Origin of the sequence: Streptomyces sp. JJ36, from assembly GCF_021696945.1 — a bacterium.
Classification (GTDB): domain Bacteria; phylum Actinomycetota; class Actinomycetes; order Streptomycetales; family Streptomycetaceae; genus Streptomyces.
This window is the reverse complement of the sequence record NZ_JACYHE010000039.1, coordinates 1-53928: the sequence shown is the minus strand read 5'-3', so window position 1 is coordinate 53928 and position 53928 is coordinate 1. Positions and strand designations below refer to the sequence as shown.

The following is a 53928-nucleotide window of genomic DNA, read 5'->3' as shown; positions in this document are numbered from 1 at the left end:
CCGCAGGACGACGATCCAGCTTCCGGGCACGGCGGTGGCCTCGGGGGCGAGGCGGCGCGGGGCGGCGCCGGGGGCCGGCCGCGGCAGTGCCCGCGAACCGGCCGTGGCCTGCGGCAGTCTGCGGCCTCGGCCCGGCGGCGGCGTGCCGGCAGCCCACCCGGTCCGGTCTGCCCCGGCCGCTCCGGTGCACCGCTCGCACCGGGCGCCGTGTTCCGGCGCGGGGCCCGGCGGGCGCGGCTCCCGCGGCACGGTCCCGTCCCGCCCGGGCCGCGCCCCTGGGGCCCGGCTGCACCGTGGCCCGGATCCGCCGGCCCGGCCTCCGGGGTGTCGTGTCAGCCGGTCCGCCCGCCCCGCTGCCCGGCCTCCTGTCCGGCCCGGTCCGGCACCCCCGCCGCGGCCGCCTCCCGGGCCGGGGCGCGCAGCACCCCGGCCCCCAGCACCAGCCCGGACGCCAGTGCGGTCACCACTGCGAACGACACCGGCAGCGAGGTGGCCTCGGCGATCCAGCCGACCGCCGCCGGCGCCGCCAGCCCGGAGGCGTACGCCAGCGTCGCCACCCCGGCGATCGCCTGCCCCGGGGCGGAGCCACCACCGCGTCCGGCGGCCGCGAAGCACAGCGGTACCACCACCGCGATGCCCACGCCGATCAGCGCGTACCCCGCCACCGCGGCGACCGGCACCCGGGCGGACACCACCAGGACGCCGCCCGCCGTCGCCAGCACCCCGCCGGCGCGTACCGTGCGTACCGCCCCGAACCGCCGCACCGCTGCGTCCCCGGCCAGCCGGGCGGCCGCCATGGTGCAGGCGAACGCCGTGTAGGCGGCCGCGGCGAGCCCCGGCTCGGCGCCGGTCACGTCGCGCAGATAGATGCCGGACCAGTCCATCGAGGCGCCTTCGGCGAAGACCGCGCAGAACCCGATCGCCCCGACCGCCAGCACCCCGCGGGAGGGCAGCGCGAACCGCGGCGGCTCCGCGGCGGTGACCTCCGCCCGGACGTCCAGCGTCCACCGGCAGGCCACGGCCGCCAGCAGACCCAGGAACGGCGCGGCCAGCGCGGCATGCGCCGGCGCGGGCAGACCGGCGTGCGCCGCCACCGCTCCTCCCGCGCCGCCGAGCAGGGCGCCCACGCTCCACATGCCGTGCAGCCCGGACATCACCGACCGGCCGTAGCGCTCCTCCACCTGCACCCCGTGTGCGTTCATCGCCACGTCCATCAGGCCCAGCCCGCAGCCCAGCACGAACAGCCCCGCGCACAGCGTGCCCAGCCCCGGCATCAGCGGCGGCAGCAGCAGCCCCGCGCAGCACAGCAGCGACAGCAGCCGCAGCGCGCGCCGCGGCCCGTGCCGGTGGGCGACCCGGGCGGCCAGCGGCATCGCCGCCGAGGCCCCCAGCGTCACGCACACCAGCGCCAGCCCCAGCGCCCCCGTGCTCAGCCCCAGATGCTCCCGGAGCCACGGGATACGGGTCGCGAAGGTGCCGCTCACCGCACCGTGTGCCGCGAAGACCACCGCCACCGCGACCCGGGCACGCCGCACGTCCGGCGGTACGGCACCGTCCCCGGGCGCGCCGACCCCGCGCCTCGCGCCGGGGGAGGCGCCCCCCGGCCCGCCGGCGCCCTCGCCGGTCCCCGTGTCCTCTCCGCCCGCCGGTGCGCCTCCGGCGCCCGGCTCCTGTGCTGCTCGCTCCTGTGTCACGCGCCCACGCTACGGGGCCGTCCCCGGCCCGGGGCGGGGATTCTCCGGTGGCGGGGCGCAGCGCCGGATGACCGCACCGTGCACGCACGCGTGCGCTGCGTTGTGACCCACCCCACACGTCTCCGGTCGCATGCCCGCCCGGCGGCCGTGGCAGACTGGTGGCGTACCAGTGACGTCAGCGCACTCCGGGGTCGGTGAAAGTCCGAACCGGCGGTGAAAGTCCGCGACCCGGCCGCAGCCAGCGACCGGTTGACCAGGTGAAATTCCTGGACCGACGGTGAAAGTCCGGATGGGAGGCAGTGCGCGGCGGCCGTGACCGGTACGCCGCCGACCGGCGGCGGCCCGCTCCGTCAGGAGCGGCCTCCCGCCTCCGTCCGGTGCCCCGGTCCCGTGCCGTGCAGAGTCCCGCGAGCCCCGGAGTCCGTGCCCGAAGAGGCAGGAGGACCCGGTGGCCACCGCAGAGGCATCACCCGCCGAGCTCGCCGCCATGCGCCGCGCCCTCACCCTGGCGGCCCGCGGGCTCGGCTCCGCCAGCCCCAACCCCGTGGTCGGCTGCGTCATCCTCGACCCCGCCGGGCGCACCGTGGGGGAAGGCTGGCACCAGCGCGCCGGCGGCCCGCACGCCGAGGTCCACGCGCTCGCCGAGGCCGGTGACGACGCGGCCGGCGGCACCGCCGTCGTCACCCTGGAGCCCTGCGACCACACCGGCCGGACCGGCCCGTGCAGCGCCGCACTGCGCGAGGCCGGCGTCGCCCGCGTGCTCTACGCGGTCCCCGACCCGACCACCGACGCGGGCGGCGGCGCCGCCACGCTCGCCGCGGCCGGCGTCGAGGTGCACGGCGGGCTGCTCGCCGGCGAGGCGGCCGAGGTCAACGCCGCCTGGCTGACCGCCGTACGGCTCGGCCGCCCCCATGTGACCTGGAAGTACGCCGCCACCCTGGACGGGCGCAGCGCCGCCGCGGACGGGACCAGCCGCTGGATCACCTCGCCGGAGTCCCGCGCCGACGTGCACCGGCTGCGCGCCGAGTCCGACGCCGTGGTGGTCGGCTCCGGCACCCTCCGCGCCGACGACCCGCACCTCGCCGTGCGCGGTGTCGAGGGCGTCGGGCAGCCGCTGCGCGTCGTCCTCGACACCGAGGCGACGATCGCCCCCACCGCCCGCGTGCTGGACGGCGCCGCTCCCACCCTCGTGGCCGTCGCCGAGGACGCCCGGACCGAGCAGCTCGCCGCCGCGCTCGGCAGCGCCGCCGGGCCCGCCGGGCGCACCGAGCTGGTACGGCTGCCCCGGTCCGGCACCGGCCTCTCGCTGCCCGCGCTGCTCGACGCCCTGCACGAACGCGAGGTGCGCGCCGTGCTGCTGGAGGGCGGGCCGACGCTGGCCGGCGCCTTCCTGGCGGCCGGCGCCGTGGACCGCGTCGTCGGCTATCTCGCCCCCGCGCTGCTCGGCGCCGGGCCCGCCGCGCTCGGCGACGCCGGGATCGGCACCCTCGCCGGGGCGGTGCGGCTGACCGTGACCGGGACCGCGCGGCTGGGCCCCGACCTGCGCATCACCGCCGTGCCCGCCGGCCCGGACGCCGGACCCGCGGCCGGCGCCGACCGGACCGCCGACCCCGCCCGGACCGGCACCGCGCCGGTCCGCACCGCCTGAGGAGACCCGAGATGTTCACCGGAATCGTCGAAGAGCTGGGCGAGGTGGTCGCCGTGGAGAACCTGGGCGACTCCTCCCGCTTCCGGCTCCGCGGCCCCGTCGTCACCGAGGACGCCCGGCACGGTGACTCGATCGCCGTCAACGGCGTGTGCCTCACCGTGGTGGACGCCGGGGACGGCGAGTTCACCGCCGACGTGATGGCCGAGACCCTCACGCGCTCCTCGCTGGGCGCCCTCGCCGCCGGGTCCCCGGTCAACCTGGAACGGCCGACGGTCCTCGGCGGCCGGCTCGGCGGCCACCTCGTGCAGGGGCACGTCGACGGCACCGGCGTGATCCGGGAGCGCACCCCCGGCGAGCACTGGGAGCTGGTCCGCGTCTCCCTGCCGCCGGAGCTCTCCCGCTATGTGGTGGAGAAGGGCTCGATCACCGTGGACGGGGTCTCCCTCACCGTGGTGGAGGCGGGCGAGGAGCACTTCACCGTCAGCCTCATCCCCACCACGCTCGACCTCACCACGCTCGGCCGCAAGCAGCCCGGCGACCCGGTGAACCTCGAGGTCGACGTGGTCGCCAAGTACGTCGAACGGCTGCTCGGACCCGGCCGGACCGTCCCCGGCGGCGACGGCGGGCCCGGCCGCGCGGAGGCCGCCCGGTGACCGGCCTGCACTGGCTGGAGACCGAGGCGTTCGCCGCCTTCGGCCAGCACGTCATCTGGTCCGACCTGCTGGGCAACACCATCGGCCTGGTCGCGCTCGCCCTCGGCTGGCGCCGCTCGGTGCTGACCTGGCCCGCCCAGTTGCTCGCCGGGCTGGTCCTGGTCGCCGCCTACCACTCCGCCGACCTGGCGGGCGGCGTCGGCAAGCAGCTCCTGATCATCGCCCTCGCCGTCTGGGGCTGGCGGCAGTGGGCCCGCGGCGAGCGGCGTGCGCAGGACGGCGCGGTGGCCGTCCGCTTCGCCACCCGGCGCGAGCGCGCACTGCTGGCCGCCGGCACCGCCACCGGCACCCTGGCCGTCGGCGGCCTCTTCACCCTCGTGCCCGACCTCTCCTGGAACCCCTGGCCGGACGCGTACATCTTCGTCGGCACCGTCGCCGCGATGGTCGCCCAGGCCCGCGGCCTGGTCGAGTTCTGGTTCGCCTGGCTGCTGGTGGACCTGGTCGGCGTGCCGCTCGCCTTCAGCAGCGGTCTCGCCTTCTCCGGCCTCGTCTACGTCCTCTATCTCGGTCTCGTCCTGTGGGGGATGCGCGACTGGTGGCTGCGCACCCGCACGCCCGCGGCTCGGCCCGTCCCGGAAGGAATCGCCGCATGACCACGATGCCCGTACTGCACACCTGGCCCCCGGAGGCGTTCGGCGACCCGGACGGCACCGGCCTCGCTCTCGACCCCGTGGAGCGGGCCGTCGCCGACATCGCGGCCGGCCGCCCGGTCGTCGTCGTGGACGACGAGGACCGGGAGAACGAGGGCGACCTCGTCGTCGCGGCCGAGACCCTCACCCCGGAGACCGTGGCCTTCATGATGAGCGAGTGCCGCGGCCTCATCTGCGCCCCCATGGAGGCGGACGCACTGGACCGGCTGGCCCTGCCGCAGATGGTGGAGCGGAACACCGAGTCGATGAGCACCGCCTTCACGGTGTCCGTCGACGCCGCTCCCGCGCACGGTGTCACCACCGGCATCTCCGCCGCCGACCGCGCCACCACCATCCGGCTGCTGGCCGACCCGTCCGCGACCGCGGGCGACTTCGTCCGCCCCGGGCACGTCTTCCCGCTGCGGGCCCGGCCCGGCGGCGTCCTGGAGCGGCCCGGACACACCGAGGCCGGCGTCGACCTGGCCCGGCTGGCCGGGCTCCGCCCCGCCGCCGCGATCGTCGAGATCGCCGGCGAGGACGGCGCGATGCTGCGCCTGCCGGAGCTGGTGCCCTTCGCCCGCAAGCACGGGCTGGCCGTCATCTCCATCGAGGACCTCGTCGCCTACCGCCGGGCCGCCGAGCCCACCGTGCGCCGGGAGGCGACCACCCGGCTGCCCACCCGCTACGGGGACTTCCGGGCGCACGGCTACCGCTCCACCGCGGACGGCGTCGAGCACATCGCCCTGGTGGCCGGGGACCTCGCCGACGGCGGTGGCGAGGACGTGCTGGTGCGGGTCCACTCCGAGTGCCTGACCGGCGACGTCTTCGGTTCGCAGCGCTGCGACTGCGGCCCCCAGCTCCAGGCCTCCCTGGACCGCGTGCAGGCCGAGGGCCGCGGCGTGGTGGTCTACCTGCGCGGGCACGAGGGCCGCGGTATCGGCCTGCTCTCCAAGCTGCGCGCGTACGAACTCCAGGAGCGCGGCCGCGACACCCTGGACGCCAACCTGGAGCTGGGACTGCCCGCCGACGCCCGCGACTACGGGGCCGCCGCGCAGATGCTCGCCGACCTCGGCGTACGCTCCGTGCGGCTGATGACGAACAACCCGGAGAAGAGCGCCGCCCTGATGCGGCACGGGCTGCGGGTCGCCGGGCGGGAGCCGATGGCCGTGCAGGCCGGCGAGCACAACCTGCGCTATCTGCGCACCAAGCGGGACCGGATGGGGCACGACCTGCCCTGGCTGGACGGCGAGCCCGTCTCCGCCTGCGGCAACCAGTGACCGCCCCCGGGCGGCACCGCGTACCCGGCGCACACCTCAACGAACACCTCAGCGAACACTTCTCGACGAAGGAGCGACTCAGACCGTGAGCGGCAAGGGCGCACCCGAACTGACCGTCCGGAACTGCGGCGACCTGCGGGTCGCCGTGGTCGCCGCGCAGTGGCACGAGCAGGTGATGGACGGGCTGGTCGACGGCTCCCTGCGGGCCCTGCGCGAGCTCGGCATCGACGAGCCGACCGTGCTCCGCGTCCCCGGCAGCTTCGAACTGCCCGTGGTGGCGAAGGTGGTCGCCGGGCGCGGTTACGACGCCGTGGTGGCACTCGGGGTGGTGGTGCGCGGCGGCACCCCGCACTTCGACTACGTCTGCCAGGGCGTCACGCAGGGCCTCGTCCAGGTCACCGTGGACACCGGTGTCCCCGTCGGCTTCGGCGTGCTCACCTGCGACGACGAGCAGCAGGCGCTGGACCGCGCCGGGCTGCAGGGCTCCCGGGAGGACAAGGGGCACGAGGCCGCGACCGCCGCGGTGGCCACCGCCGCCACCCTGCGCACCGTGGCCGAACCCTGGCGCTGACGCCCCCGCGTGAGCACGTAGGGTGGAGCCACCATGGCGAACAAGACATTCGAGGAGCTCTTCGCCGAGCTCCAGCAGAAGGCCGCCGCCGGCGACCCCCTCACCTCCCGCACCGCGGACCTGGTCGGGCAGGGCGTCCACGCGATCGGCAAGAAGGTCGTCGAGGAGGCGGCCGAGGTGTGGATGGCCGCCGAGCACGAGGGGACCGGCCGCACGGCCGAGGAGATCTCCCAGCTCCTCTACCATCTTCAGGTCATGATGATCGCCCGCGGCGTCTCCCTCGAGGACGTATACGCTCATCTCTGAGCGCCGCCGGCCGGGCCGCACCGGCCCGGTCTCCGGTCCGGCCCGCCCGCCGGCCCGGCCACCGCACCCATCCCGTCCGCACACCCCCAGCACCGAAGGAAGCCCGTCCATGCTGCGCATCGCCGTCCCCAACAAGGGTTCACTGTCCGAGCCTGCGTCGGCGATGCTCCATGAGGCGGGCTACCGGCAGCGCAAGGACCGCCGCGAGCTGGTGCTCGTGGACGCGGAGAACGAGGTCGAGTTCTTCTTCCTCCGCCCGCGTGACATCGCCGTCTACGTCGGCTCCGGCAAGCTGGACATCGGCATCACCGGGCGCGACCTGCTGCTGGACTCCGCCGCCGACGCCGAGGAGATCATGCAGCTCGGCTTCGCCGGCTCCACCTTCCGTTACGCCACGCTGCCCGGCACCGCCAAGGACGTCAGCGAGTTCGGCGGGATGACCGTGGCCACCTCCTTCGCCGGGCTGGTCCGGCAGCACCTCGCCGACCACGGCGTCGACGCGTCCGTCGTCCGTCTCGACGGCGCCGTGGAGACGGCGATCCAGCTCGGCGTGGCCGAAGTCATCGCCGACGTGGTGGAGACCGGCACCACCCTCCGCAACGCCGGCCTGGAGATCATCAGCGAGCCGATCCTGCACTCCGAGGCCGTGGTGATCGGCCGCGTCGGCGCCGAGGAGCTCCGGGAGGACGCCAAGGTGCAGCAGTTCCTGCGCCGCATGCAGGGCGTCCTGGTCGCCCGCCGCTACGTCATGATGGACTACGACATCCGCGCCGAACGGCTGGAGGAGGCCGTCGCCCTCACCCCGGGCCTGGAGTCGCCCACCGTCTCGCCGCTGCACGACCAGGGGTGGGTCGCCGTACGCTCCATGGTGCGCACCAAGGAGGCCCAGCGGATCATGGACGACCTCTACGAGCTCGGCGCCCGCGCCATCCTGACCACCGGCATCCACGCCTGCCGCCTCTGACCCCCGGGACCGCCGTGACCCAGCCGCCGCAGCTCCCCGTCACCTTCCGGCCCACCCGCACCCGCGTGGTGCTGCTCACCGTCGGGGCCTGCGCCTGCGCCGTGCTCACCGTGATCGCGGTCGTCCTGGAGACGCTGACCGTGGGGGAGCGGATCACCTTCGTGCTCACCGGGGCGCTCTTCCTCGGCGTCCTCATCCTGCTCAGCCGCCCCCGGGTCACGGCGGACCGGGACGGCGTCACGGTGGTCAACCTGACCACCAAGCGCCGTCTCGCCTGGGCAGAGGTGCTCCGGGTGAACCTCCGGCCCGGCGACCCCTGGGTCAGCCTGGATCTCGCCGACGGCACCAACCTGCCCGCCATGGGCATCCAGCCCGGCATCGCGCGGCGCCGGGCCCTCGCCGACGCCGGCGCCCTGCGCGCCCTCGCCGAGGAGCACGGCACGGGCGGCGCGAGCGGCTGAGCCGTCCGCCCCGGCGGAGCGGCCGGGCGCCGGCGCCCGCGCCCGCCACCCTCAGCCGAGGGGCGGCCCGGGCCGCGGGCCCTCCGGGCCCCGGCCGGAGAGCACCTCGCCGTAGGCCTGCATCAGGTCCGGCAGCCGCACGGTGGACAGGTCCTCCCGGGTGGGCGTCCCCGGATAGCCGGACAGCCGCAGATCGCGGTAGGCGCAGCTCTTCTCGTACAGCGTGCGCAGGAACCGGCCGTTGCCCAGTTCGTCGATCCAGCCCTGGTCGACGACATGGCCGCTGATGCTGCGCAGCTCGTCCAGCGCCTCCTCGTCCCAGGAGTCGCCGTTCTCCGCCGCCAGCACCTCGCCGATGGCGGTCAGCTCCAGCGGGCGGTAGCTGGGGAAGTCGACCCGGGTGGTGAACCGGGACCCGAGCCCCGGATTGGCCGCCAGCAGCCGGTCCATGCCCTCCGGGTAGCCCGCCAGGATCACCACCAGCCGGTCCCGGTTGTCCTCCGCCCGCTTCAGCAGCACCTGGAGCGCCTCGTCGCCGTAGGCGTCGCCCTTGCTGTAGCCGCTGTTGGAGAGGGCGTACGCCTCGTCCACGAAGAGCACCCCGCCCAGCGCCGAGTCGATCAGCTCGTTCGCCTTCACCGCCGTCTGCCCGAGGAACTCCCCGACCAGATCCGCGCGCTGCGCCTCCACCAGGTGGTCGCCGCCGAGGAGTCCCAGCGCGTAGAACGCCCGGCCGAGGATGCGGGCGACCGTGGTCTTCCCGGTGCCGGACGGCCCGGAGAAGACGAAGTGCCGCTTCGGCGGCTGCACCGGAAGTCCCTGGCGGGCCCGCAGCCGCGCCATCCGCAGCTGCGCCGAGAGCGCCCGCACCTGCCGCTTCACCGGCTCCAGCCCGACCATCCGCTCCAGCTCGTCCAGCGCCTGAGCCAGCAGCACCGGATCGGCGGGGCCCACCGGGAGCCGGTCGCCGTCCCCGGCCGCGCGCCGCTCCCGCACCGGACCGGCGTCGACCCGCGGCGGCTCCGCCGGGTCGCCGGTGTCCTCCAGCCGCAGGGCGTCGGCCTCCGGGTCCGCGTCCGGGTCGGCGTCCGGCATCTCCAGCACGCCGCCGCCCTCTCCGGGCGGCGCCTCCGGCCCCGTCGCGGGCCCCGTGACGGGGGCCTCCGGACCGCCGGTCCCGGTCAGGGTGACGGTGGCCGCCAGATCCGGGCTGTCGCCGGGCCCGTCCCCCTCCGCGATGGTCGTCAGCCGGGCCGCGGTGTCCATGAACGCCGGGTCGACCCGGTGCACCGCGCGGTAGAGCGGCAGCGCGGCAGCGCTGCGCCCGGTGCCCTCCCGCGCGCGGGCCAGCCAGTAGCGGAGCTCCTTGCGCTGCGGCTGCTCGCTGCGGCAGCGCATGAGCGCCGCCGCCAGCAGCGGCTCCGCCTGGGCGTACATCTCCAGCCGCACCCGGGCCATGCCGGCGAAGAGCCCGGCCTCGATGCCCAGCACGGGGTCGTCCACCAGCGGCTCGGTGTGCCGGACCAGCCGGTCCCAGTCCTTGGCCAGATAGGCGCGGCAGGCGTGCAGGAAGCGGGCCTGCGGGTCCGCCTCCACCGGCGGGCACTCCGCCAGGGCGCGGTCCAGCTCGGCCACGTGGCGGCCGTCCAGCCAGTGCGAGGCGTGCGCCAGCAGCAGGTCCCGCTCGGTCTCCAGCACGGGCTGCACCCACCAGCCCAGCCAGTACCACGAGTTCAGCGTGCGGCGGTGCCGGGCGCGCTGCTCCCCGAAGCGCCGCCGGTGGTGGTGCATCCGCAGCAGGGCGGTCGTGGTGTCGGCGCGCAGCGCGTGCAGGCCGAGCCAGGCGTCCGCCATGCCCGCGTCCATCCGCACCGCGGTGCGGAACTCCTCCTCCGCCTGCGCGTACGCCCCCACGGTGTACGCGTCCACCCCGCGCAGCCAGGCGAGGTCGGCCGGGGCGTGCGGACCGCGCGGGTCCTGCATGCCGAAATCCATCACGTCCCCCACGAAACGACCCCCGTCCCTGGACGGCCCGCCGCCCGGCGCCGCACGGGGCACCGGACGAACAGCCGCACTGCGGGCGGGAGTTGCCGCTGTCCCTGAGGAATTACCCGGCTTCCCGCGCCGATTCGCATCGTACCCGGGCAGACCGTGCGGCCGAAGAGCGCCGGGTTCACGGCAGCCGCGGGCGGGGACCACGGGCGCGGCACTGCGGAGAGTGACGGAGAGTGGCCATCCCTTGGCCAAGGGTCGCGCGCCCGACACAGGACGGAGCCCCCGGTCACGGGGGAACAACCGGGGGCTCCGCGTCTGCATGCGGCCTGTACAGACCGCGTATTGAGAACGTAATTCCTGGGCGCCCCCCGGGTCAAGCCCGTCCCGTCTCCCCGGCCTGCCGGTTTCCCGGAACGACGGTGGACATGTCACCCAGTGTGATGCTCCCCGGATGCCTCGCCTGCCCACCAGGTCCCCTCCGCACCTCGTAACCCGCGCCCCTCTCCCGTACCAGGAGATCCGCCCGGGGGCGGGTGGGATCCGCCGCGAAGTGCGCCTCCTCCGCGCGCGTCCACGCCCCCCAGAACTCCGCCAGCTCCGGCCCGTCCCGCCGCCGCCCGCGCGCCCAGGCGGCCTCCCGGGGCAGGTCCATCCAGAGCAGGCAGCACAGCAGCGGGCGCAGCTCCCGGCGGCCCGCGCCCACCCCCTCGGCCAGCACCACCGGCCGCGGTGCAATCTCACCCTCGCGAGTGAAGGCGCGCCGGTGCCAGTCGTACGCCTCGAAGTGCGCCCGTGCGCCCCGCGCCAGTGGCCCCGCGACCTGCGCGGCGAACCGTTCCGTCCAGCCGAAGAACGCGTCGTGGCTCGCCAGGTCGTCCAGATGCAGCACCGGCGCGCCCCCCAGCAGCCCGGAGAGCCGCCCGGCGAGCGTCGACTTCCCCGACCCCGCGTGCCCGTCCACGCCCACCAGGCGCACCGGTCCGCAGGACGGCGGCCGGGCGGCCAGCAGGCGTGCCAGGCCGGGCAGACCGTCGGCGGACGTCATGCCGCCAGCCTACGGGCCGCGGCCGCCCCGCGGCGCCCCGGCCGCCCGTCCCCCCGCCCGCCACTGGTCGGGCCAATGAATCTTCGGCGGAACGGCGCGCCGGACCGCCGGATCACTGGCCCGAAGGGCGGGGGACCGGCGATAGTTGTGACCGCTCTACCACCCGCCGCAGCACGGACGACTGGGGGACTCCGTCATGACCAGCAGATCCGCCAAGCGCCGGAGCGTGCTCGCCGCCGCTGCCGCCGTGGCCGCCGTCACCGCCGCACCCTCCGCGGTCGCGCACGCCGCCGGCCCCGCCGGCCGGCGCCGCCCGCACCGACCCGAGGACGGTGACCTCATCGACTTCCACGGCTGGAGCTCCTACCGCGACTGGCGGAACGGCGAGCACGCGGGCACCCGGGTGGCGTACGGACGGTGCCCGGGCCTGGCGTTCGCCGAGCCGGCCGGCACCACGGAGTACCACGACCCGCACACCGGCCGGACCGCCGAGTGGGAGTACGCCACCTGGACCTCCGCGCCCCACACCCCGGCGGTCCCGGCGGCCGAGCTGGTCGCTTCCTGGAACGCGGTCACCCCCGAGGGCACCTGGCTCCGCGTCGAGATGCGGGGCGAGTACTCCGACGGGTGCCGCACGCCCTGGTACACCCTGGGCGTCTGGACCGCGGGCGACGGCGAGGACGTCCCGCGCCGGACCTCCGTCCCCGGTCAGGGCGACGGCCGGAGCAGCATCTGGACCGACACCTTCGCCGTCGGCGACACCGGATCCGGCCTCCGGCTCGCCGCCTACCGGCTCCGCCTCACCCTCTGCCGCGCCCCCGGCTCCCGCTCCGTGCCGGTCGTCCGGCGGCTGGGCGCCATGCTCTCCGACCTGCCGGCGCGCTTCGAGGTCCCGGCCGCCGAGCCCGGGTGCGCCCGCGGGATCGAGCTCGACGTGCCGCGCTACTCGCAGAACGTCCACGAGGGCCGCTACCCCGAGTTCGACGGCGGGGGAGAGGCGTGGTGCAGCCCCACCTCCTCCCAGATGATCATCGAGTACTGGGGGCACCGGCCCACGCCCGAGGACCTCGCCTGGGTGAAGCCGGAGTACGACGATCCGCAGGTCTGCCACGCCGCCCGGATGACCTTCGACTACGCCTACGAGGGCTGTGGCAACTGGCCGTTCAACGCGGCCTACGCCGCCACCTACCACGGCCTGGAGTCCGTGGTCACCCGGTGCGCCTCGCTGGACGACGCCGAACGGCTGGTGGCCGCCGGCATCCCGCTGATCACCTCGCAGTCCTTCACCGAGGACGAGCTGGACGGAGCCGGCTACGGCACCGCCGGGCACCTGATGACCGTCATCGGCTTCACCGAGGACGGCGATGTCATCGCCAACGACCCCGCCTCGGAGGACAACGCCGCCGTCCGCCGCGTCTACCCGCGCCGCCAGTTCGAGAACATCTGGCTGCGCACCAGGCGGTACAACGCCGAAGGCGAGGTCCGCAGCGGCACCGGCGGCGTCTGCTACCTCTACTTCCCGGAGCACCCCTCCGGCGCCCAGCGCCGCGTGCTGCGGGAGCTCGGCATCCGCTGAGCCGCGTACGGCCCGCCCCGCCCGGAGGGGCGAGGCGGGCCGCGGCGTGCGGAGGGATCAGGAGGCCGTGCAGCCGCCGAGGACCGGCGCGGCGGAGTTGCCGTTCTTCATCACCGTGAAGCCGAAGCTGGTCGAGGCGCCCGCGGAGAGGTTGCCGTTGCCGTTCGGCCGCATGGTCATCACGTTGCCGCTGGAGTCCCAGGTGGGGCTGCCGTTCCAGGTGGCGGAGACCTTCTGCGGGGGTGTGACGGTCACGGTGACCGTCCAGCCGCTGATGGGGCGGCTGCCCGCGGTGACCGTCACCTGGCCGTTGAAGCGGTCGCTCCACTCCCGCGTCTTGGTGTAGGAGACGCTGCAGCCCGCGTCGCCGCCGCCGTCGTCCCCGCCGCCGGAGCCGCCGAGGGCGGAGAGGACGGAGTGGTAGGCGGGCTTCTTGGCGTAGTTCCCGTCGAACAGCAGGGGCGTGCCGCCGCTGCGCCAGGAGTACTTGTCGGTGACGCCCCACACCGTGATCCCGGTGCAGCGGGAGACGGCCAGGCAGGCGTCGACGACCCGGGCGTAGGAGGCCGCCTGGGAGGAGCCGGAGCCCTCGATGTCCAGCTCGGTGATCTGCACCTCGACGCCGAGGTCGGCGAAGCGCTGGAGGTTGGCCCGGTAGTCGGAGGGGACCGGCGACGCGCTGTTGAAGTGGGACTGGAAGCCGACGCAGTCGATCGGCACACCACGGGACTTGAGGTCCCGGACCAGGTTGTAGACCGCGTTGCTCTTCGCGTTCACGCCGTCGGTGTTGTAGTCGTTGTAGCAGAGCTTGGCGTTCGGGTCCGCGGCCCGTGCGGTGCGGAAGGCCTCCTCGATCCAGCCGTCGCCGAGCTTGTTCTGGAACACCGAGTTGCGCCGCGCGCCGCTGCCGCCGTCCTGGAAGGCCTCGTTGACCACGTCCCAGGAGTGGATCTCACCCTGGTAGTGCTGCATGACCCGGGTGATGTGGTTGTTCATCGCGGACCGCAGATCGTTGGCGCCGAGGCCGGAGACCCAGCCCGGGAGCTGCGAGTGCCACACCAGGGTGTGCCCGCGGACGTCCATGCCGCGGCTCTGGGCGTGCCCGACGATCCGGTCCCCGGCGCCGAAGGTGAAGTTGCCGCGACTGGGCTCGGTGGCGTCCCACTTCATCTCGTTCTCGGCCGTCACCGAGCCGAACTCCCGGTTCAGCGTGGAGACGTAGGCCGACTCGCCCAGGTGGTTCGCCGCGACGGCGGTGCCGAAGTAGCGGCCCTTGGCGGCCGCGGCGGAGGCCAGGGTGTCGGCGGCGTGGGCGGTGCCCGGCAGGGCCGTGAGACCGGCCCCCGCGAGGAGCCCGGCCAGGCCGGCGACCAGGGCCCTGCGAAGTCTTTTCGTGCGCATGTCATCCCCTTCCAGAGCGGTCGCCGCGACGGGCGGCGGCCGGTGGGTGTGCGGGTGGGGCACGTGTGAGGGTTCGAAACTTTCGAAACAAACCCCGAATGGATGCGGTGACCTTACGGAGGGCTCGCCGGGCCGTCAATGGGTGCTGCGGGGATTCCGTTGGGTTGGCGCGTCCTGTGCGGGGTGCGTTGACCGTGCACAGGGTGCGGTCTAGTGTGGCGAGTTGTTTCGAAAGTCGACCGAATATTTCGGATGCTCCCGCTCGATGCGGTGCTGGTCCCAGAGCGCGCACCGGCCGCCCCACGGGGGAGCCGGGCAGTCGCACGCCGGCGCCCCCGCCGGCTTACGGCTCGGCGGGACGCCCTGCGCCTCCGGCCGGCCCGCCGGCACGGGAGGTTTCCGGTGCCGGCCGGCCGGCGGTGGCCCGCGCCGGCGTCACACGGGGGACACCGGCAGGGCACCGGCGGACGCACCGGACGGGGCTCAGCGGGTGAGGCGGTCTATCTCGGCCAGCTCGGCGTCGTCGAAGGCGAGGTTCTCCGCGGCGGCAACCGAGTTCTCGAGCTGCCGCACACTGCTGGCGCCCACGAGCGCCGAGGTCACCCGGCCCCCGCGCAGGATCCAGGCGACGGCCATCTGGGCCAGTGACTGCCCGCGCCGCTCGGCGATGCGGGCCAGCGCCCGCACCCGGCCCAGCACGTCCTCGGTGAGCCCGTCCTCGGTGAGGAACGGGCTGGCTCCCGCGGCCCGGGAGTCCGCGGGGACGCCGGAGAGGTAACGGTCGGTCAGCAGGCCCTGAGCGAGCGGGGAGTAGGCGATCGCCCCGGCCCCCACCTCCGCCAGCACGTCCAGCAGGCCGTCCTCCACGTCGCGGCGGAACATGTTGTACGGCGGCTGGTGGATCAGGAGCGGGGTGCCGAGCTCCGCCAGGATCCGGGCCGCCTCGCGGGTCTGCGCGGGGGAGTAGTTGGATATCCCCACGTAGAGCGCCTTCCCCTGCCGCACCGCGGAGGCCAGCGCCCCCATGGTCTCCTCCAGCGGGGTGTCCGGGTCGGGGCGGTGCGAGTAGAACACGTCCACGTGGTCCAGCCCGAGTCGGCGCAGACTCTGGTCCAGGCTGGCGAGCAGGCTCTTGCGCGAGCCCCACTCGCCGTACGGACCGGGCCACATCAGGTGGCCCGCCTTGGTGGAGACCAGGATCTCGTCCCGGTACGGGCGGAAGTCGCGCGCGAAGTGGCGGCCGAAGTTCTCCTCGGCCGCACCCGGCGGCGGGCCGTAGTTGTTCGCCAGGTCGAAGTGGGTCACCCCGAGGTCGAACGCCCGCCGCAGCACGTCCCGCTGGATCTCCAGCGGTTTGTCGTGGCCGAAGTTGTGCCACAGGCCCAGCGACACGGCGGGCAGCCGGAGGCCGCTGCGGCCGGTGCGCCGGTACGGCATGGTCGCGTAACGGGCGTCGTCGGCTCTGTGGTTCACGGGCTTCCCGTCCTCTGTTTCTCGTCCGGCCGGCCGGTGCGCCGGCCTCCTCGCCCCGGCGGTCCGCCCGGGGCGCGCGAGCCCCCGAGTGTACGGGGCGGCCGCCGGGCCGCTCATCGGGTTTCCTGCTCGGCGCGGGTCGCCCGCAGCAGCACCAGCCGCTCCGGGAAGAGCACCGGTGCCTGCAGGCCCGCCGACTCCAGCACCCGGCCCGGCAGCACCACCCCGTCCGGCGTCCACCACGGCGCCCCGCCCCGCCGCCCCCCGGGGCCCTCCGGCACGTCGCCGGGCGGCTGCGGGCGTACCCGGTACCGCGCCGCGGGATCGAGGCCCGGCAGCCGCACCGGGCCGGGCGGGCAGAACTCCGAGGTGCCGGTGGCGACCAGCGCGAAGAGCGCGTCGGAGCCGTCCGCGGCCACCACCCCGTGCAGCTCCAGGGCCGGGTCCGGGTGGTCCGCGTGCACCGCGGTGCCGCTGTGCAGCAGCGGGCGCAGCTCCTTGTAGAGGGACACCCAGGCCCCCAGCCGGGAACGCTCCTCCGGGGTGGCGGCGGTGAGGTCCCACTCGATCCCGAAGTGCCCGAAGAGCGCGGTGCCGGCCCGGAAGTCCAGGGTGTGGCGCCGCCCGGTGGTGTGCGAGACCGCGTCGCCCACGTGCGTGCCCATCAGTTCCAGCGGGATCAGGGCGTTGGTCCAGCGCTGGATGCGCTGCCGCTCCAGCGCGTCGATGCAGTCCGAGACCCACACCCGGTCGGTGCGTTCCAGGATCTCCAGGTCGACCCGGGCGCCGCCGGACGAGCACGACTCGATCTCCACGCCGGGGTGCCGCCGGCGCAACTCGTCCAGCAGCCGCAGGACGGCCCGTGTCTGGTCGTGCACGCCGGCCCGCCCGTCCGGCTGGTGCCCGGCCTCCACCAGGTCGCGGTTGTGGTCCCACTTGAGGTAGCCCACGGGGTGGGCGCGGAGCAGCGCGTCCAGCCGGGCCAGAATGTGCGCGTACGCCTCCGGGTGGGCCAGGTCGAGCACCTGCTGGTGCCGCGCCCGGCCGGGCAGTCGCCCGCCGGTGGCCATGATCCAGTCGGGGTGGGCCCGGGCCAGCTCGGAGTCCTCGTTGACCATCTCCGGTTCCACCCAGAGGCCGAACTCCATGCCCAGCCCGGTCACATGGCCGGTCAGCGGGCCCAGGCCGTCCGGCCAGGCCTCCGCGGAGACGTACCAGTCGCCCAGCCCCCGCCGGGCGTCGCGGCGCGCGCCGAACCAGCCGTCGTCCAGGACGAACCGCTCGGCGCCGACCTCCGCGGCCGTGGTCGCCAGCTCCCGCAGCCGGTCCAGGTCGTGGTCGAAGTAGACCGCCTCCCAGGTGTTCACCACCACCGGCCGCGGCGTGCACGGGTGTTGCTCGCGGGCGCGCAGGTGGCGGTGGAAGCGGGCGGACACCCCGTCCAGCCCGGTGCCGTACGCGCCGTACTGCCACGGCGAGAGATAGGCGGCGCCGGGCTCCAGCAGGACCTCCCCGGCGAGCAGCAGCTCGCCGGAGCCCAGCAACGAGACGGAGTGGTGGGTGCGTTCGGCGAAGGTGCGGTGGTTGCCCGGCCAGGCGGTGTGCACGGCCCAGACCTCGCCCCGCCGGTTGCCGGACCCCGCGCCGGCCGCCGCCAGCAGGTAGGCGCTGTCGAAGCCGGTGCGGCCCCTGCGGTTCTCCCGCATCCGCAGGCCGTGGGTGAAGGCGGTGCGCTGCGGGGTGCGCTCCCGCAGGTGCCGGCCGGTGAAGTCCAGCAGCTCGGTGGCCTCCGGCGGCACGGGCAGGGTCAGGTGCAGGGCCTCCAGCGCGAACGGCGTGTCGCCCTCGTTGGTGAGCCGGGCGCGCTGCCGCACCAGGCCCGCCGGGGTCAGCTCCGTCTCCAGCCGCAGCCCGAGCGCCGCCGTCTCGTCGCGGGCGTCGACCACCAGCCGCCCGCCCTCGCCGCCGGGGTGCGGGACGAGCCCGGTGTCGTGCACCCGGAAGGCGGTGGAGAAGTCGGTGCCGCCGCGATGGCCGGTCACGCCCGGAGTGCCGAGCCACCCGGACGACTGCTCGGGCAGGACCGCGACCGGCACCGGGCCGTCCACCGGGTTGCCGAGCGGCGGCGGCCGCCGGGTCAGGACGAGTGCGTCGAGCTCCGGGCCGGCCGGCTCGCCCAGGTCGGCGCCCCAGTGCAGGACGCGCGGCAGGGTGCCGCCGGAGAGGTCGAGCACGAGGCTCACCCCGGCGGCCCGGAGGTGGACGGGGCCGGAGCCGGGAAGGCCGGACTGTGGTGCCACGGATACGCTCCCTCGGTCGGGGGGTCGGGTCTTCCCGATCGTCCCGGAAGGACGCCCCGGGATGCCGGGCACACACCGGTTCCCGCCGCAACGGGCCGCCCGGGTCCGGGCGCGCCGCGGGACCCGCGCGGCGCGCTCCCGGACGCGCGGGGGCGCACGGGGGCGCACGGGCCGTGCGAGCGCGGGAGAACCGCCCGCGCGCCGGGTTCTGCTCCGGTCCGCGGGACCCGCCGCGGTCCGCGGCCCCCATGGACGCACGTCGCGGGGGTGCATCCGCCGCCGCCGGGCGGGGTACGGATCACGGCCGCCGTGTCCGGCGGCCGTCCCGGACGGCCGCCGGACGGGCGTACCGTCCGATGTCCCACGCCCCGCCGCGGGCCCTGCCTCGGGCCCGCCCGCAACCCCGCACGAGGAGCACCGTGCCGCTGACCGACCTCCCCCTGGACGCCCTCACCTCCTACCATCCCGACCTCCCCGAGCCGGAGGGGTTCGACGCCTTCTGGCGGGAGACCCTCGAGGAGGCCCGCGCCCACCCCGGCGAGGCCCGGCTGACCCCGGTCGACGATCCGCTGCTCGCCACCGTCGACGTGCACGACGTGCGCTTCCCCGGCTGGCGCGGCGAGCCGGTGGCGGCCTGGCTGCTGACCCCACGGGAGGCGCCGCGGCCGCTGCCCGCCGTGGTGGAGTTCCTCGGGTACAGCGGCGGGCGGGGCCGCCCCACGGACCGGCTGCTGCGCAGCGCCGCCGGCTACGCCCATCTGGTCGTGGACAGCCGCGGCCAGGGCCACGACACGCCCGACCGCGGCGAGGGCGACGGGACCCAGTGGGTCGAGGGCCTGATGACCCGCGGCATCGAGGACCCGCGCCGGCACTACTACCGCCGGCTGATGACGGACTGCGTGCGGGCGGTGGACTGCGCCCGCACGCTGCCCGGCGTCGATCCCGGACGCGTGGTCGTGGCCGGCAGCAGCCAGGGCGGCGGCCTCGCCCTCGCCGCGGCGGGACTCGCGCCCGAGCTGGTGGCCGGGGCGCTGATCGACGTGCCGTTCCTGTGCCACTTCCGGCGCGGCGCCGAGATCGCCTCCGACGGCCCGTACACCGAACTCGTCAGCTATCTCCGGGTGCACCGGCAGGCCGGGGCCGCGGGCGCCTTCGCCACCCTCGGCCACTTCGACGGCGTGCACTTCGCGTCCCGCGCCACCGCCCCGGCACTGTTCAGCGTCGGCCTGATGGATCCGGTCTGCCCGCCGTCCACCGTCTACGCCGCGTACCACCGCTACGCCGGTCCCCGCGACATCCGGGTGTGGGAGTTCGGGGACCACGGGGGCGGCTACCTCGCGCAGGCTCCCGAACAGCTCCGCTGGCTGCGGGAGCAGGGGCTCGGCCCCAAGGGCTGACGGCCGCCGAACCCCGAAGGAGGCCCCGGCGCCGCGGCGGCCCCGCCGGCGGGCGGCCCGCGCCGCGGGTCAGGCCGCCGCGCGTACCTCCTCGCCGGCCTCCTTGTCGAGCGCGACCCGCACCAGTGCGGCCGCCAGCCGCGCCGGCCCGGCGTCCCCCGCCAGGCCGGCCAGGGTCTTCGCGGAGACCGGCAGCCCGAGGCGCTTCGCCCCGTCCAGGGCCTTCCGGTCGAAGTACGGGGCGTACTCCGGCCACACGGCCTGCACCTCGCGCAGGAAGATGTCCACGCCCGCCGGGCCGATCCCGGGTACCTCCCGGAGCAGCGGACCGGCGTCCCCGGCGTCCCGCAGCCGCCGCAGGTCGCCCCGGTAGCGGTCGAGCACCAGCTCCGCCGCCTCCCCGAGCTGGGTCGCGGTGCGCTCGTCGTAGCGCCGGTAGCCGCCTTCGCCGAGGGCGTCCACGCGCTGCTGCCAGGTGGCGTCGGCCATCTTCCGCGCGTCCCGCATCCCGGCGTCGAAGAGCGCACGCGCGGCCGCCACCGCCATGCTCGCCCGGATCCGGGCGCTGAGGAGGTGCGACAACACCAGCACCTGGTACAGGGGAGCGGGCTTGTCCCGCAGGGTGATCCCCGCCTCGGCGGCGTACGTCCGGCCCTGCCGGTCCAGCAGTTCCCGCACCAGCCGCTCGTTCTTCGCGCTCATCTCGTCTCACCCACTCGCTCGCTGACGACGACGGTGGACGAGTGCCCCGCGACGGGGCGGGCACAACGCGCGCGGAGGGGTTCCCGCCCGTTCCGGACTAGTGCGCCGGGCGGAGCCCGGAGCCCTGCGGGCGGGCGGGCCCGGCGTGCGAGAACGGCTGGGTCCGCCAGTCCAGGCCGGCCGGCAGCGTGAGCAGCGCCGCCGCGTCCTCCTCCTGCGCCTCCCGCCCGGACGGGGGCGCCTCCGTGGCGGCGCGGCCCGAGCCCGGGCAGACCGTCATGCCGAACGGGTCCCAGCGGGCCGTGCACAGGGCGTGCTCCGGCAGCGTCTCCTCCTCCGCGAGCAGCGCGATGGGCTGCCCGCACTCCGGGCAGTCCACCCGGAAGATCTCGTAGGTCTCGTAGGCGTCGTCGGCCTCCGTGCCGACCGCAGGTACCGCCTCCGCCATCTCGGCCGCGTGCCTGGTGCGGACGGAGCGGAGCGACTTCGTTGTGCGCATGCAGTCCCCCTCGGGTGAGCAGGCCCGGTGACCGGGCCCGGCCACAGCAAGCATTTCCCGTGGCGCCCCGCGCATAATCCCGGTGCACCTGCGGACGCAGGTGCACGAGTGTGGCATTGGTCACACCGTGTGCCCGGGCGTGCACCGGAGCCCGCGCCCGCTGTGCCGGAGCATGCTCGGCACAGTAGGTTGACCTGCTGTGGAGGAGCTGGACCGGCACATCGTGGAATTGCTCGTCAAGGACGGGCGGATGAGCTACACCGACCTGGGCAAGGCCACCGGCCTGTCCACCTCGGCGGTGCACCAGCGGGTGCGCCGCCTGGAACAGCGCGGGGTGATCCGTGGCTACGCCGCGCTGGTCGATCCCAACGCGGTCGGGCTGCCCCTGACCGCGTTCATCTCGGTGAAGCCCTTCGACCCGAGCGCCCCCGACGACATCGCCGACCGGCTCGCCGACGTCCCCGAGATCGAGGCCTGCCACAGTGTCGCGGGCGACGAGAACTACATCCTCAAGGTCCGGGTCACCGGGCCGCTCGAGCTGGAGGACCTGCTGGCCCGCATCCGTTCGCTGGCCGGCGTCTCCACCCGGACGACGGTGGTCCTCTCCACTCCGTACGAGGCGCGCCCGCCGAAGGTCTGAGCGCGCCGCGGCGCCGGGGCGGGCAGCATCAGCAGCGTGGCCCCCGCCGCAGACCCCGCAGCGCCGGCAGCCGGGGCGGGCGCCAGACTGGGTACGGCACGCCCGTGCCGTGCGGCCCCCGGGCACCGCCGCCGGGGCGCGTCCGTCCGTCCCCCGTCCCCGACCCCGAGGCAGAGCGCCGTGAACGACCCCGCATCCCCGCCGGCCGGCGGGCCGCACCGTACCGTCCTGCTCCGCGGCGGCACGGTGCACAGCCCCGCGGACCCCTTCGCCACCGCGATGGTCGTCGACGGCGACCGGATCGCCTGGGTCGGCTCCGAGGGGGCCGCCGACTCCTTCGCCGACGGCGTCGACGAGGTGGTGCAGCTCGCCGGGGCGCTGGTGACCCCTGCCTTCACCGACGCACATGTGCACACCACGGCCACCGGGCTGGCCCGCACCGGGCTGGACCTGGGTGGCTGCCGCGGCCTGACCGAGGCGCTGGACCGCGTCGGCGCGCACGCCGCCGCCCGGCCCGGCGACCGCGTGCTGCTGGGCACCGGCTGGGACACCACCGAGTGGCCCGAGCAGCGCCACCCCACCCGCGCCGAGCTCGACCGGGCCACCGGCGGCCGCCCGCTCTACCTCACCCGGGTCGACGTCCACTCCGCCCTGGTCAGCTCGGCGCTGCTGGACCTGGTGCCCGGTCTGGCGGGGCTGCCCGGATACGCCCCCGACGGCCCGCTGACCGGCGAGGCCCATCACGCCGCCCGCCGCGCCGCGTACGGCGCGCTCACCCCCGGGCAGCGCGCCGACGCCCAGCGCGCGGCCCTGCGCCACGCCGCGGAGCTCGGCGTCGGAGCGGTGCACGAGTGCGCCGGGCCCGACATCTCCGGCGAGGAGGACCTGACCGGGCTGCTCCGGCTGGCCGCCGAGGAGCCGGGGCCGCGGGTCACCGGCTACTGGGCGGAGCTCGTCACGTCTGCGAAGGACGCCGCCCGGGTGCGGGAGCTCGGCGCCCACGGCGCGGCGGGCGACCTCTTCGCCGACGGCTCCCTCGGCTCCCGCACGGCCGCGCTGCACGCCCCCTACGCCGACGACGGGAGCCCGGAGCACTGCGGCACGGCCCACCTGGACGCCGGTGCCGTGGCCGCCCATGTCGCCGCCTGTACCGAGGCCGGGCTCCAGGCCGGTTTCCACGCCATCGGCGACGCCGCCCTCACCGCGGTGACCGACGGCGTGCGGGCCGCCGCCGAGCGGGTCGGCCCGGAGCGGGTGCGGGCCGCCCGGCACCGCGTGGAACACGCCGAGATGCTCACCCCGGCCACGATCGCCGCCTTCGCGGACTTCGCCCTCACCGCCTCCGTGCAGCCGGGCTTCGACGCCGCCTGGGGCGGCGAGGACGGCATGTACGCCCGGCGGCTGGGGGCCGAGCGGGCCCGCACCCTCAACCCGTACGCGGACCTGCTGCGCGCCGGGGTGCCGCTGGCGCTCGGCTCCGACAGCCCCGTCACCCCGCTCGGGCCGTGGGAGGCGGTGCGCGCCGCCGCCTTCCACCGCACGCCCGCCCACCGCATCTCCGCCCGCGCCGCCTTCACCGCCCACACCCGGGGCGGCCGGCGGGCCGCCGGCCACGACGACTCCGGCGTGCTGGTCCCCGGCACCCCCGCCGACTACGCCGTCTGGCGCGCCGGGGAACTGGTGGTGCAGGCGCCCGACACGCGGGTGGCCAACTGGTCGACGGACCCGCGGTCCGGCACCCCCGGGCTGCCCGACCTCACCCCGGGCGGTCAACTCCCGGTGTGCCTGCGGACGGTGGTGGCCGGACGCACGGTCTTCGCACGGCCGAACGGGTGAGCGCCCGGCGCGCCGTACCGCCGAACGACGTGCCCTCGGCCTGTCGCCCCGGCGCCGGCCGCACGCCACTGACCTGCTGTTTTTCGAGATCGCCGCAGGCCAGGGCGGTGTTGACAGCCGACGCCGTGGGCCGGGTAGGTTCGGCCGCGTCCACCACAGGACGTCCGACCGGTGATCCTCCGCGCAGTCGTGTGATACGCCGCTGGGCCATGGGGTGGTGCGTCGCACCGGCACACCACCACTGGGAGCCAGGTCCAGCGCCCGCGGCACGGGGGCGGAAGAGGTCGTCCGGCCGGCAGGTGTGACCCGGATGGGGCCCGGACGCTCAGTAGACAACGGCTCTCGGTCGACCCGCAGCCAGCGGGTCCCAGGTCGGCCCGAAGGGCACCGGGCCCCGATCCGCAGCCCCGGCCGGCCGGGTGCGCCCCGTCACTTTCCGCGCCCGCCCCTCCGCGCGCGCGCCGTTCGTTATACGGTCGCCTCATCACCGCACGACCTGCAGGAAGGCCGCGACCGTGCCCTCGGGCCCCGACACCACCGCCGCATCCGCCCCGCACGGGCCGGTCACCGACCGGCCGGGCCCCGCCGTGGAACCGTCCGCCACGCAGGACCCCGGCGCCCCGGAACGGCCCGGGCCCGGCCCGGAGGAGCCCGGCGCCGGCGCCGCACCCGGCCCGGACACCACCGAGGAGGACGCCGGCACGGGAGCCGCCGCCAGCACCGCCCCGCGGGGCCGCGGCCGCCGCGCCGCCGCCCTGCTGCGCCGCGAGACACCGCGGACCGCGCTGGCGGCCGCCGCCGGAATCGCCCTCGGCCTGGCCTTCCCGCCGTACGACCTGTGGCCGCTCTCGCTGGCGGCCGTGGCCGCCCTCAGCCTGCTCACCCGGGGCCGCAGCGCCCGGCAGGGCGCCTGGGCCGGGCTCGCCCTCGGGCTGCCGTTCTTCGTCTTCCTGCTCAAGTGGCTGCACGTGGTGGGCTGGGACGCCACGGTGGGGCTGGCGCTGATCCAGGCCCTCTTCCTCTCCGCCCTGGGCGCCGGGCTCGCCGTCACCTCCCGGCTGCCGTTCTGGCCGTTCTGGGCCGCCTGCCTCTGGGTCGCCGAGGAGTGGGCCCGGGACCGGGTGCCCTTCGGCGGCTTCCCCTGGGGCCGGCTGGCCTTCGCCAACACGGGCTCGCCCTTCACCCCGCTCGCCGCTCTCGGCGGCGCCCCGCTGGTCACCTTCGCCGTCGCCCTCACCGGCACCCTGCTGGCCGCGGCCGTGTTCACGGCGGTCGCCGCCCGGCGGCAGGCCCATGCCCGGCAGAGCGGCCCCTCCGGGGGCGGCGTCCGCCCGCTGCTCCCCGCTGCGGGCGCCACCGCCCTCGCCGGTCTGGTGGGCGTGGCCGGATTCGCCGTCCCGGTGCCCACCCGGGCCGCGGACACCGTGGACATCGCGGTGGTCCAGGGCAACGTGCAGCAGCCCGGCATGGACTTCCTCGGGCGCCCCATGAAGATCCTCAACAACCACGTCGAGGCCACCCTGGATCTCGCCGACCGGGTGCGGGCCGGCGAGGCCGCCCGCCCCGACCTGGTGATCTGGCCGGAGAACGCCTCGGACCTGGACCCCTTCCGCCACCCGGAGGCCCGGCTGCGGATCGAGGAGGCGGTGGACGCCATCGGTGTCCCCGTCCTCGTCGGCGCCCTGGTCGACCACCCCACCGAGGAGGGGTACGTCGAGAACCAGGGCATCGTCTGGGACCCCGAGACCGGCCCCGGCGCCTCGTACACCAAACAGCACCCCGTGCCGTTCGGCGAGTACGTGCCCTTCCGCGAGCAGCTCAGCACCGTCATCTCGCGCCTGGAGCGCGTCCCGCGCGACTTCTGGCCCGGCGAGCACACCGGCGTGCTCCAGGTGGGTCCCGCCCGCCTCGGCGACGTGATCTGCTTCGAGGTCGCCTACGACGAGATCGTCCGGGCCACCGTGCGCGACGGCGCGCGCGCCCTGGTCGTACAGACGAACAACGCCACCTACGGCCGCACCGGCCAGCCGGAGCAGCAGCTCGCCATGTCGAAACTGCGCGCCGTCGAGCACGGCCGCGCCGTGGTGACCGCCGCCACCAGCGGCATCAGCGCCGTCGTCGGTCCGGACGGCACGGTGCGCCAGCGCACCGCGGAGTTCACCCGGGACGTGCTCCTCGCCGAGCTGCCGCTGCGGGACGGCCGCACTCTGGCCGACCGCGTCGGCGCCGCACCGGAGTGGGCCCTCGCTATGGTGGGCCTCGGTGCCTGGGCCGCGGCCGCCGGATGGGCGTTCGCCGGCCGCCGGGCACGTACGGCGGACCAGGCGGAGGGGCGGCAGCGATGACTCGGAACGCACAGCGGCGGTACGGCCCGCTCGGCACGGTCCTGGTGATCATCCCGACGTACGACGAGGCCGACAACATCCGGCCGGTCGTCTCCCGGGTCCGGTCGGCGGTCCCGGAGGCCCACGTACTGGTCGCCGACGACAACAGCCCCGACGGCACCGGCAAGATCGCCGACGAGCTCGCCGCCGAGGACGACCGGGTGAAGGTGCTGCACCGCCGGGGCAAGGAGGGCCTCGGCGCCGCCTACCTCGCCGGGTTCCGCTGGGGTCTCGAACACGGCTACGGCGTGCTGGTGGAGATGGACGCCGACGGCTCCCATCAGCCGGAGGAGCTGCCCCGGCTGCTCACCGCGCTCAAGGGCGCCGACCTGGTGCTCGGCTCGCGCTGGGTGCCCGGCGGGCGGGTGGTGAACTGGCCGCGCTCCCGGGAACTGCTCTCCCGTGGCGGCAGCACCTATTCCCGGCTGCTGCTGGACATCCCGATCCGGGACGTCACCGGCGGCTACCGCGCCTTCCGCCGGGAGACCCTGGAGGGCATCGGCATGGCGGACGTCGCCTCTCAGGGCTACTGCTTCCAGGTGGACCTCGCGCACCGCGCGATCCGGGCCGGCTTCCACGTGGTGGAGGTCCCGATCACCTTCGTCGAGCGGGAGCGGGGCGACTCCAAGATGAGCCGGGACATCGTCGCCGAGGCGCTGTGGCGGGTCACTGCCTGGGGTCTCGAGGGCCGGGTGAGAAAACTCTCCGGCCGCAGGCACACTTGAGACATGACCCACGGCACCCCCACTCCCTACGAACCTCCGCCGGGCGAGCGGGACCGGCCCGGGGCGGGCACCCGTCGCGGTGACGCCCGCGCGGGCCGCCGCCGGACCCGCGCCCCCCGGCTGCTGCCGCTGGTCGTCGCCGCCTGGGTGGTGCTGGAGATCTGGCTGCTCACCCTGGTGGGAGGTGCCGCCGGCGGGCTGACCGTGCTGGCGCTCCTGCTGGGTGGGCTGGTACTGGGCGCGCTGGTGATCAAGTGGGCGGGCCGCCGCGCCTGGCGGCAGCTCGCCGCCGCGCTGCAGCCGGGCGCCGACCCCGCAGCGGCGGCGGCCGCGGCCCGGGACCAGCGCGGGGGCAACGCCCTGGCCATGCTCGGCGGCCTGCTGCTCATGGTGCCCGGCCTGGTCTCCGACGCCCTCGGCCTGCTGTGCCTCTTCCCGCCCACGGCGGCGCTGCTGCGGCGCGGCGGCGAGCGGCTGCTGGACCGCGGCGAGCTCGGGGTGGCGATGCGGCAGGCGCGCAGCGCGCAGCAGCAGTCGCGCATCCACCGTCCCGGCGGCACCGTGGTCCAGGGCGAGGTGGTCCGGGACGACGAGCCGCCCGCGCACTGACCCGGCCGGCGGGCGCGGCCCGCGCCGGGCGGCCGGCTGCACGAGCAGGCAGGGGCCCGCGGCCGCCTGACGCGGCGGCCGCGGGCCCCTGCCCGGCATGTCCGTGCGGCGGGCTCCCGCTAGGCGGACTTGCGCTTGCTGTCGCGCGGGTGCACGGCGATGTTCATGGTGCCTGAGCGGAGCACCGCCAGCCGCTCGGCCAGCACCTCCTCGAGCTCCTCCCGGGTACGCCGCTCCATCAGCATGTCCCAGTGCGTACGGGCGGGCTTGCCCTTCTTCTCCTCCGGCCCCTCGCCGTCCACCAGGAGTGCCTGTGCCCCGCACACCTTGCACTCCCACTCCGGCGGGATCTCGGCCTCAACCGAGAACGGCATCTCGAACCGATGACCGTTCTGGCATGCGTACTCCACGGCCTGGCGCGGCGCCAGGTCGATACCGCGGTCGGTCTCGTAGCTGGTCACCACGAGTCGCGTGCCGCGCAGAGCTCGCTCACTCATGAATCGTGCCTCCCGGGCTTGTCGCCCACAGGACAGGTGTCGCTGTCGTCGTCATCCGGTCAACGTCCGGTCGGCGGTGAAGATTCCCGTGCCGGGACATGCGTCGCCCGTCGTGTCGCCGCTCGTCGAATACGTCGAATAATGCGGTACCCACCGGCGCCCGGTTTGTCACATGTGACAGGAGATGTCACCCAGCGTTCGTGTCGCCTTGGCGTGCAGTAACGGTCCATCCGGCGGGCCGAAGGCGTACACTACCGGGCCGCCGCTTCATCTTCTAAATCCGCTCCGCCCCCGGCCCCCGCGGGGGAGCCGGCCGTGGCCGCGTCACCGCCCCAGCACGGTGCGCCGCCGCGGCCCGCCGCGCGCCACCACCGGGGAACGACCGCCCTCCCCGGACACCGCGAAGAGCCGCAGGAAGTACTGGGAGAGCGGGCCGATCGCCAGCGCGTACGCCGCCGTGCCGGCCCCGGCCGACCCGCCCAGCAGGATCCCCGCCCCCAGCACCGCCAGTTCGATGCCGGTGCGCACCAGCCGCACCGAGCGGCCGGTGACCTGGTGCAGGCCGGTCATCAGGCCGTCCCGCGGCCCCGGGCCGAGCCGGGCGGCGATGTAGAGACCGGTCGCCACGCCGTTCAGCACGATCCCGGCGATCAGCAGCGGCACCCGCACGGCCAGCGCACGGGGTTCCGGCAGCAGCCAGAGCGTGGCGTCCAGGGACAGCCCCAGGACCACCACGTTCGACACCGTGCCCAGCCCCGGCCGCTGCCGCAGCGGCACCCACAGCAGCAGCACCAGCGCACCGGTCAGCACCGAGACCAGGCCGATGGTGAGGCCGGTGTGCTCCGCGACGCCCTGGTGCAGTACGTCCCACGGGTTGAGGCCCAGGGCGGCCCGCACCATGAGCGCCGCGCTCGCCCCGTACAGCACCAGACCCGCGTACAGCTGGAGCAGCCGCCGCGGCAGCCGCCGCCCGGACCCCGTGGAGCCCGGTGAACCCGCACTCTCCGACTCGGACAAGAATCCTCCCCTGGTGGCGTGGTGGACCGGCGCATGGCAGTCTGTGGCTCCCGGACGGGCCGGAACCATGGCCAATGCGCGAGAGGTGGACCGGAAAATGGCTCCCTGGACGACCGCGGTCGGCGCTCCCCAACTGGCCCGGCTGCTCGCCTCGCAGCATCCCGGCGCCGGCCGCCCCGGCGCCGGCGGCGGCCCGGGGCGCCGCGTCCCGGCGTACCGGGCCCTGGCCGACGGCGTCCGGCTGCTGGTCCTGGAGGGCCGGGTCCCGGTGGGCGCCCGCCTCCCCGCCGAGCGGGAGCTCGCCGCCGCGCTGGGGGTGTCCCGCACCACCGTCGCGACCGCCTTCGAGACCCTCCGGGCGGACGGCTTCCTGGCCTCCCGGCGCGGCGCCGGAAGCTGGACGGCGGTGCCGGAGGGCAGCCCGCCGCCGATCGGCGGTCTGGAGCCGCTGCCGCCGGAGGCCGCCGACACCATGATCGACCTCGGGCACGCCGCGCTGCCCGCACCCGAGCCCCACCTCACCCGCGCCTTCGAACAGGCCCTCGCCGCCCTCCCGCCGTACGCCCACACCCACGGCGACTATCCCGCCGGCCTGCCCGTGCTGCGGGAGGCCGTCGCCGGGCACTACACCGCGCGCGGCGTGCCCACCATGCCCGAGCAGATCATGATCGCCACCGGTGCGATGGGGGCGGTGGCCGCACTCGCCCGGCTCTTCACGCCCCGCGGCGAGCGGGTCGCCGTGGAGCACCCCAGCTACGCCAACATCCTCCAGCTCCTGCGGGAGTCCGGCGCCCGGCTGGTCCCCGTCGCCATGGCCGAGGGCCTCGCCGGCTGGGACCTCCCGGCCTGGCGCGGGGTGCTGCGGGAGTCCGCCCCGCGGATGGCCTATGTGATGGCCGACTTCCAGAACCCCACCGGAGCGCTCGCCGGCGAGGACCAGCGGCGCGAGCTGGTCGCCGCCGCCCGGGCCTCCGGGACGGTGCTGGTCGCCGACGAGACGATGGCCGAGCTCGCCCTGGACGACGCCCCCCGGCCACGGCCCGTCGCCGCCTTCGACCCCGGCGGCTCCACCGTGGTGACGATCGGCTCGGCCAGCAAGTCGGTCTGGACGGGCCTGCGCATCGGCTGGGTGCGGGCCGCCCCCGAGGTGATCCGCAGCCTCATCGCCGCCCGCGCCTCCGCCGACCTCGGCAGCCCCGTCCTGGAGCAGCTCGCCGTCGCCGGGCTGCTCACCGGGGGCGGCTGGGAGCCGGCGCTCGCCCTGCGCCGGGAACGCGCCCGCGGCAACCGGGACGCCCTGGTCGCCGCCCTCCGCCGGCACCTGCCCGACTGGGAGTACGCCGTGCCGCACGGCGGGCTGACCCTCTGGGCGCGCACCGGCGGCCTCTCCGGATCCCGGATCGCGGAGGCGGGGGAGCGCCTCGGGGTACGCGTCCCCTCGGGCCCGCGCTTCGGCGTGGACGGCGCGTTCGAGACCTATGTGCGGCTGCCGTTCACCCTCGGCGAGCCGCTCGCCACCGAGGCCGTCACCCGGCTGGCCGCGGCCGCGGACCAGGTGCGCACCGGTGCCGCCGGTGGCGGCACCGCCCCGCGGACGTACGTCGCCTGAGCACGCGGGCGCGGTGTCACCCGACCGGGGCGACCTGCCCGGAGTGCTCCGGGAGCAGCGCCTGCACCGCCTGCCGCTGCCGCTCGCCCGCCGCGTCGTCGTACGGGTCCGGGGTGGCCGGCACCTGCATGCGCAGCACCGGGCCGCCGCCCAGCCGGGCGTACCCGCGTCCCGGCGGCGGGTCCGGGGCGGGCGTGGTGTGCGGCGTCTCGCCCAGCACGGCCCGGACCTGTTCCACCGAGGCCGCGCCCAGCACCACCCGCGCCCGGGTGTACGCCCGCACGGCCTGGGAGAGCCCCTCGGCCCCCTCGAACTGGTCGGCCACCACCACCGTCACCCCGGCGGCGCGCCCGTGCCGCAGCGGCACCTCCAGCAGCTCCTGCGGATCCGGCCGGCCCTCGGCCCGCGCCAGATGGCTCAGCACGGCAGGCCGGTCCACCACCACCCACAGCGGCCGCCGCACGTCCCCGGGGAGCGGCCGTCCGGTCTGCCGCGCGTGCTGCGCGGCCAGCAGCCGCCGCTCCGTCTCGTGCGCCGCCCACTCCAGCGCGGACAGCGCCCCGGTCAGCGAGGACTCCACGGCCAGCACCCCGTGCCGCCCGGCGAGGGAGGCGAACTCGCCGGCCCCGCCGCCGTCCGTCACCAGCACGTCGCCGTGCGGCAGCGCCTGGAGCACCACCGACCGCAGCAGCGTGGTGATCCCCGAGCCGGGGTTGCCCAGGGCCAGCAGGTGCGGCTCGGTGGACCGCGGGCCGGTGCGCCACACCACCGGCGGCACGTCCCGCGTCTCCGCCCCGTCCGCCACCGGCAGCGTCCGCCGCACCGCCCCGGTGTCGGTGAAGCCCAGCACCGTCTCGCCGGGTGCCACCACGAAGCGCTGCGCACACAGGTCGGCGGGCAGCGGCTCGGGCACGGACAGCTCCAGCCGGTTCCGTTCCTCCTCCCACACGAAGCGGTACTCGCGTCCCCGGCCGGCCTTGGCCCGCAGCAGCCGCTCCACCCGGTGCCGCTCCTCCGGCTCGCCGTCCCGGAACCAGGGCGGGTAGCGCAGCAGCAGCCGCTCGATCCGGGACTCCGGGGTGAAGGCGAACTCCTCGAACGCCCGCTCCCAGCTTCCGTCGGGTGCGTAGAGCGGCTCCGGCGCCGGGTCCTCGGGCAGCGCGAAGCAGGGCACCAGGGCCTCGTAGAGCGCCTGCAGGCGGGCCAGTTCCTCCTCGCCCGGGCCGGTGCAGTCCGGCTCCGGGGGCGGCTTGCGGCCCTGCCACGCCGCCGCCAGGAGCACCGCGCCCACCGCGACGGCCGGGCCGTACGGCAGCAGGTACGCCGCGGCCAGCGCCAGGCCGCCGAGACCGAGTACGGGGCTCCGCCGCTCCGCCGGTGTCCGTTCCCACCAGGCGCGGCCGGCGGTGGTCAGCCGTACGAGACCACGGCCGACGGTGACGAGCGGGTGCAGCACGTCGCGCACCCCGTCCGCCCCGGCGCGCGCCAGGTCACGGCCCCGGCGCGCCGTCTGCCCGGGCTCCCCGGCGCGCCGCAGTGCCGCGGGCAGTGGCCGCAGAACCACACCGACCTCCTCGGTACGTCCGTCGCCCGCCCCGGCTAGAGCTTGATGCCGCCCAGCAGGCCGGCCAGGCTCTCGCCGCCGGCCTTGATGCCCGGCGCGATCGCCGTGCCCGCCAGGTAGAAGCCGAAGAGGGCGCAGATGATGGCGTGCGACGGCTTCAAGCCGTCCTTGCGGAAGAACAGAAAGACGATGATGCCGAGCAGCACCACGCCGGAGATGGACAGAATCATGGGCACTCCTGGAGTAGGGGACGTTCACCATGAGCTGTTCCACCTTCACAGAAAGTATCGTAAGGAGGAAAGTCGCAATCGGGTGATTTATCACCCTTCAGGGTGGCCGGACGTCCGGTCGCGCGTGCCGTCCAGTGCCCAGCGCCCCGGCCCCAGGGCCGCGATCAGCAGAAAGCTCCAGCAGAAGAGCGCCGCCGGCTCGCCGCCGTTCTCGATCGGGAGGAGTCCGCTCTCCTGGTGCACGGTGAAGTACGCGTAGGCCATCGAGCCCGAACAGAGCATCGCGGCGGACCGGGTGCCCAGGCCCAGCAGGACGAGCCCGCCGCCGGTGAGCTGGATCACCGCGGCCCACCAGCCGGGCCACTCGGCGACCGCGGGCGCGGTGCCGTGCGGGCCGCCCAGGACGTCGAAGAGGGTGGCCGCGCCGTGGCAGGCGAAGAGCAGCCCGGCTACCATCCGGAAGAGCCCGAGGGTGACGGCCTGCTGCTGCGTGGCGGGGCCGGGGGTGCGGTGGGGGGTCGGTGCGGTCCGCTGCATGGCTCGCTCCACAGGGGTGGGGGTCCGGGGTGTGCGAGGGCGGCGTGCCCGGCCGAGGCGGGAGGCCGGGACGGTTTGGTCTAGACCTGACAAGTTAGCGAGCCGTGGTTGTCATGTCTAGACCACTGGCCTCGCGTTCTCCGTCGGCGTCCGCCGGTGTCCGCCGCGGTGGCTGTTCGCCGGCGGACGCCGCCGGCATCCGCCCGGACGGTCCCGCGGCCAGTCCGGTTCAGTCCGCGCCCCGCGCCGGCTCCACCGCGATGTGCACGTCCCCGGGCACCCCCTCCGCCCCGTTCGTCGGGGCGAGATCCTGCGGGCACACCGACAGCACGACCCGCAGGTCCCGCTCCGCCCGCAGCACCACCCGGTCCCCGGGACGGCTCACCGGCGGCCGGATCCGCTGGGTGCCGTCCGGGCGCACCGGAGCGTTCTCCCACAGGTTGAACGGACAGGGCACGCCGTCCGGGCGCAGCCCCGCCGACGCCAGCGCGGCCAGCAGGTTGTCCGTGCAGTTCGCGTGGTGGCCGCGGGCCCCCAGCCGCCGGTAGCGGTGGACGTCGCACGCGGCGAGCGTGGTGTCGTGCACCCCCGGGGAGGTGTCCGCCACCAGCGTCAGCACCGGCCGGCGGCGGTTGCTGAAGAGGCTGTCGCCGACCGCCGGGCACACCCGCTCCAGCTCCACCCGGGTGTGCTCCATCGACATGTGCTCGCCCGCGTGGCCGCCCTCCGGGTCCCGCACGAACGCCCAGCAGTCCACCACCTGTGTCCCCGGCGTGTTCACCACCACCAGCCGCTCACCTGCCGCCAGCTCCTGCAGCACCGCGCTGCCCGCCGGCACCCGGCGCAGCGGCTCCTCGCCCGGCGTCCCCGCCTCCGGTCCCACTGCCGCTCCTCCCCGGCGGCCGGGGCCGCCCGCTCCTCCCGCGCCGGGCCGACCCCCGGCGGGCCGCATCCTACGGCGCCCGGCCCGCCCCCTCGCCGCCGCGGCCGCCGGCCACTTCACTGGACGCATGGAGTGCACCTTCTGCGCGATCGCCGCCGGCGACCGGCCCGCCCACCACGTGCTCGAGGACGAGGTCGCGGTCGCCTTCCTGGACACCCGGCCGCTCTTCCCCGGGCACGTGCTGGTGGTGCCGCGCCGGCACGCCCAGACCCTGACCGACCTCGCCGAGGACGAACTCGGCCCGTTCTTCGGCCGGGTCCGCCGCGTCGCCCGCGCCGTCGAGGAGGGCATGGCCGCCGCCGGCTCCTTCGTCGCCGCCAACAACCGCGTCAGCCAGTCCGTGCCGCACTTCCATGTGCACGTGGTGCCGCGCAACCGCAAGGACGGGCTGCGCGGCTTCTTCTGGCCCCGTACCCGGTACGCCGACGAGGACCAGGCCCGTGCCACCGCGGCCCGGGTGCGCGCCGCCCTGAAGCCCTGAACGGCCACCGCCCGGCCACCGTTTGCGCTTCGCCGCGCGATCGACTTGCGTGGAAGGCGGACGGAAGCGGCCCCCGGCGGCCGCGGGCACCGCGCCCGTGTGCCGGGGCCGCCGGACCCAGCAGCGGGAGCGCACCATGAGGTTCACCAACCGCACCGAGGCCGGACGGCTGCTCGGGGAGCGCCTGCGCGAGCACCCGCCCGAGCAGCCCGTGGTCCTCGGCCTGCCACGCGGCGGGGTGCCCGTCGCCGCCGAGGTCGCCCGCGCGCTCGGCGCGCCGCTGGACGTCATCCTCGTCCGCAAGCTCGGCATGCCCCACCACCGTGAGCTGGCCTACGGCGCCATCAGCGAGGACGGCGTCCGCGTGGTCCACGACGGCGTCGCGGCGGCCGCCGGCGCCGCCCAGGACGAACTCGACGAGACCGAGCGGGCCGCCCGCGACGAGCTCCGGCGCCAGGCCGAGCGGTTCCGCGGCGACCGTGCACGCGTCCCGCTCGCCGGCTGCACGGCGATCGTGGTGGACGACGGCATCGCCACCGGCGCCACCGCCTCCGCCGCCTGCCAGGTGGCCGCCGCGCACGGTGCGGCCCGGGTGGTCCTGGCCGTGCCCGTGGCCCCCACCGACACCGCCGCACGGCTGCGCGGCGAGGTCGACGAGGTGGTCTGCCTGGACACCCCGGCCGTCTTCTTCTCGGTGGGGGAGTGGTACGAGGACTTCGGGCAGACCACCGACGAAGAGGTCGTCGCGCTGGTCGGCGGTTCCCCGGCCGCCGGCTTCTGAGCGCCGGCGGCGGCTCCCGGCCCCCTTGCCCGGCCGCCGCTGCGGAGCGCGCCCCGCCCGCCCCGCACCTATCCTGGAGGCGTGGCAGCACGCGCCAACAAGGACGTCGAGGCGCTGCTGAAGGAGTACGCCGACCTTCTGCTGATCACCGGCGGAGACGCCTTCAAGGCACGCGCCTACGAGAAGGCCGCCCGCGCGATCGGCGGCCACCACGCCGACGTGGCCGGCCTCGACGCGGCCGGGCTCCGCGACATCCCCGGCGTCGGGCGCTCCATCGCCGACAAGGTCGACGCGTACCTGCGTACCGGCACCCTGCCGGCCGTGGAGGAGGCGCGCGGCCGCATCCCGCAGGGCGTACGGGAACTCATGGCCATTCCCACGCTCGGCCCCAAGAAGGCGCTCACCCTCTACGAGGACCTCGGCATCGCCTCGGTCCCCGGACTGCGCGACGCCATCGAGGCCGGACGGCTGCGCGGCCTCAAGGGCTTCGGGCCGCGCACCGAGGAGAACATCCTGCACGGCATCGACATCCTCCGGTCCTCCGGCGGCCGGGTCCGCATCAACCAGGCCATGGAGGTCGCCGAGGACGTGGTGGCCACGCTCTCCTCCCTCGACGGCTGCGAGGAGTGCGCCTACGCCGGCTCGCTGCGGCGCATGCGGGAGACCATCGGCGACGTGGACGTCCTGGTGGCCGCCCGCCGGGCCGAACCCTTCATGGCGGCCTTCACCGGGATGCCGTACGCCGCGGAGACCGTCGCCCGCGGCGCCAAGAAGACCTCGGTCCGCACCGCCGACGGGCTCCAGATCGACCTGCGCGTGGTGCCCCCGGACGCCTGGGGCGCGGGCCTGCTCTACTTCACCGGGTCCAAGGCGCACAACATCCGGCTCCGGGAACGCGCCGTGCACCGCAAGCTCAAGCTCTCCGAGTACGGGCTGTTCCACGCCAGGAGCAGCCGGAAGATCACCTCCCGTACCGAGGAGGAGATCTACGCCCGCCTCGGCCTGCCGTGGATCCCGCCGCCGCTCCGCGAGGACCGCGGCGAGATCGAGGCCGCCCTCCGCGGCGAGCTGCCCGCCCTGCTGCCCGGGGCCGCCGTCCGCGGCGACCTGCACACCCACACCGACCTCACCGACGGCCTCGCCCCGCTGGAGGAGATGGTGCGCGCCGCCGCCCGCCGCGGGCTGCGCTACTACGCCGTCACCGACCACGCACCCGACCTGGTCATGCAGCGGATGACCGACGAGAAGATGCTCCGGCAGCGCGACGCCGTCCGGGCTCTCGACGGGCGGCACCACCGCATGCGGCTGCTGCACGGCACCGAGCTCAACATCGACCCGGACGGCGGCGTCGACTGGCCCGAGGAGTTCCTGCGCGGCTTCGACGTGTGCGTGGCCTCGGTGCACTCGCACTTCGGCCAGTCCCGCGACGCCCTCACCCGGCGGCTGGTGAGGGCCTGCGAGAACCCCCGGGTCAACATCATCGGCCACCCCACCACCCGGATCATCGGCAAGCGGGCCGCGATCGACGCCGACCTGGACGAGGTCTTCGCCGCCTGCGCCCGCACGGGCACCGCTCTGGAGATCAACGCCCACCCCAACCGGCTCGACCTCTGCGACGACCACATCCTGCGCGCCCGGCGCCACGGGGTGAAGTTCGCCGTCGACACCGACGCCCACTCCGTGCCGGACCTGGATTACCTCCGCTTCGGCGTGGGTACCGCGCAGCGAGGCTGGCTCACGGCGGAGGACGTGATCAACACGTGGCCGCTGCCGCGGCTGCGGAGGTTCCTCGACAAGAGCGGCCCGCGCGACTGACCGCGCGCCAGTGGCCACCGCGGACGAGACAGCACGCAGCGGACAAGAGAGAACACCGGCGCGGCCGGTGCAGACCAGCGACCCCGAGGCTGGGGGAGATCATGGAAACCGGCTTCCTGACACCGCTCTTCGACCGTCCGGGCCCCTGGGCCTCGGTGTACCTCGACACCACCCGGGCCACCCAGGACGCAGCCAAGCAGCAGGAGCTGCGCAACCGCTCCGTTCTCGCACAGCTCGACGAGGCCGGCGCCGACCCCTACACGCGCGAGGCCCTCGCCAAGCGGCTGGACGCCGAGCCGGTCAGCGGCGCGCCGCCCGGCCGGGCGCTCTTCGCCGCCGGAGCCGAGGTCGTCCTGGACCTGCCGCTGACGTCCGTGCCCCCCGCCTCCGAGGCCACCTGGCGGACGCTGCCGCACATCGCGCCGCTCGCCGGGCTCTACGCCGACGACCCGCCCTGCCTGGTCGCCCGCATCGACACCACCGGGGCGGACCTGGAGCTCTTCGGCGCCCAGGGCCGGGAACCGCTCGGCAGCGTCGAGGGCACCGAGTGGCGCGCCCGCGGCCACCGCAGCATCCCCGCCGACCGCTACGAGTGGCACTACCGCAACAAGGTCGAGCAGGGCTGGGAGCAGACCGCGGAGATCATCGCCTCCACCCTCGCCCGTCACTGGCCGCACACCGGCGCACAGCTCGCCCTGCTCGCCGGCGAGGCCCGGGAGCGCCGCGCCGTCCTGCAGCGCCTGCCGGAGCAGCTCCGCAACGTCACCGTGGAGGCCGCCGGGGGCAGCCGGCAGTCCCACGCCGCCGGCAACCTGCTGGAGCGGGAGGTCACCCGGGCCCGCGCCGCGCACACCCGGCGCCACCTGGAGGACGCCGTCGACACCTTCCGCGCCGCCCGTGGTCGCCCGGGGGAACGCACCCCCGAGGGCGTGCTGGGGCCCGGGCAGGCCGCCGAGGGCGTGCCGGCGGTCGTCGAGGCCGCCCGCAGCCACCAGCTCGCCACCCTGCTGCTCGCCGAGGACGGGCCCGACATGGGCCGTGAGGTGTGGATCGGGCCCGGCGGTGACGACATCGCCGTCCGCCGCTCCGAGGCCCGCTCCGCGGGGGTGGCCAACCCGCAGTCCGCGCGGGCCGACGACGCCCTGGTACGCGCGGCCGCGGCCTGCGACGCGGACGTGCTGCGCATCCCGGACGGCATGGCCGGGCCGGCCGGCGGCTGCGGTGCGGTGCTGCGCTGGACGGTCAGCCGGAGGGAGCCCGCGTGAGCCGTACCCCGACCGGCCGCGCCGCCCGGGACGCCGGGCCGGCCGGTGAGACGGCGGAGTCCGCCGGGACCGCCGAGGCCCGCGGGGCGGCAGAGACCGCAGAGACGGCCCAGGCCGGCGAGGGGCAGGCGGGCGGCCGGGCCACCGGCTCCGTCGCCCGCCGCCTCATCGCCGCCCACCTGGTCTCCGGCACCATGGAGCCCGGCGAGGAGATCGGGCTGCGGATCGACCAGACCCTCACCCAGGACGCCACCGGCACCCTCGTCATGCAGGAGCTGGAGGCGCTGGGCCTGGACCGGGTCCGCACCGAGCTCAGCGTGCAGTACGTGGACCACAACCTGCTGCAGACCGACGAGCGCAACGCCGAGGACCACGCCTTCCTGCGCTCCGCTGCTCGCCGCTTCGGCGTCTGGTACTCCAAGCCCGGGAACGGCGTCTCCCACCCCACCCACATGCAGCGTTTCGGCGTCCCCGGCCGCACCCTCGCGGGGTCGGACTCGCACACCTGCGCGGCCGGGTCGCTGGGCATGCTCGCCGTCGGCGTGGGCGGCCTCGAGGTCGCCCTGGCCATGGCCGGCCGCCCCCTCCACCTGCGGATGCCGCACATCTGGGGGGTGCGGCTGACCGGGGAGCTGCCGCCCTGGGTGAGCGCGAAGGACGTCATTCTGGAGATGCTGCGCCGGCACGGAGTGCAGGGCGGCGTCGACCGGATCATCGAGTACCACGGGCCCGGACTCGCCTCCCTGACCGCGATGGACCGGCACGTCATCGCCAACATGGGAGCCGAGCTCGGCGCCACCACCAGCGTCTTCCCCGCCGACGACGCGGTACGGGACTTCCTGCGCGCCGAGGGCCGCGAGGAGGACTTCACCCCGGTCCTGCCGGGGCCCGCCGCGCGCTACGACGTCGAGGAGGAGATCGACCTGTCGGCCCTGGAGCCGCTCGTCGCCCGCCCCTCCTCACCCGGCAACGTGGTCCCGGTACGGGAGGCCGCCGGCGTCCCCGTCGCCCAGGCGGTCGTCGGCTCCTCGGCCAACCCCGGGCTGCGCGACTTCGCCGTCGTCGCCGGCATGGTCCGCGGCCGGCAGACCGCCCCAGGGGTCAGCCTGGACGTCAACCCGACCTCCCGGGAGATCCTCCAGGACCTCACCCGTTCCGGCGGCACCCTCGACCTGATCGGCGCCGGCGCCCGCATCCACCAGGCAGGCTGCCTGGGCTGCATCGGCATGGGCCAGGCGCCCGCCGCCGGGCGCAACTCGCTGCGCACCTTTCCGCGGAACTTCCCCGGGCGCTCCGGCACCGAGGAGGACTCCGTCTGGCTCTGCTCGCCGGAGACCGCCGCGGCCTCCGCGCTCACCGGCGTCCTCACCGACCCCCGCGACTGGGCCGCCGGCGAGGGCGCCCGGCCGCCGGACTTCACGCCGCCCGAGCGGGCCACCGTGAACACCGCCGCTCTGGAGCCGCCCCCGCCGCCGGAGGAGGCCGCCGGCGTACCTCTGGAACGCGGGCCCAACATCTCCGCCCTCCCGGAGCTCGACTCGCTGCCGGACACCCTGGAGGGCCCGGTGCTGCTCACGGCCGGCGACGACGTCTCCACGGACGAGATCTCCCCGGCCGGAGCCCGCGCCCTGCCCTACCGCTCCAACATCCCCCGGCTCGCCGACTTCACCTTCACCCGGCTCGACCCGGACTACCCCCGCCGGGCGCGCGAGACCGGCGGGCCGCACTTCGTGGTCGGCGGCGACAACTACGGGCAGGGCTCCTCCCGCGAGCACGCCGCGATCACCCCGCGCCACCTCGGGCTGCGCGCCGTGCTCGCCCGGTCCTTCGCCCGTATCCACTGGCAGAACCTGGCCAACTTCGGCATTCTCGCGCTGGAGTTCGACACGCCGGAGGACCGGGACCGGATCGAGCCGGGCGACCGGCTGCGCCTGGACGGGCTGCACGGCGCGCTCGCTCCCGGCGCCCCCGCGGCGCTGCGGGTCCGCAACCTCACCCGGGACGAGGAGTACCGCGTGCACCACCGGCTCTCGCCGCGGCAGCGCGACACCGTGCTGGCCGGCGGCATCATCCCCGCGCTCGCCGCGGAGCGGGCCGCGGAACACCCCGCTCCGCCCGCCACCGGCCCGCAGGAGTAGCCGCCGGTCGGGCGGGGCACCCGGGAGGCCCTGCGGAGCCCGAGCGACCGAGAGGAGGGCCGCTGTGCCGATCGCCACCGTCAACCCGGCCACCGGAGAGACCCTCAAGACCTACGACGCACTCGGCGCCGAGGAGATCGAGCAGCGGCTGGAACGGGCCGCGGACGCCTTCGCCGAGCACCGCACCACCTCCCTCGAGCACCGCTCCCGGCTCCTCTCCCGCGCCGCCGACCTGCTGGAGGAGGACGCCGAGGACGCGGCCCGCACCGTCACCCTGGAGATGGGCAAGCCGCTGACCGCCGCCCGCGCCGAGACCGCCAAGTGCGTCAAGGCGATGCGCTGGTACGCCGCGCACGCCGCCGAGGAGCTGGCCGACGAGCACCCCCGCCCGGAGGACGTGGCGGACTCCGGCGCCGCCCGCGCCGTGGTGCGCTACCGGCCGCTGGGGCCGGTGCTGGCCGTGATGCCGTGGAACTTCCCGCTCTGGCAGGTGATCCGCTTCGCCGCGCCCGCGCTCATGGCGGGCAACGTCGGCCTGCTGAAGCACGCCTCGAACGTGCCGCAGACCGCCCTCTACCTCGAGGACCTGTTCCGCCGCGCGGGCTACCGCGCCGGCTGCTTCCAGACCCTGCTGATCGGCTCGGACGCCGTCGCCGGCATCCTCCGCGACCCGCGGATCGCCGCCGCCACCGTCACCGGCAGCGAGGAGGCCGGCCGGTCCGTCGCCTCCATCGCCGGCGACGTGGTCAAGAAGACCGTGCTGGAACTCGGCGGCAGCGACCCGTACCTGGTGCTGCCCTCCGCCGACCTCGACCGGGCCGCCCGCACCGCCGTGACCGCCCGGGTGCAGAACAACGGCCAGTCCTGCATCGCCGCCAAGCGGTTCCTGGTGCACGCCGACGTCCACGAGGACTTCACCCGGCGCTTCGTACGCGCCATGACCTCCCTGGCCGTCGGGGACCCGATGGACGAGCGGACCGAGGTCGGCCCGCTCGCCGTGGAACGCGGCCGGCAGACCCTGGAGGAGCTGGTCGAGGAGGCACGGCGGCAGGGCGCCGAGCTGCTCTGCGGCGGCGGCCGGCCGGAGAACCACACCCGCGGCTGGTTCTTCGAGCCGACCGTGCTCTCCGGAGTCACCCCCGCCATGCGCATCCACCGCGAGGAGACCTTCGGCCCGGTGGCGGCCCTCTACCGGGTCTCCGGCCTCGACGAGGCGCTCTCCCTGGCCAATGCCACCTCCTTCGGCCTCAGCTCCAACGTCTGGACCCGCGACGAGGAGGAGATGGACCGCTGCGCCCGGGACCTGGAGGCCGGTGGCGTCTACTTCAACGGCATGACCGCCTCGCACCCCGGCCTCCCGTTCGGCGGCGTCAAGCACTCCGGCTACGGGCGGGAGCTCTCCGGGCACGGCATGCGGGAGTTCTGCAACACGACGACACTCTGGTACGGGCCCTGAGGGACGGTCCGCGGTCACCCGTCAGCGGGCAGCGACGGTGAACAGCCCGCCCTGCCGGTCGCGCAGGCCCGCGGTCCGCCCGCCGGGCACGTCCCGGGGCCCGTCCGTCACCGAGCCGCCGGCCTCCACCGCCGCCTTCACCGTGTCGTCCACGTCGTCCACGGAGAACGACACGTGCCAGCGCGGCCGCACATGCGGATCCGGTGCCGCCTCCACGGCGCCGCCGCGCAGCGTCGCCACGGTGTGCCCGGCACACTCGATCTGCACGCCGCCCTCCCGGTACTCCACCTCGCAGCGGCCCGGCGCGTCCGCGGCCCACTCGAAGACCTCGCCGTAGAAGAGCGCGGCGGCGAAGGCGTCCCGGGTGCGCAGCTCCAGCCGCGCCGGCGGGGCACCCTGTGCCACGTCCCAGCTCGCGTGCACCGGGCCCTCCCAGAAACCGAAGGTCGCCCCGTCCGGATCTGCGGCGAGCGCGCCGCGGCCGTCCCCGAGGGCCAGCGGCCCGACCGCGACCGTCGCCACCCGTTCCCGGACCCGCGCCGCCACCGTGTCCGCGTCGTCCACGGCGAAGAACGGCGTCCACGCCACCGGCACCCCCAGGGTCCGGGTCACCTCGGCGATGCCGGCCACCGGCACCCCCTCCGCCATGGCGACCCGGAACTCCTCGCCGAGCCTGCCGGGACGGAAGGTCCAGCCCAGGACGGCCCCGTAGAAGCCCTCGGCCATGTCCAGGCTGTTCGTGGCGAGGCTCACCCAGCAGGGCGCTCCGCTCACGGGGTGCAGTGCGGGGGACACTCCCGATCACCTCGCTTCGCTTCCCGGGCCCGCCCCGGTACGCCGGGCCGGCGTGCGGCGTGCTGACCGCGCGCCCACCCCGCGCGGTGCGCGCGCGTCGTGTGCCCCCCTTTGCTCCGTTCGTACTCTATCGACTCCGGGGAGCCCGCGCCCGGTACGGGCGGCGCTCAGCGCGCCGCGACCGCCCGCGCCGCATGCACCGTACGGGCGGCCAGACAGAAGGCGTCGGGCCGCCACAGGACGCCCGTGCAGGCGTCGCCCTCCACCAGGGCCGCCAGCGTCTCCCGGTCCTGGCCGTCCAGCCGGTCCGCGATCCGGTCCCGCAGCCCGGCCAGGTTGTCGTACAGGTACTCCCGCGCCGTCGAGCCCAGCGGCGCCGGCAGGTCCAGCAGGAACGTCCGGCTCCCGGCCGGCACCAGTCCCGCCGTGCTCAGCATCCGCGGCCAGTCCTCGACGACCTCCCGCGCCCCCGGCAGCTCGGCGCGCATCTCCGCGAACCATTCCTCCGTCGCCGCCTCCAGCCGGGCCTGGAAACCCGGACGGCCCAGGCCGAAGTCGCGCGGCAGGAAGCGCTGCGGCAGACCGCCCTCGGCGACGGCCAGCAGGCCGCCCGGCCGCAGCATGCCCGCCATCCGGTCCAGGACCGCCTGCTGATCCCCCAGATGGTGGACGGCACGGCTGCTGAAGACGACGTCTGCGTCGCCCACCTCGGCCAGCACCTCCGGCAGCTCCCCGGCCCGGGCCGTCACCCGGTCCCCGAGTCCTTCCCGGCGGGCCCGCTCCCGCGCCCGCTCCAGCAGCTCGGGCGAACCGTCCACGGCCACCACCTCGGCCTCCGGGAACGCCCGGGCCAGCAGGCAGGAGAAGACGCCCGGCCCGCTGCCCGCGTCCACCACCCAGCGCACCGCCGGGGCTGCGTCCTCGGCGGTCTGGCCGTCCCGGCCGACCTGCCTCTCCTGCCCGTCCTGCCCGTCCTGCCCGGCCGCGGGGCCGGGGCCCCCGCTGTCCGGGGCGGGGGCGAGCAGCCCGGCCAGCCAGCGGGCGGCGCGCCCGACGGGCTCCGCGAAGAGCTCGCCCTCCCGCTCCAGCATGTCCGCCATCCGGGCCCAGTCGATGTCCGTCCCGCCGTGCCCGTGCCCGTGCTTGTGTGCGTGGCCGTGCCCGGGGGCGGGCCCGTGCCCGTGGCCGTCTCCCCGGGCGGCGGCCGCCCCTGCTTCCCGTTCCGTCGTCACGTCGTACGCCTCCGTCTCCCGGCGGGCCCGTACCGGCGGTTCCGTACGGCTGTCCCGCACCGTTCGCCCGGAGCGTGCACCGCTCCCCCGGACCGGGGCAAAGGGCGTTGCCGGTTCCGGGAAAGCCCCCTCCGTGCGCGGCCGCTCCCCTTGCCGGACGATTGCGTTCCGTGCAGCATCGGACACCCGGAGTCCTGCTGCCGACGGGGGTACGTCGTGGCCGCTGCCGCACCGCTCGATACGGACGTCGCCGTCGTCGGCGCCGGCCTGGCCGGCCTGACCGCCGCCCGTCGGCTGGAACAGGCCGGTGCGGACACCGTGGTCGTCGAGGCCCGCCCGCGCGTCGGCGGCCGCACCCTCAGTCACCCGCTGGACCACCCGGCCGTGCGGGACGGGGAGTCCGCGGTGCTCGATCTGGGCGCCGGCTGGCTCGGCCCGGGTCAGGACCGGGTGCTCTCCCTCGTCGGCGAGCTGGGCCTGTCGACCCATCCCACCTACGACGAGGGCGACAACCTCTCCGAGCACCGGGGGCGGATGCACCGCTACCGCGGCGTCTTCCCCCGGCTCGGGCCGCTGATGCTGGCCGACCTCACCCAGGCCCAGCTCCGGCTGGACCGGATGGCGCGCACCGTGCCCCTCGACATGCCGTGGACCGCCCGCCGGGCCGCCTCCTGGGACCGGCAGACGGTCGCCGCCTGGGCCGCGCGGAACCTGCGCACCCGCGGTGGGCGCGCCCTGCTGCAGCTCGCCGTCGAGGCCGTCTGGGCCGCTCACCCCGCCGATCTCTCGCTGCTGCACGTGCTGTTCTACATCCGCTCCAACGGCGGTTTCGACGCTCTCACCAGCGTGCGCGGCGGCGCCCAGCAGGAGCGGGTCGTCGGCGGCACCCAGGCCCTGGCTCTCACCCTCGCCGCGGCGCTGCGCCGGCCGCCGCTGCTGGACGCTCCGGTGCACCGGGTCACCGTGCGGGACGGACGCGTGGAGCTCGCCCTCCCCGGCGGGCGTACCGTGCGGTCCCGCCGCGCGGTGCTCGCTCTCGCCCCCAACCTCCTCGCCCGTATCGGCTTCGCACCGGAGCTGCCCGCGCTCCGGCACCAGCTCCACCAGCGGATGCCGCAGGGCACCGTCGTCAAGTGCCACGCCGTCTACCCGGCCCCCTTCTGGCGCGACCGCGGCCTCACCGGGCAGGTGACCAGCCCCGCCGGACCGGTCAAGGTCACCTTCGACGCGACGCCGCCCGGCGGCAGCCCCGGTGTGCTGCTCGGCTTCCTCGAGGGCCGTCAGGCCCGCAGCCTCGGTGCCCGGCCGCCGGCCGAACGGCGCCGGGCCGTGCTCGCCTGCCTGCGCCGGTACTTCGGGGAGGCCGCTGCCCGGCCCGACCAGTACCTCGACCACAGCTGGGCCGCGGAGCCGTACAGCGGCGGCTGCTACGCGGGGTATTTCCCGCCCAACGGCTGGACGGACTTCGGCCGGGTGCTGCGCCCCGCCGTCGGGCCGCTCCACTTCGCCGGCACCGAGACGGCCACCACCGGCTACGGCTATCTCGACGGCGCCGTGCGCTCCGGGGAGACCGCGGCCGCGGCGGTCCTCGCTGCGCTCGGCGGGGACCCGGCGCCCGCCGCCGGGCCGCCGCCGGCGGCCCGGCGATGAGTTTCCGTCCCGCCCGGTGTCGGTACCGGTGACACCGAGCGGAGGAGCACCCCATGCCCGAGACCATGCCCGGGACCCGCCCCGGCCTCGACGCCGCGGCCGCCGAGGTCGCCGCCCTGCTGAACGGGGTCGACGACGGCGAGCTGGGCCGGCCCACGCCGTGCCCGGAGTACACCGTCGGGGACCTGCTGGCCCATCTGATGGACCTGACCCTGGCCTTCCGGGACGCCGCCGAGAAGGCCGGCGGGCCCACGGCGCCGCCCGACCCGTCCGCCGCCCGCCTCGACCCGCGCTGGCGGGTCCTGCTGCCCGCGCGCCTCGACGCGCTCGCGGCCGCCTGGCGCGACCCCGCCGCCTGGGAGGGGGAGACCGAAGCCGGCGGCGTGGTCCTGCCCGCCTCCGTCATGGGACTCGTCGCCCTGGACGAGCTGGTGATCCACGGCTGGGACCTCGCCCGCGCCACGGATCAGCCCTTCGTCTGCGACCGGAGCACGGCCGAGCCCCTGCTCGCCTTCCTCACCCGTGCGGCGGAGGAGACCGGCGGCCGGGGGACCGAGGGGATGTTCGGGCCGGTGGTCCCGGTGCCGGAGGACGCGCCGCCGCTGGACCGGGCGGTCGGCCTCGCCGGCCGGGACCCGGCCTGGAAACCCTGAGCCGGCGCCTGCCGGAACGCGGTGAGCGCCGGGCCCGGGTCCGCAGGACGCGGCCGGGCCCGGCACCCGGTCGCCCGGTGCGCCGGTCAGCAGCGCTTGCCGGTCGCCGCCTGGTTCGGCAGCGGGTCCCCGGGCTTGCGCACCGCACCGACGGCCGCGGTGCACTCGTCCGCCGTGTCCGCGGGGTTGGACCAGTACTCCTGGCCGTTGCTGTTGGTCCAGGAGCGCTTGCCGACGTACTCGTCACGGGAGTAGCTGTAGATTCCCGTGCTCACGTCGTAGTCCCCCGTGGTGTTCCGGAAGCTGTCCCACACCCACAGGTAGCCGTAGTTCTCGTCGCACTGCGGCGAGTAGAACTGCTTCACCGAGGCGATGTGGGCGCCGCCGCGGTCGACGTAGGCAGTGGTGCCGATCTGGTAGGCGTCCGGGCAGACCCCGGCCGCCCGGGCCTTCGCGCTCCGCGGGTTCCCGGCGGCCGACGGGGCGGTGGACTTCTCCCCGGCGGCGGACCGCTGCTTCTCCGGAGCGGGCGCGGGCCCGCTGCCGGCCGTGGCGGAGGCCGCCGGGACGAATGCGAAGGCGCAGGCCGCCGCAGCGATGAGTGTCTTGCGAGCACGCATACGGGTGTTCCCCCTCTGCTCGTGGTGTCGCGCACGGATCTCGCGCGCGGTGCACGGCGCCGGTCTCCTCCGCGGGAACCCCGCGAAGGCCGCCGTGCACACCTCGTGGTCACTCCGTCAGACCCCGCACGCGGGCCGAAGGTTGCACTGCTCCACCCGATCGAGTGAGGTATCGAGCGACTGTCCACCCCGGGGCTGTGTCCGTCTCGCCTCCCGGAGCGGGCGGCGCGCCCCCGACGGGTTCGCCGGATCAGTCCGTCGGCTCGTCCGGCCGGGGCGCCTCCGGGTCGTCCTGCTCCGTGCCGGGGGTGCGCGGCCCGGTGCCCGTCTCGTCGGTGTCCGGCAGTTCCTCGGCCGGCACGTCCGCGCCGCCGGGGTCTGCGGCGGCCTCCTCCTCGGTCTCGGCGCCGGCCTGCTGGTCGGGCAGATCGCGCGGTACGCCGCCGCGCCCGCCTGCCGTGCTGTCTGCTGCATCGCTCATGCCACCATGGTGCCTCGGCGGGAGGTACCACCGGGCGGCCACCCCGGTCGTCCAGCGCTCGCCGGCGCCTGCACGCCCCCCGTCCGCAGGGACGCGGGACCCGACGGTGTGGGGCCCGGCGCAGCGGGGTACGAGAGCCCGTGATCACCGAGAAGGACACCGGCACGCCCCGGTGTACGTCTCCGACCAGGGAGGAAGCGACATGTCGTCGAAGCGTCGCCGGAAGAAGCGGGCACGGCGTAAGAACGCCGCCAACCACGGCCGGCGTCCTCAGTCCTGAGCGCGCTGCGACCGCACACCCGAGGGGGAGGGGCGCCGTCCGGGCGCCCCTCCCCCTCGGTGCTTCCCCTTCCGCCTCACCGGCCGGAGTGCCGCGGCCCCTCCCCACAGCTAGGGTCGGCGCGTGGCCATGTTCGTGATCGAGAACTCCGCGGACCTCCCCGTGACGGAGGTCTGGCGGCGTCTGACCCACTGGGAGCGCCACGCCACGGCCGTGCCCCTGACCCGGATCGTCGTCCTCACCCCGCCGCCCACCGGCCCGGGGAGCCGCTTCACCGCGCGCACCGGCTGGCGCCGGCTGAGCTTCGACGACCCGATGGAGGTCGTGCGCTGGGAGCCGCCCGCACCCGGGCGGGACTCCGGCTACTGCCGTCTGGAGAAGCGCGGCCGGGTGGTGCTCGGCTGGGCCGAGATCCGGGTGCGGGCGGAGGCGCCGGCGCCGCCGGGCGGCCGGAGCCGCGTGGAGTGGCGCGAAGAGGTGCGGCTGCGCGGCCTGCCCCGGCGGCTGGACCCGCTGCTGCGCCGCGCCGGGCGACTGCTCTTCGGCCGCACCGTGCGGCGGCTGCTGCGCACCGCCTGAGCCGGCGGACCGCCGGTCGGGCCGCCCGCGGCCCGGGCTGCGGAGGCTGCCGGGCCTCCGTCGCGGCCCGGTCCGCGGCGTCCGGCACGGCCCCCGGCACCCCGGGACGGCGGTGCGGGGCGGGCGCCGGGCCCGCCCCGCACCGCCGCGCCGAGGGGCGCCCGGGTCAGCAGGTGCCGAGGTCTTCCCAGACACCCCACTCCCCGGTGGTGCCGGGCTCGTCGCCCTGCGTCCACCACTGGGCGCGCCAGGTGTGCCCGTCGTGGGCGACGGTGTCGTCACCGGTGTAGACGGTGGAGGCGTCCCACGCCGGTGCGGTGCACTCGCCGGTGCCGCCGGTGGAGCCGCCGTCGGAGCCCCCGCCGTCGCCGCCGGTGCCGCCGTCCGAACCGCCGCTCCCGTCCACGACCGTGGTGCCGCGGGTCAGGTCGCCGGCCAGCCCGTAGCTCTTCCCGCCGAAGCTGACGGTCCAGTTCGACGGTGTGGAGACCGGCAGGTGGTAGACGAAGTCCAGCGAGACGGTCTCCCCGGGCGGCAGGGTCTGCCAGTCGGGAAGGGAGAGCGACACGCGGTGATACGGGCCGTCCAGCCCTCCGGTGTTCGGGCCGCGGTGGTCGCTGCGGACCACCTCCAGGCCCCACCCGGACTGGTCCTTGGCGTTGCCCGGCGCCGAGGTGGCGTAGTCGAACCGGAACTCGGTGCCGCCCGGCAGCGTCACCGCCGAGTTGTTGGTGATCCGCAGCTCCGGGCTGATCGGGTAGTTCGAGTCGCCGAGCGGGAAGTCCGTGAACTCGGTGGTGATGTCGAGCGCCTCGGAGGGCAGTCCGGTGGTGGCGCGCTGCGCGCCGTAGGGCGCGGCGGTACGGAAGGTCTCGTACATCAGCGACATCAGCGTGTCGCCGGGCCCGTACCGGCCCGCGGCCTCGTCCCAGCCGTAGTCCCCGGCCAGCTCCCACACCATGGTGCCGCCGATGCCCCGGTCCACCACGTACTGCGCCTTGGCGGCGACGGACTGCTCGTCCTCGGTGGCCAGGAAGACCTTCTTCTCCTCGTTCCACAGCCAGGGCGCGACCAGCTCCTCGCTGTACCTGCGCACGTAGTCGCCGGTGAGGGTGGTGTCCGCGGGCAGGCCGTAGTCGGTGACGTAGTCCCCGACGATGCCCTCCTCCAGGTTCTTCGCGTGCCACATCGGGTTGGACCCGGCGGGGGACTCCCGGCCCTCGGTGTCCTTGTCGTGCCAGAGGTTGTCGATGCCGGTGGCGCCGTCGCCGCACTCGGTCAGGCCGGAGCCGGCGGGGCAGTCGGTGGAGGGTGCGGTGCCCCACAGGCCGTCGGTGCCGCCGCTGACGTTCTTCCAGCCGCGGGTGTAGTAGGGCAGGCCGATGTTGATGCGCCCGGCCGGCATCGAGCCGCGGAAGTAGTGGTATGCCCAGTCGGTGTTGAGATAACCGGTGCCGCCGTACTGCGAGGTGGTGTAGACGCCGGCCGCGGCGAGTTCCGCGTCCCTGCCGTCGTCGTAGAGTGCGGCGTTGGGGCCGACGTACTCGTTCCAGGCACCGTGCAGGTCGTAGGACATGATGTTGACGTAGTCCAGGTACTTCTGCATCTGGTACGTCTCCATGCCGCGCAGCAGGTAGCCGGAGGAGGGCGCGGCCACGGTCAGCAGGTAGTGCTGCCCGTCCGCGGCGCCGGCCCGGTCCAGCTTCTCCCGCAGCACCCGCATCAGCTCGGCGTACCCCTTCACGAGGCCGGCGCGGCGGGCGTTGGCCACCTCCCAGTCCAGCGGGTTCCCCGCGTCCTGCATCGAGGTGGCGTACTCGTAGTCGATGTCGACGCCGTTGAAGCCGTACGTCCGGACGAAGTCCACCGCGGAGTCGGCGAAGGTCTCGATGCCGGCGTGGTTGACCGAGCCGTCCGCGTGGGTGGCCATGGTGTAGAAGCCGCCGGAGTCCACCCGCTCGCCGTCGGGCCCGAAGTAGCCGCCGGTCTCGGCCCAGCCGCCGACCGACACCATCGTCTTCACCTGCGGGTGGTCCTTCTTGAACGTGTTGAGCAGGTTGAAGTGGCCCTGGTACGGCAGGTCCGGGTCCATGGCGGCCCCCTCCACGCCGGGCCACGTCATGCCGGTGGCGGGGTTGTCCGGGCCGTCGGGGCCGACGGAGAGCCGGTTCGAGCCGTCGACGTGCGCGAAGGCGTAGTTCAGGTGGGTGACCTTGTCCCACGGGATGTCGGAGGCGAGGTAGCGGGCCTGCCCGTTCTCGCCGGTACGCCAGCCGGTGAAGTAGCCGATGACGCGCCGGGGATGGTCGGCGCCCATCTTCTCCCGGCCGGTGTCGTCGTAGACCGTGCAGTACGGCACGTCGACGCCCGGGGTGGTGTAGAGGCCGTCGGGCCGGCAGGACGCGTGGTCCCCGGCCGCCTGGGAGGTGGTGGGGGAGAGGGCGCCGAACAACAGCCCGGCGACGGCTGCGGCCGCCGCGGCGAGCGTGTGTCGGGGCCGGATGCGGGGCGACACGGGCTGGCCTCCTGGAGAGGTCGTACGGGCAGGGGGAGCGCATGCGGGACCGGCGGAGGCGGTACGTGCGGCCGCACTCCGGGCCGAAGGTGACATGGACACTAAGAGGACTAGACCAGTGCGTCAATAGGTCCGTACCAATCCGGGTGTGCGGCCCTGCCCCCGCGCCGGAGCGGACGCCGCTCTCCCCGGAGTGCCTCCTCCGGCCCGCAACGGGCGGAACGCGCGGCGGCCTCCACGGGAAGGGGCCCCGGTGTCCTCCGGCAGCGCGCGAAGAGAACCGCGCCCCGGCAGCGGCCAAGAGGCTCGCGCATGCGGGTACGAGGGCATGGCCACCTGCGCCCGCGCACCGGCGTGCCGGGCGGGAAACAGGGGAGCTGTCCAGGACGCGGTGCAGCATGGCGCCCCTGTGCGCTCACCGGTCGTGTACCACGGCTTCTCCGGCGAGCTGACTCGGCGCCCGAGACCCCTCTCGGCCTTCATCAGGCGATGACGGGCGGGCCAGGCCGCTCGGTGGAGTCCCTCCGCCCGCCGGGGTCGAAGGGTCAGGGACGCCGCTGCCAGGTGTGGAGGCGCACCGAGCCCGTGCGGCGGGAGCGGCCAGTCCCCGTACCGGAGCCGGTGCCCGGCGGGTGTCAGTCCTGGTGGGTGAGGCGCTCGTGCATCGTCTTCGACGCGGAGACGACCCGGTCACGCACCCAGGCCGGGGTGTGGCGATCCGGGTCGGCCGTGAGGCCGGCGGAGAACACCACCTTCCCCTTGCGGGTTGTGACCGCAACGTAGCGCCAGCCCACGGTCTCCCCGTCGTCGAGATCCCCCGTGTCCTCGACCGTCATGGCCCAGGCGAGCACGTCGTCCGTCCCGGCGACCTCGACGCTGAGGGAACGCGTGTCGCCGTAGACGTGCCCCGTGGGGTACTTCCATCTGGTGCACCGTTCGACGGCCCCGCGCAGGGCATCCATCCAGGAGCGGGCCGGGGCCACTTCGTCGTACACCTTCACGGACGTGCTCGCCTCGGCGCTGGAGGCACCGGCGTCCTCACCCCTGGGAAGACGGACGTACCGCGAGAGCACCACCGCGTCCGGCCGTTCGCTCTTCGGAGTCATGTGCCACATGCAGTCCTTGCCGGGCCGGGCCGGCACGCTCCCGCTCCCCTCGTAGAGGTCCTGCGCGCGCCGGAAGCCGTGGCCCCACTGCTCGGGGGTGAGCGCGGTGCTTCGCGTGGCCTTCTCGGCCTCCGCAGGGGTTGACGGCGGAGCCCACTCCTCACCGCCGCTGCCGCAGGCCGTGACGAGCACCAGCGCTACCAGCGAGGTGCCGAGCCGGACGGAGCCACGTCTTCCTGGGATCATCTTTTCGCCTCTCGCATGTGCATCGTGCCTCCATGGCCCCAGCACACCTCCCGCCTGGCCGGGCCACCGACCCCTGCGGGGCTGCCTCCGGCGCCTCGTGGTGCAGAGTGTCCGCTGCGGAGCGGGCGCCGCGGGAGCGCCCCGGCGCGTCCGCCGGGACGCCGGGCGCACGACGGTCCGGCGGCTGTGCCACGGGCCTGCCCGAAACGGGGGTTTGGGCGGGAAAGGGTTCCCCTGTCGCTTTCCTCTCGTGAAGGCTGGGTCCGCGCCCGCCGCTCCGGCGGTGAACACCCCCCCACGAAGACGAAGGGACCCGCATGTCCACGCTCCGGAAGAGAATCCTCGGCACCACCGCACTGCTCGCCCTGGCGGCCTCCGGCCTGTCGGTGAGTACGCCGGCCGGTGCCCAGGCGCCCGCCGCTCCCGAGGCCACGGCGAACCAGACCGTGGTACTGCACACCGTCAAGGACCCGAACCTGGTGGTCGACCTGGCGTACGGCTCCCCGACGCCCGGCACCAAGGTGATCCTGCATCCCGCGCACGGCGGGGCGAACCAGAAGTGGGAGGTGGTGCCCGTCCAGGGGGACTGGTTCCAGCTGAAGAACAAGGCCTCGGGCACCTGCCTGGTGAACGGCTACCACAGCGTGGAGAACGGCCACAAGCTCGCCGGGTACGGGTGCAACAAGGGCTATGAGGACCAGCTCTGGACCCGTGTCCAGGTCGAGAACGGCAACCAGTTCACCCTGGTCAACAAGTACAGCGGCAAGTGCATGGACCAGACGACCACCGGCGCCGTCTACACCCAGCTCATCCAGTGGAACTGCCACGGCCTGGTCCACCAGCGCTTCACCGCTGAGACCGTCTGACCTTCGTCTCCGGCCGCGACGCCACGGCCCCGGCGGCCCGGCGCCTGCGGGGAGGGACACCCTCCCCGCAGGCCCGGTGCCCGCCGGGGCCGGTCGTGCGCAGGGCCCTCGCGCCCGGGTCCCCGTACCGTGATGCGGTACGGCGTGCGGGAGGCGCATGTCCGTGATCTTGTCAGGGTCCTGACATCTCACTACGGTGAGCGGTCACCGGCCGGACGACGTCGCACGGGCGCTCCTCCGCGCACCCCGGCTCCCACCCCCCACCCTCCGGCCGGGCAAGGAGATCCCATGCCCGGAAGACGATCCGTGCTCCTGACCGTGGCCGCGCTGCTGGGCCCGGCGCTCGCGGCGGTCCCCGGGGGCCCGGCGACGGCCGGCGAGCGCCCTCCCGCGGAGCAGCGCCACCCGGAGCCGCGACCGGGGGAGTGGCGGGAGGTGTTCTCGCCCGACGGCACTCTCTCCCGCGTGCGCATCCCCCCGCAGCCGGAGACCGGGCCCGGTGCCCGGGACCGCCGCGCGGCCGCCGCGGCCGAGGTCGTCGCACTCCAGCACACCGGGCCTTCGTCCACCCGCTTCGACATGGTGATCGTCGGTGACGGCTACACCGCCGCCGAGGCGGGCACGCTGCGCCGTCACGCCCAGTCCAAGTGGGCCGACATCGCCGCGACCGAGCCGTGGCGGAAGCACCGCGACGCGGTCAACGTCTGGCTGGTGAACGTCGTCTCGGCCGAGTCCGGCGTCGACAACGACCCGGTCCAGGGAGTGGACCGCGACACCGCGCTCGACATGCGCTTCTTCTGCGGCGGCATCGAACGGCTGCTCTGTCTCGACGAGGCCAAGGCGCAGGCCTACGCGGCCCGGGCACCGGAGGCCGACGCCGTCGTCGCCGTCGGCAACACCGTCAAGTACGGCGGCGCGGGCTATCCCAGCCTCGCCACCGTCGCGGGCGGCAACTCCCAGGCCGGCCGCATCGCCGTCCACGAACTGGGCCACTCCGTCGGCGGCCTGGCCGACGAGTACTACACCCCCGGGACCGCCTACTCCGGCGGCGAGCCGGACCGGCCCAACGTCACCACCGACCCCGGCGGTGCCAAGTGGGCCTCCTACCACGGGCGTCCCACGCCCGACGGCGGCACCATCGGCGTCTTCGAGGGCGGTCACCAGTACGAGCACGGCATCTACCGGCCCTCCGAGGACTCGCTCATGCGCACCCTCGACAAGCCCTTCAACCTGGTGGGGCTCGACGTCATGGACCGCGCCGTCCGTGCCGAGATCACTTCCGGGGCCGGCGGCGGTGCCGCCCCCGCTGCGGTGGACTCTCCGCCCGCCGGGTGACCCGCCCGCCGGGTGACCCGCGTGCCGGGACCGCCCAGGGGACGCACCGCCCCCTGAGCGCTCGCGCGCCGCGCGCCTCCTCGGCCCCGTGGCGGGGCGTCGGGCGGCAGGGCGGCACCTCGGCGGGCGTCAGGAGGACGGCGGCACTCCGTGATCGTCTTCGAGGGCGCGCCGGCAGGAGCCGTGACAGAGACGCCCCGGGGGTGTCAGGCGCAGCCGCCGTGGGGAGGCTGGTGGCCCGCCGGCGGACCGGCTCCCCGGCCTCCCGGACGGCCCGGCTCCCGCGGGCGGGCCGTCCGTCGGTCCGGACACCGCGCGGACGCCGGCCGGTGCGGGTGGCGCCGGGACGTGACCCCGCGGGCCGGCCCCGTTGGCGCGGCGCAGCCGCGGTC

The 53928-nt window shown here is 75.6% G+C and carries 46 protein-coding genes, 1 pseudogene and 1 riboswitch; of the genes and pseudogenes, 27 read left to right on the top strand and 20 right to left on the bottom strand.

Annotated elements, in window-relative coordinates; all coding sequences use genetic code 11:
* Positions 1 to 332: 332 nt before the first annotated feature.
* Positions 333 to 1535 carry an MFS transporter gene (locus tag HOY81_RS16335; RefSeq protein ID WP_237321155.1) on the bottom strand — a complete coding sequence of 401 codons (1203 nt, stop codon included), beginning with the start codon at positions 1533 to 1535 and terminating at the stop codon, positions 333 to 335.
* Between the two features lie 335 nt (positions 1536 to 1870).
* Positions 1871 to 2001, top strand: a riboswitch (FMN riboswitch).
* 180 nt (positions 2002 to 2181) lie between these two features.
* On the opposite strand from HOY81_RS16335, the gene ribD reads away from it, so the two are divergent.
* From ribD to HOY81_RS16295, 8 genes are all read left to right on the top strand, one after another.
* On the top strand, positions 2182 to 3342 hold the full coding sequence (gene ribD, locus HOY81_RS16330) for a bifunctional diaminohydroxyphosphoribosylaminopyrimidine deaminase/5-amino-6-(5-phosphoribosylamino)uracil reductase RibD (RefSeq protein WP_237321154.1): 1161 nt from the start codon (positions 2182 to 2184) through the stop codon (positions 3340 to 3342).
* An 11-nt stretch (positions 3343 to 3353) separates the two neighbouring features.
* Positions 3354 to 3995, top strand: a complete 642-nt coding sequence (locus HOY81_RS16325) for a riboflavin synthase (protein ID WP_237321146.1) — start codon at positions 3354 to 3356, stop codon at positions 3993 to 3995.
* The gene (locus HOY81_RS16320) at positions 3992 to 4648 is read left to right on the top strand and encodes a nicotinamide mononucleotide transporter family protein (protein ID WP_237321145.1); all 657 of its coding nucleotides are present in this window, start codon (positions 3992 to 3994) and stop codon (positions 4646 to 4648) included. The genes HOY81_RS16325 and HOY81_RS16320 overlap by 4 nt, the downstream gene beginning before the upstream one ends.
* A 5-nt stretch (positions 4649 to 4653) precedes the next feature.
* Entirely contained in the window at positions 4654 to 5961 is a 1308-nt protein-coding gene (locus tag HOY81_RS16315) for a bifunctional 3,4-dihydroxy-2-butanone-4-phosphate synthase/GTP cyclohydrolase II (RefSeq protein WP_237321153.1), read from the top strand.
* An 85-nt stretch (positions 5962 to 6046) separates the two neighbouring features.
* Positions 6047 to 6532, top strand: a complete 486-nt coding sequence (gene ribH, locus HOY81_RS16310) for a 6,7-dimethyl-8-ribityllumazine synthase (protein ID WP_237321144.1) — start codon at positions 6047 to 6049, stop codon at positions 6530 to 6532.
* A 33-nt stretch (positions 6533 to 6565) separates the two neighbouring features.
* Positions 6566 to 6838 carry a phosphoribosyl-ATP diphosphatase gene (locus tag HOY81_RS16305; RefSeq protein WP_237321143.1) on the top strand — a complete coding sequence of 91 codons (273 nt, stop codon included), beginning with the start codon at positions 6566 to 6568 and terminating at the stop codon, positions 6836 to 6838.
* Between the two features lie 109 nt (positions 6839 to 6947).
* Entirely contained in the window at positions 6948 to 7802 is an 855-nt protein-coding gene (gene hisG, locus HOY81_RS16300; RefSeq protein WP_237321142.1) for an ATP phosphoribosyltransferase, read from the top strand.
* A gap of 14 nt (positions 7803 to 7816) precedes the next feature.
* A complete protein-coding gene (locus tag HOY81_RS16295) occupies positions 7817 to 8263 on the top strand; it encodes a PH domain-containing protein (RefSeq protein WP_237321141.1) in 447 nt (148 codons plus the stop codon).
* A 51-nt stretch (positions 8264 to 8314) separates the two neighbouring features.
* On the opposite strand, the gene HOY81_RS16290 is transcribed toward HOY81_RS16295, so the two are convergent.
* Positions 8315 to 10258, bottom strand: a complete 1944-nt coding sequence (locus tag HOY81_RS16290; protein WP_237321152.1) for an AAA family ATPase — start codon at positions 10256 to 10258, stop codon at positions 8315 to 8317.
* 373 nt (positions 10259 to 10631) lie between these two features.
* Positions 10632 to 11303 (bottom strand): uridine kinase, encoded by a 672-nt coding sequence (locus HOY81_RS16285; protein WP_237321140.1) that lies wholly within the window; start codon positions 11301 to 11303, stop codon positions 10632 to 10634.
* A 196-nt stretch (positions 11304 to 11499) separates the two neighbouring features.
* Between HOY81_RS16285 and HOY81_RS16280 the strand changes: the two genes are divergently transcribed.
* Positions 11500 to 12879, top strand: a complete 1380-nt coding sequence (locus tag HOY81_RS16280) for a peptidase C39 family protein (protein WP_237321139.1) — start codon at positions 11500 to 11502, stop codon at positions 12877 to 12879.
* A gap of 57 nt (positions 12880 to 12936) precedes the next feature.
* Here HOY81_RS16280 and HOY81_RS16275 read toward each other — a convergent pair whose 3' ends face one another.
* The 3 genes from HOY81_RS16275 to HOY81_RS16265 form a co-directional block, all read right to left on the bottom strand.
* On the bottom strand, positions 12937 to 14280 hold the full coding sequence (locus HOY81_RS16275) for an endo-1,4-beta-xylanase (protein WP_237321138.1): 1344 nt from the start codon (positions 14278 to 14280) through the stop codon (positions 12937 to 12939).
* A 483-nt stretch (positions 14281 to 14763) separates the two neighbouring features.
* Positions 14764 to 15717 carry an aldo/keto reductase gene (locus tag HOY81_RS16270; protein ID WP_237321151.1) on the bottom strand — a complete coding sequence of 318 codons (954 nt, stop codon included), beginning with the start codon at positions 15715 to 15717 and terminating at the stop codon, positions 14764 to 14766.
* Between the two features lie 149 nt (positions 15718 to 15866).
* Positions 15867 to 18053, bottom strand: coding sequence for an alpha-galactosidase (locus HOY81_RS16265; protein WP_237321137.1), 2187 nt, complete (start codon positions 18051 to 18053; stop codon positions 15867 to 15869).
* Between the two features lie 419 nt (positions 18054 to 18472).
* Between HOY81_RS16265 and HOY81_RS16260 the strand changes: the two genes are divergently transcribed.
* Complete coding sequence (locus HOY81_RS16260; protein ID WP_237321136.1) at positions 18473 to 19450, top strand: acetylxylan esterase; 978 nt, start codon at positions 18473 to 18475, stop codon at positions 19448 to 19450.
* Between the two features lie 69 nt (positions 19451 to 19519).
* Here the strand turns inward: HOY81_RS16260 and HOY81_RS16255 are convergent, their stop codons facing one another.
* Positions 19520 to 20152, bottom strand: coding sequence for an endonuclease (locus tag HOY81_RS16255; RefSeq protein ID WP_237321135.1), 633 nt, complete (start codon positions 20150 to 20152; stop codon positions 19520 to 19522).
* Between the two features lie 97 nt (positions 20153 to 20249).
* On the bottom strand, positions 20250 to 20600 hold the full coding sequence (locus HOY81_RS16250; RefSeq protein WP_237321150.1) for a hypothetical protein: 351 nt from the start codon (positions 20598 to 20600) through the stop codon (positions 20250 to 20252).
* 250 nt (positions 20601 to 20850) lie between these two features.
* Between HOY81_RS16250 and HOY81_RS16245 the strand changes: the two genes are divergently transcribed.
* The 5 genes from HOY81_RS16245 (at position 20851) to fxsA (ending at position 26845) form a co-directional block, all read left to right on the top strand.
* Entirely contained in the window at positions 20851 to 21291 is a 441-nt protein-coding gene (locus HOY81_RS16245) for an Lrp/AsnC family transcriptional regulator (RefSeq protein ID WP_237321134.1), read from the top strand.
* Positions 21292 to 21471: 180 nt separating this feature from the next.
* Complete coding sequence (locus tag HOY81_RS16240) at positions 21472 to 23127, top strand: amidohydrolase (protein ID WP_237321133.1); 1656 nt, start codon at positions 21472 to 21474, stop codon at positions 23125 to 23127.
* Positions 23128 to 23642: 515 nt separating this feature from the next.
* Positions 23643 to 25472, top strand: a complete 1830-nt coding sequence (gene lnt, locus HOY81_RS16235) for an apolipoprotein N-acyltransferase (RefSeq protein ID WP_237321132.1) — start codon at positions 23643 to 23645, stop codon at positions 25470 to 25472.
* A complete protein-coding gene (locus HOY81_RS16230; RefSeq protein ID WP_237321131.1) occupies positions 25469 to 26236 on the top strand; it encodes a polyprenol monophosphomannose synthase in 768 nt (255 codons plus the stop codon). Before lnt ends, HOY81_RS16230 begins: the two co-directional genes overlap by 4 nt.
* A gap of 3 nt (positions 26237 to 26239) precedes the next feature.
* Positions 26240 to 26845, top strand: coding sequence for an FxsA family membrane protein (fxsA, locus tag HOY81_RS16225; RefSeq protein ID WP_237321130.1), 606 nt, complete (start codon positions 26240 to 26242; stop codon positions 26843 to 26845).
* Positions 26846 to 26964: 119 nt separating this feature from the next.
* Here the strand turns inward: fxsA and HOY81_RS16220 are convergent, their stop codons facing one another.
* On the bottom strand, positions 26965 to 27342 hold the full coding sequence (locus tag HOY81_RS16220; protein WP_027751042.1) for an RNA polymerase-binding protein RbpA: 378 nt from the start codon (positions 27340 to 27342) through the stop codon (positions 26965 to 26967).
* A 324-nt stretch (positions 27343 to 27666) separates the two neighbouring features.
* A complete protein-coding gene (locus tag HOY81_RS16215; RefSeq protein WP_237321129.1) occupies positions 27667 to 28359 on the bottom strand; it encodes a YitT family protein in 693 nt (230 codons plus the stop codon).
* 97 nt (positions 28360 to 28456) lie between these two features.
* Here HOY81_RS16215 and HOY81_RS16210 point away from each other — a divergent pair, with 97 nt between their 5' ends.
* Positions 28457 to 29968: a PLP-dependent aminotransferase family protein gene (locus tag HOY81_RS16210; protein ID WP_237321128.1), complete on the top strand. Its 1512-nt coding sequence runs from the start codon at positions 28457 to 28459 to the stop codon at positions 29966 to 29968.
* Between the two features lie 16 nt (positions 29969 to 29984).
* Here the strand turns inward: HOY81_RS16210 and HOY81_RS16205 are convergent, their stop codons facing one another.
* From HOY81_RS16205 to HOY81_RS16190, 4 genes are all read right to left on the bottom strand, one after another.
* The gene (locus HOY81_RS16205; protein ID WP_306423496.1) at positions 29985 to 31526 is read right to left on the bottom strand and encodes a hypothetical protein; all 1542 of its coding nucleotides are present in this window, start codon (positions 31524 to 31526) and stop codon (positions 29985 to 29987) included.
* Between the two features lie 41 nt (positions 31527 to 31567).
* Positions 31568 to 31762, bottom strand: coding sequence for a hypothetical protein (locus HOY81_RS16200; RefSeq protein WP_237321127.1), 195 nt, complete (start codon positions 31760 to 31762; stop codon positions 31568 to 31570).
* A 90-nt stretch (positions 31763 to 31852) separates the two neighbouring features.
* Entirely contained in the window at positions 31853 to 32218 is a 366-nt protein-coding gene (locus HOY81_RS16195) for a DoxX family protein (protein ID WP_237321148.1), read from the bottom strand.
* A gap of 310 nt (positions 32219 to 32528) precedes the next feature.
* Positions 32529 to 33182 (bottom strand): urea carboxylase-associated family protein, encoded by a 654-nt coding sequence (locus HOY81_RS16190; protein WP_237321126.1) that lies wholly within the window; start codon positions 33180 to 33182, stop codon positions 32529 to 32531.
* A gap of 127 nt (positions 33183 to 33309) precedes the next feature.
* Here HOY81_RS16190 and HOY81_RS16185 point away from each other — a divergent pair, with 127 nt between their 5' ends.
* The 6 genes and pseudogenes from HOY81_RS16185 (at position 33310) to HOY81_RS16160 (ending at position 41178) form a co-directional block, all read left to right on the top strand.
* Positions 33310 to 33723, top strand: coding sequence for an HIT family protein (locus tag HOY81_RS16185; protein ID WP_237321125.1), 414 nt, complete (start codon positions 33310 to 33312; stop codon positions 33721 to 33723).
* Positions 33724 to 33859: 136 nt separating this feature from the next.
* Positions 33860 to 34477: pseudogene (locus HOY81_RS16180) on the top strand (phosphoribosyltransferase); the annotation flags it as partial.
* A gap of 108 nt (positions 34478 to 34585) precedes the next feature.
* Positions 34586 to 36319, top strand: coding sequence for a DNA polymerase/3'-5' exonuclease PolX (gene polX / locus HOY81_RS16175; protein ID WP_237321124.1), 1734 nt, complete (start codon positions 34586 to 34588; stop codon positions 36317 to 36319).
* Positions 36320 to 36420: 101 nt separating this feature from the next.
* Positions 36421 to 37584 carry a hypothetical protein gene (locus HOY81_RS16170; protein WP_237321123.1) on the top strand — a complete coding sequence of 388 codons (1164 nt, stop codon included), beginning with the start codon at positions 36421 to 36423 and terminating at the stop codon, positions 37582 to 37584.
* Entirely contained in the window at positions 37581 to 39722 is a 2142-nt protein-coding gene (locus tag HOY81_RS16165) for an aconitate hydratase (protein ID WP_308341079.1), read from the top strand. Before HOY81_RS16170 ends, HOY81_RS16165 begins: the two co-directional genes overlap by 4 nt.
* A 64-nt stretch (positions 39723 to 39786) precedes the next feature.
* Positions 39787 to 41178, top strand: coding sequence for an NADP-dependent succinic semialdehyde dehydrogenase (locus HOY81_RS16160; RefSeq protein ID WP_237321122.1), 1392 nt, complete (start codon positions 39787 to 39789; stop codon positions 41176 to 41178).
* Positions 41179 to 41199: 21 nt separating this feature from the next.
* On the opposite strand, the gene HOY81_RS16155 is transcribed toward HOY81_RS16160, so the two are convergent.
* Together HOY81_RS16155 and HOY81_RS16150 are read right to left on the bottom strand one after the other, a co-directional pair.
* A complete protein-coding gene (locus HOY81_RS16155; RefSeq protein WP_237321121.1) occupies positions 41200 to 41931 on the bottom strand; it encodes a VOC family protein in 732 nt (243 codons plus the stop codon).
* A 209-nt stretch (positions 41932 to 42140) separates the two neighbouring features.
* Positions 42141 to 43205 (bottom strand): trans-aconitate 2-methyltransferase, encoded by a 1065-nt coding sequence (locus HOY81_RS16150; RefSeq protein ID WP_237321120.1) that lies wholly within the window; start codon positions 43203 to 43205, stop codon positions 42141 to 42143.
* Positions 43206 to 43421: 216 nt separating this feature from the next.
* Here HOY81_RS16150 and HOY81_RS16145 point away from each other — a divergent pair, with 216 nt between their 5' ends.
* On the top strand, positions 43422 to 44855 hold the full coding sequence (locus HOY81_RS16145; RefSeq protein WP_237321119.1) for an FAD-dependent oxidoreductase: 1434 nt from the start codon (positions 43422 to 43424) through the stop codon (positions 44853 to 44855).
* Between the two features lie 53 nt (positions 44856 to 44908).
* A complete protein-coding gene (locus HOY81_RS16140; protein WP_237321118.1) occupies positions 44909 to 45508 on the top strand; it encodes a TIGR03086 family metal-binding protein in 600 nt (199 codons plus the stop codon).
* Between the two features lie 86 nt (positions 45509 to 45594).
* On the opposite strand, the gene HOY81_RS16135 is transcribed toward HOY81_RS16140, so the two are convergent.
* A complete protein-coding gene (locus HOY81_RS16135) occupies positions 45595 to 46128 on the bottom strand; it encodes a hypothetical protein (RefSeq protein ID WP_237321117.1) in 534 nt (177 codons plus the stop codon).
* Positions 46129 to 46378: 250 nt separating this feature from the next.
* On the bottom strand, positions 46379 to 46609 hold the full coding sequence (locus HOY81_RS16130) for a hypothetical protein (RefSeq protein ID WP_237321116.1): 231 nt from the start codon (positions 46607 to 46609) through the stop codon (positions 46379 to 46381).
* A gap of 403 nt (positions 46610 to 47012) precedes the next feature.
* Between HOY81_RS16130 and HOY81_RS16125 the strand changes: the two genes are divergently transcribed.
* The gene (locus HOY81_RS16125) at positions 47013 to 47468 is read left to right on the top strand and encodes an SRPBCC family protein (protein WP_237321115.1); all 456 of its coding nucleotides are present in this window, start codon (positions 47013 to 47015) and stop codon (positions 47466 to 47468) included.
* Between the two features lie 166 nt (positions 47469 to 47634).
* Here HOY81_RS16125 and HOY81_RS16120 read toward each other — a convergent pair whose 3' ends face one another.
* The gene (locus HOY81_RS16120; RefSeq protein ID WP_237321114.1) at positions 47635 to 49983 is read right to left on the bottom strand and encodes a glycosyl hydrolase family 18 protein; all 2349 of its coding nucleotides are present in this window, start codon (positions 49981 to 49983) and stop codon (positions 47635 to 47637) included.
* Between the two features lie 635 nt (positions 49984 to 50618).
* Positions 50619 to 51335, bottom strand: a complete 717-nt coding sequence (locus HOY81_RS16115; protein ID WP_237321113.1) for a hypothetical protein — start codon at positions 51333 to 51335, stop codon at positions 50619 to 50621.
* Between the two features lie 317 nt (positions 51336 to 51652).
* On the opposite strand from HOY81_RS16115, the gene HOY81_RS16110 reads away from it, so the two are divergent.
* Together HOY81_RS16110 and HOY81_RS16105 are read left to right on the top strand one after the other, a co-directional pair.
* The gene (locus HOY81_RS16110) at positions 51653 to 52201 is read left to right on the top strand and encodes an RICIN domain-containing protein (RefSeq protein ID WP_237321112.1); all 549 of its coding nucleotides are present in this window, start codon (positions 51653 to 51655) and stop codon (positions 52199 to 52201) included.
* Positions 52202 to 52489: 288 nt separating this feature from the next.
* Positions 52490 to 53536 carry a M64 family metallopeptidase gene (locus HOY81_RS16105; RefSeq protein WP_237321111.1) on the top strand — a complete coding sequence of 349 codons (1047 nt, stop codon included), beginning with the start codon at positions 52490 to 52492 and terminating at the stop codon, positions 53534 to 53536.
* The last annotated feature ends 392 nt before the right edge of the window (positions 53537 to 53928 follow it).

Coding starts and splice junctions, on each gene's coding strand:
- HOY81_RS16275 (WP_237321138.1), bottom strand. CDS start 14,280: ATGCGCACGAAAAGACTTCGCAGGGCCCTGGTCGCCGGCCTGGCCGGG.
- HOY81_RS16325 (WP_237321146.1), top strand. CDS start 3,354: ATGTTCACCGGAATCGTCGAAGAGCTGGGCGAGGTGGTCGCCGTGGAG.
- HOY81_RS16285 (WP_237321140.1), bottom strand. CDS start 11,303: ATGACGTCCGCCGACGGTCTGCCCGGCCTGGCACGCCTGCTGGCCGCC.
- HOY81_RS16170 (WP_237321123.1), top strand. CDS start 36,421: ATGGAAACCGGCTTCCTGACACCGCTCTTCGACCGTCCGGGCCCCTGG.
- HOY81_RS16135 (WP_237321117.1), bottom strand. CDS start 46,128: ATGCGTGCTCGCAAGACACTCATCGCTGCGGCGGCCTGCGCCTTCGCA.
- HOY81_RS16195 (WP_237321148.1), bottom strand. CDS start 32,218: ATGGTAGCCGGGCTGCTCTTCGCCTGCCACGGCGCGGCCACCCTCTTC.
- hisG (WP_237321142.1), top strand. CDS start 6,948: ATGCTGCGCATCGCCGTCCCCAACAAGGGTTCACTGTCCGAGCCTGCG.
- HOY81_RS16250 (WP_237321150.1), bottom strand. CDS start 20,600: ATGGCGGAGGCGGTACCTGCGGTCGGCACGGAGGCCGACGACGCCTAC.
- fxsA (WP_237321130.1), top strand. CDS start 26,240: ATGACCCACGGCACCCCCACTCCCTACGAACCTCCGCCGGGCGAGCGG.
- HOY81_RS16140 (WP_237321118.1), top strand. CDS start 44,909: ATGCCCGAGACCATGCCCGGGACCCGCCCCGGCCTCGACGCCGCGGCC.
- HOY81_RS16280 (WP_237321139.1), top strand. CDS start 11,500: ATGACCAGCAGATCCGCCAAGCGCCGGAGCGTGCTCGCCGCCGCTGCC.
- HOY81_RS16290 (WP_237321152.1), bottom strand. CDS start 10,258: ATGGATTTCGGCATGCAGGACCCGCGCGGTCCGCACGCCCCGGCCGAC.
- HOY81_RS16270 (WP_237321151.1), bottom strand. CDS start 15,717: ATGCCGTACCGGCGCACCGGCCGCAGCGGCCTCCGGCTGCCCGCCGTG.
- HOY81_RS16110 (WP_237321112.1), top strand. CDS start 51,653: ATGTCCACGCTCCGGAAGAGAATCCTCGGCACCACCGCACTGCTCGCC.
- HOY81_RS16105 (WP_237321111.1), top strand. CDS start 52,490: ATGCCCGGAAGACGATCCGTGCTCCTGACCGTGGCCGCGCTGCTGGGC.
- HOY81_RS16210 (WP_237321128.1), top strand. CDS start 28,457: ATGGCTCCCTGGACGACCGCGGTCGGCGCTCCCCAACTGGCCCGGCTG.
- HOY81_RS16220 (WP_027751042.1), bottom strand. CDS start 27,342: ATGAGTGAGCGAGCTCTGCGCGGCACGCGACTCGTGGTGACCAGCTAC.
- HOY81_RS16305 (WP_237321143.1), top strand. CDS start 6,566: ATGGCGAACAAGACATTCGAGGAGCTCTTCGCCGAGCTCCAGCAGAAG.
- ribD (WP_237321154.1), top strand. CDS start 2,182: ATGCGCCGCGCCCTCACCCTGGCGGCCCGCGGGCTCGGCTCCGCCAGC.
- HOY81_RS16115 (WP_237321113.1), bottom strand. CDS start 51,335: ATGATCCCAGGAAGACGTGGCTCCGTCCGGCTCGGCACCTCGCTGGTA.
- HOY81_RS16230 (WP_237321131.1), top strand. CDS start 25,469: ATGACTCGGAACGCACAGCGGCGGTACGGCCCGCTCGGCACGGTCCTG.
- HOY81_RS16185 (WP_237321125.1), top strand. CDS start 33,310: ATGGAGTGCACCTTCTGCGCGATCGCCGCCGGCGACCGGCCCGCCCAC.
- HOY81_RS16130 (WP_237321116.1), bottom strand. CDS start 46,609: ATGAGCGATGCAGCAGACAGCACGGCAGGCGGGCGCGGCGGCGTACCG.
- HOY81_RS16315 (WP_237321153.1), top strand. CDS start 4,654: ATGCCCGTACTGCACACCTGGCCCCCGGAGGCGTTCGGCGACCCGGAC.
- HOY81_RS16255 (WP_237321135.1), bottom strand. CDS start 20,152: ATGAGCGCGAAGAACGAGCGGCTGGTGCGGGAACTGCTGGACCGGCAG.
- HOY81_RS16200 (WP_237321127.1), bottom strand. CDS start 31,762: ATGATTCTGTCCATCTCCGGCGTGGTGCTGCTCGGCATCATCGTCTTT.